65 protein-coding genes and 1 tRNA gene (1 of these 66 only partly in view) are annotated in these 54,666 nt (G+C 70.6%); 47 read left to right on the top strand and 19 right to left on the bottom strand.

The window, feature by feature from the left end; all coding sequences use genetic code 11:
- Nucleotides 1-340: the 3' portion of a globin gene (locus AB0K09_RS00695; RefSeq protein ID WP_366063001.1), read on the top strand. The gene continues 65 nt to the left of window position 1, outside the view; only the last 340 of its 405 coding nucleotides appear in the window; the start codon falls outside the window, past its left edge; the stop codon is at nt 338-340.
- A 34-nt stretch (nt 341-374) separates the two neighbouring features.
- Here the strand turns inward: AB0K09_RS00695 and AB0K09_RS00690 are convergent, their stop codons facing one another.
- The 7 genes from AB0K09_RS00690 to AB0K09_RS00660 form a co-directional block, all read right to left on the bottom strand.
- Nucleotides 375-1,166 (bottom strand): hypothetical protein, encoded by a 792-nt coding sequence (locus tag AB0K09_RS00690; protein WP_366063000.1) that lies wholly within the window; start codon nt 1,164-1,166, stop codon nt 375-377.
- On the bottom strand, nt 1,163-1,585 hold the full coding sequence (locus AB0K09_RS00685; RefSeq protein WP_366062999.1) for a thioesterase family protein: 423 nt from the start codon (nt 1,583-1,585) through the stop codon (nt 1,163-1,165). Before AB0K09_RS00685 ends, AB0K09_RS00690 begins: the two co-directional genes overlap by 4 nt.
- A gap of 2 nt (nt 1,586-1,587) precedes the next feature.
- Entirely contained in the window at nt 1,588-3,252 is a 1,665-nt protein-coding gene (gene ettA, locus AB0K09_RS00680) for an energy-dependent translational throttle protein EttA (RefSeq protein ID WP_366062998.1), read from the bottom strand.
- A gap of 209 nt (nt 3,253-3,461) precedes the next feature.
- Nucleotides 3,462-4,904, bottom strand: a complete 1,443-nt coding sequence (locus tag AB0K09_RS00675) for a Cys-Gln thioester bond-forming surface protein (RefSeq protein WP_366062996.1) — start codon at nt 4,902-4,904, stop codon at nt 3,462-3,464.
- A gap of 235 nt (nt 4,905-5,139) precedes the next feature.
- Nucleotides 5,140-5,679, bottom strand: a complete 540-nt coding sequence (locus AB0K09_RS00670; protein ID WP_366062995.1) for a single-stranded DNA-binding protein — start codon at nt 5,677-5,679, stop codon at nt 5,140-5,142.
- A 93-nt stretch (nt 5,680-5,772) separates the two neighbouring features.
- Entirely contained in the window at nt 5,773-8,088 is a 2,316-nt protein-coding gene (locus AB0K09_RS00665; RefSeq protein WP_366062994.1) for a GTPase, read from the bottom strand.
- Nucleotides 8,089-8,092: 4 nt separating this feature from the next.
- A complete protein-coding gene (locus AB0K09_RS00660; RefSeq protein WP_366063008.1) occupies nt 8,093-9,721 on the bottom strand; it encodes a dynamin family protein in 1,629 nt (542 codons plus the stop codon).
- 305 nt (nt 9,722-10,026) lie between these two features.
- Here AB0K09_RS00660 and AB0K09_RS00655 point away from each other — a divergent pair.
- Nucleotides 10,027-10,099 (top strand) — tRNA-Arg (locus AB0K09_RS00655).
- A 114-nt stretch (nt 10,100-10,213) separates the two neighbouring features.
- On the top strand, nt 10,214-11,185 hold the full coding sequence (locus AB0K09_RS00650) for a tyrosine-type recombinase/integrase (protein ID WP_366062993.1): 972 nt from the start codon (nt 10,214-10,216) through the stop codon (nt 11,183-11,185).
- A 24-nt stretch (nt 11,186-11,209) separates the two neighbouring features.
- On the opposite strand, the gene AB0K09_RS00645 is transcribed toward AB0K09_RS00650, so the two are convergent.
- On the bottom strand, nt 11,210-11,398 hold the full coding sequence (locus AB0K09_RS00645) for a hypothetical protein (protein WP_366062992.1): 189 nt from the start codon (nt 11,396-11,398) through the stop codon (nt 11,210-11,212).
- A 178-nt stretch (nt 11,399-11,576) separates the two neighbouring features.
- Entirely contained in the window at nt 11,577-11,987 is a 411-nt protein-coding gene (locus AB0K09_RS00640; protein ID WP_366062991.1) for a hypothetical protein, read from the bottom strand.
- A gap of 495 nt (nt 11,988-12,482) precedes the next feature.
- Between AB0K09_RS00640 and AB0K09_RS00635 the strand changes: the two genes are divergently transcribed.
- The 8 genes from AB0K09_RS00635 to AB0K09_RS00600 all read left to right on the top strand — a co-directional run bounded on the left by AB0K09_RS00635 (nt 12,483) and on the right by AB0K09_RS00600 (nt 18,067).
- Nucleotides 12,483-12,794: a hypothetical protein gene (locus tag AB0K09_RS00635; RefSeq protein ID WP_366062990.1), complete on the top strand. Its 312-nt coding sequence runs from the start codon at nt 12,483-12,485 to the stop codon at nt 12,792-12,794.
- Between the two features lie 159 nt (nt 12,795-12,953).
- The gene (locus tag AB0K09_RS00630; protein ID WP_366062989.1) at nt 12,954-13,694 is read left to right on the top strand and encodes a hypothetical protein; all 741 of its coding nucleotides are present in this window, start codon (nt 12,954-12,956) and stop codon (nt 13,692-13,694) included.
- A 1-nt stretch (nt 13,695) separates the two neighbouring features.
- A complete protein-coding gene (locus tag AB0K09_RS00625) occupies nt 13,696-14,760 on the top strand; it encodes a hypothetical protein (protein ID WP_366062988.1) in 1,065 nt (354 codons plus the stop codon).
- The gene (locus AB0K09_RS00620) at nt 14,757-15,557 is read left to right on the top strand and encodes an exonuclease domain-containing protein (protein WP_366062987.1); all 801 of its coding nucleotides are present in this window, start codon (nt 14,757-14,759) and stop codon (nt 15,555-15,557) included. Before AB0K09_RS00625 ends, AB0K09_RS00620 begins: the two co-directional genes overlap by 4 nt.
- Nucleotides 15,554-16,009 carry a phiSA1p31-related protein gene (locus tag AB0K09_RS00615; protein WP_366062986.1) on the top strand — a complete coding sequence of 152 codons (456 nt, stop codon included), beginning with the start codon at nt 15,554-15,556 and terminating at the stop codon, nt 16,007-16,009. The genes AB0K09_RS00620 and AB0K09_RS00615 overlap by 4 nt, the downstream gene beginning before the upstream one ends.
- The gene (locus AB0K09_RS00610; protein WP_366062985.1) at nt 16,009-16,233 is read left to right on the top strand and encodes a hypothetical protein; all 225 of its coding nucleotides are present in this window, start codon (nt 16,009-16,011) and stop codon (nt 16,231-16,233) included. The genes AB0K09_RS00615 and AB0K09_RS00610 overlap by 1 nt, the downstream gene beginning before the upstream one ends.
- Nucleotides 16,230-16,841, top strand: a complete 612-nt coding sequence (locus AB0K09_RS00605; RefSeq protein ID WP_366062984.1) for a crossover junction endodeoxyribonuclease RuvC — start codon at nt 16,230-16,232, stop codon at nt 16,839-16,841. The genes AB0K09_RS00610 and AB0K09_RS00605 overlap by 4 nt, the downstream gene beginning before the upstream one ends.
- Complete coding sequence (locus AB0K09_RS00600; RefSeq protein ID WP_366062983.1) at nt 16,838-18,067, top strand: DNA cytosine methyltransferase; 1,230 nt, start codon at nt 16,838-16,840, stop codon at nt 18,065-18,067. The genes AB0K09_RS00605 and AB0K09_RS00600 overlap by 4 nt, the downstream gene beginning before the upstream one ends.
- An 11-nt stretch (nt 18,068-18,078) precedes the next feature.
- Here AB0K09_RS00600 and AB0K09_RS00595 read toward each other — a convergent pair whose 3' ends face one another.
- The gene (locus AB0K09_RS00595; protein WP_366062982.1) at nt 18,079-18,294 is read right to left on the bottom strand and encodes a hypothetical protein; all 216 of its coding nucleotides are present in this window, start codon (nt 18,292-18,294) and stop codon (nt 18,079-18,081) included.
- Nucleotides 18,295-18,362: 68 nt separating this feature from the next.
- Between AB0K09_RS00595 and AB0K09_RS00590 the strand changes: the two genes are divergently transcribed.
- The 8 genes from AB0K09_RS00590 to AB0K09_RS00555 are packed head-to-tail and all read left to right on the top strand — an operon-like array spanning nt 18,363 to nt 22,485.
- Nucleotides 18,363-18,641, top strand: a complete 279-nt coding sequence (locus tag AB0K09_RS00590; RefSeq protein WP_366062981.1) for a hypothetical protein — start codon at nt 18,363-18,365, stop codon at nt 18,639-18,641.
- A 1-nt stretch (nt 18,642) separates the two neighbouring features.
- On the top strand, nt 18,643-18,777 hold the full coding sequence (locus AB0K09_RS00585; RefSeq protein ID WP_366062980.1) for a hypothetical protein: 135 nt from the start codon (nt 18,643-18,645) through the stop codon (nt 18,775-18,777).
- Nucleotides 18,774-19,121, top strand: coding sequence for a hypothetical protein (locus AB0K09_RS00580; protein ID WP_366062979.1), 348 nt, complete (start codon nt 18,774-18,776; stop codon nt 19,119-19,121). The genes AB0K09_RS00585 and AB0K09_RS00580 overlap by 4 nt, the downstream gene beginning before the upstream one ends.
- Nucleotides 19,122-19,139: 18 nt before the next feature.
- Nucleotides 19,140-20,084, top strand: coding sequence for a hypothetical protein (locus AB0K09_RS00575; RefSeq protein ID WP_366062978.1), 945 nt, complete (start codon nt 19,140-19,142; stop codon nt 20,082-20,084).
- Nucleotides 20,085-20,086: 2 nt separating this feature from the next.
- Nucleotides 20,087-20,710, top strand: coding sequence for a hypothetical protein (locus AB0K09_RS00570; protein WP_366062977.1), 624 nt, complete (start codon nt 20,087-20,089; stop codon nt 20,708-20,710).
- Entirely contained in the window at nt 20,707-21,069 is a 363-nt protein-coding gene (locus AB0K09_RS00565; RefSeq protein ID WP_366062976.1) for a hypothetical protein, read from the top strand. The genes AB0K09_RS00570 and AB0K09_RS00565 overlap by 4 nt, the downstream gene beginning before the upstream one ends.
- A complete protein-coding gene (locus AB0K09_RS00560; protein ID WP_366062975.1) occupies nt 21,066-21,548 on the top strand; it encodes a hypothetical protein in 483 nt (160 codons plus the stop codon). The genes AB0K09_RS00565 and AB0K09_RS00560 overlap by 4 nt, the downstream gene beginning before the upstream one ends.
- A 58-nt stretch (nt 21,549-21,606) precedes the next feature.
- Entirely contained in the window at nt 21,607-22,485 is an 879-nt protein-coding gene (locus AB0K09_RS00555) for a hypothetical protein (RefSeq protein WP_366062974.1), read from the top strand.
- Between the two features lie 74 nt (nt 22,486-22,559).
- Here AB0K09_RS00555 and AB0K09_RS00550 read toward each other — a convergent pair whose 3' ends face one another.
- Complete coding sequence (locus tag AB0K09_RS00550; RefSeq protein WP_366062973.1) at nt 22,560-22,847, bottom strand: hypothetical protein; 288 nt, start codon at nt 22,845-22,847, stop codon at nt 22,560-22,562.
- Nucleotides 22,848-22,955: 108 nt separating this feature from the next.
- Between AB0K09_RS00550 and AB0K09_RS00545 the strand changes: the two genes are divergently transcribed.
- Both AB0K09_RS00545 and AB0K09_RS00540 read left to right on the top strand, forming a co-directional pair.
- Entirely contained in the window at nt 22,956-23,648 is a 693-nt protein-coding gene (locus AB0K09_RS00545) for a hypothetical protein (RefSeq protein WP_366062972.1), read from the top strand.
- 169 nt (nt 23,649-23,817) lie between these two features.
- On the top strand, nt 23,818-24,882 hold the full coding sequence (locus tag AB0K09_RS00540) for a DUF2637 domain-containing protein (protein ID WP_366062971.1): 1,065 nt from the start codon (nt 23,818-23,820) through the stop codon (nt 24,880-24,882).
- A 219-nt stretch (nt 24,883-25,101) separates the two neighbouring features.
- On the opposite strand, the gene AB0K09_RS00535 is transcribed toward AB0K09_RS00540, so the two are convergent.
- Nucleotides 25,102-25,320, bottom strand: a complete 219-nt coding sequence (locus AB0K09_RS00535) for a hypothetical protein (RefSeq protein ID WP_366062970.1) — start codon at nt 25,318-25,320, stop codon at nt 25,102-25,104.
- Nucleotides 25,321-25,428: 108 nt separating this feature from the next.
- Between AB0K09_RS00535 and AB0K09_RS00530 the strand changes: the two genes are divergently transcribed.
- Complete coding sequence (locus AB0K09_RS00530; RefSeq protein ID WP_366062969.1) at nt 25,429-25,788, top strand: holin; 360 nt, start codon at nt 25,429-25,431, stop codon at nt 25,786-25,788.
- A 29-nt stretch (nt 25,789-25,817) separates the two neighbouring features.
- On the opposite strand, the gene AB0K09_RS00525 is transcribed toward AB0K09_RS00530, so the two are convergent.
- From AB0K09_RS00525 to AB0K09_RS00515, 3 genes are read right to left on the bottom strand one after another with little or no spacing between them, the layout of a single operon-like run.
- Nucleotides 25,818-26,213: a retroviral-like aspartic protease family protein gene (locus tag AB0K09_RS00525; RefSeq protein ID WP_366062968.1), complete on the bottom strand. Its 396-nt coding sequence runs from the start codon at nt 26,211-26,213 to the stop codon at nt 25,818-25,820.
- Nucleotides 26,210-26,446 carry a hypothetical protein gene (locus tag AB0K09_RS00520; RefSeq protein WP_366062967.1) on the bottom strand — a complete coding sequence of 79 codons (237 nt, stop codon included), beginning with the start codon at nt 26,444-26,446 and terminating at the stop codon, nt 26,210-26,212. The genes AB0K09_RS00525 and AB0K09_RS00520 overlap by 4 nt, the downstream gene beginning before the upstream one ends.
- 1 nt (nt 26,447) lies before the next feature.
- Nucleotides 26,448-26,765 (bottom strand): trypco2 family protein, encoded by a 318-nt coding sequence (locus AB0K09_RS00515; RefSeq protein ID WP_366062966.1) that lies wholly within the window; start codon nt 26,763-26,765, stop codon nt 26,448-26,450.
- A 309-nt stretch (nt 26,766-27,074) separates the two neighbouring features.
- Between AB0K09_RS00515 and AB0K09_RS00510 the strand changes: the two genes are divergently transcribed.
- From AB0K09_RS00510 to AB0K09_RS00405, 22 genes are all read left to right on the top strand, one after another.
- A complete protein-coding gene (locus tag AB0K09_RS00510; RefSeq protein WP_366062965.1) occupies nt 27,075-27,530 on the top strand; it encodes a hypothetical protein in 456 nt (151 codons plus the stop codon).
- Entirely contained in the window at nt 27,517-29,139 is a 1,623-nt protein-coding gene (locus AB0K09_RS00505; protein WP_366062964.1) for a hypothetical protein, read from the top strand. The genes AB0K09_RS00510 and AB0K09_RS00505 overlap by 14 nt, the downstream gene beginning before the upstream one ends.
- Nucleotides 29,136-30,569, top strand: coding sequence for a phage portal protein (locus AB0K09_RS00500; protein ID WP_366062963.1), 1,434 nt, complete (start codon nt 29,136-29,138; stop codon nt 30,567-30,569). Before AB0K09_RS00505 ends, AB0K09_RS00500 begins: the two co-directional genes overlap by 4 nt.
- Complete coding sequence (locus tag AB0K09_RS00495) at nt 30,562-31,602, top strand: hypothetical protein (protein ID WP_366062962.1); 1,041 nt, start codon at nt 30,562-30,564, stop codon at nt 31,600-31,602. The genes AB0K09_RS00500 and AB0K09_RS00495 overlap by 8 nt, the downstream gene beginning before the upstream one ends.
- Nucleotides 31,603-31,648: 46 nt before the next feature.
- Nucleotides 31,649-32,395, top strand: coding sequence for a hypothetical protein (locus AB0K09_RS00490; protein ID WP_366062961.1), 747 nt, complete (start codon nt 31,649-31,651; stop codon nt 32,393-32,395).
- 51 nt (nt 32,396-32,446) lie between these two features.
- Complete coding sequence (locus AB0K09_RS00485) at nt 32,447-33,424, top strand: DUF5309 family protein (protein WP_366062960.1); 978 nt, start codon at nt 32,447-32,449, stop codon at nt 33,422-33,424.
- Between the two features lie 14 nt (nt 33,425-33,438).
- The gene (locus tag AB0K09_RS00480) at nt 33,439-33,699 is read left to right on the top strand and encodes a hypothetical protein (protein WP_366062959.1); all 261 of its coding nucleotides are present in this window, start codon (nt 33,439-33,441) and stop codon (nt 33,697-33,699) included.
- Nucleotides 33,668-34,213: a hypothetical protein gene (locus AB0K09_RS00475; protein ID WP_366062958.1), complete on the top strand. Its 546-nt coding sequence runs from the start codon at nt 33,668-33,670 to the stop codon at nt 34,211-34,213. Before AB0K09_RS00480 ends, AB0K09_RS00475 begins: the two co-directional genes overlap by 32 nt.
- On the top strand, nt 34,210-34,599 hold the full coding sequence (locus AB0K09_RS00470; RefSeq protein ID WP_366062957.1) for a DUF6093 family protein: 390 nt from the start codon (nt 34,210-34,212) through the stop codon (nt 34,597-34,599). Before AB0K09_RS00475 ends, AB0K09_RS00470 begins: the two co-directional genes overlap by 4 nt.
- The gene (locus AB0K09_RS00465) at nt 34,596-34,973 is read left to right on the top strand and encodes a hypothetical protein (protein ID WP_366062956.1); all 378 of its coding nucleotides are present in this window, start codon (nt 34,596-34,598) and stop codon (nt 34,971-34,973) included. The genes AB0K09_RS00470 and AB0K09_RS00465 overlap by 4 nt, the downstream gene beginning before the upstream one ends.
- A complete protein-coding gene (locus AB0K09_RS00460; protein WP_366062955.1) occupies nt 34,970-35,380 on the top strand; it encodes a hypothetical protein in 411 nt (136 codons plus the stop codon). Before AB0K09_RS00465 ends, AB0K09_RS00460 begins: the two co-directional genes overlap by 4 nt.
- Before the next feature lie 11 nt (nt 35,381-35,391).
- Entirely contained in the window at nt 35,392-35,595 is a 204-nt protein-coding gene (locus tag AB0K09_RS00455; RefSeq protein WP_366062954.1) for a hypothetical protein, read from the top strand.
- A gap of 1 nt (nt 35,596) precedes the next feature.
- Nucleotides 35,597-36,121 (top strand): hypothetical protein, encoded by a 525-nt coding sequence (locus tag AB0K09_RS00450; protein WP_366062953.1) that lies wholly within the window; start codon nt 35,597-35,599, stop codon nt 36,119-36,121.
- A complete protein-coding gene (locus tag AB0K09_RS00445) occupies nt 36,118-36,729 on the top strand; it encodes a hypothetical protein (RefSeq protein ID WP_366062952.1) in 612 nt (203 codons plus the stop codon). Before AB0K09_RS00450 ends, AB0K09_RS00445 begins: the two co-directional genes overlap by 4 nt.
- A gap of 38 nt (nt 36,730-36,767) precedes the next feature.
- The gene (locus AB0K09_RS00440; protein WP_366062951.1) at nt 36,768-37,052 is read left to right on the top strand and encodes a hypothetical protein; all 285 of its coding nucleotides are present in this window, start codon (nt 36,768-36,770) and stop codon (nt 37,050-37,052) included.
- A gap of 616 nt (nt 37,053-37,668) precedes the next feature.
- Nucleotides 37,669-42,711, top strand: a complete 5,043-nt coding sequence (locus AB0K09_RS00435; RefSeq protein ID WP_366062950.1) for a phage tail tape measure protein — start codon at nt 37,669-37,671, stop codon at nt 42,709-42,711.
- A 14-nt stretch (nt 42,712-42,725) separates the two neighbouring features.
- Nucleotides 42,726-43,598 carry a hypothetical protein gene (locus AB0K09_RS00430; RefSeq protein WP_366062949.1) on the top strand — a complete coding sequence of 291 codons (873 nt, stop codon included), beginning with the start codon at nt 42,726-42,728 and terminating at the stop codon, nt 43,596-43,598.
- Nucleotides 43,599-43,611: 13 nt separating this feature from the next.
- Nucleotides 43,612-44,682, top strand: coding sequence for a hypothetical protein (locus tag AB0K09_RS00425; protein ID WP_366062948.1), 1,071 nt, complete (start codon nt 43,612-43,614; stop codon nt 44,680-44,682).
- Nucleotides 44,682-45,773, top strand: coding sequence for a hypothetical protein (locus tag AB0K09_RS00420; protein ID WP_366062947.1), 1,092 nt, complete (start codon nt 44,682-44,684; stop codon nt 45,771-45,773). The genes AB0K09_RS00425 and AB0K09_RS00420 overlap by 1 nt, the downstream gene beginning before the upstream one ends.
- Nucleotides 45,774-46,601, top strand: a complete 828-nt coding sequence (locus tag AB0K09_RS00415) for a hypothetical protein (RefSeq protein ID WP_366062946.1) — start codon at nt 45,774-45,776, stop codon at nt 46,599-46,601.
- Nucleotides 46,602-46,677: 76 nt separating this feature from the next.
- Complete coding sequence (locus AB0K09_RS00410) at nt 46,678-47,616, top strand: glycoside hydrolase family 25 protein (protein ID WP_366062945.1); 939 nt, start codon at nt 46,678-46,680, stop codon at nt 47,614-47,616.
- A gap of 66 nt (nt 47,617-47,682) precedes the next feature.
- Nucleotides 47,683-47,916 (top strand): hypothetical protein, encoded by a 234-nt coding sequence (locus AB0K09_RS00405; RefSeq protein WP_366062944.1) that lies wholly within the window; start codon nt 47,683-47,685, stop codon nt 47,914-47,916.
- A gap of 2 nt (nt 47,917-47,918) precedes the next feature.
- Here the strand turns inward: AB0K09_RS00405 and AB0K09_RS00400 are convergent, their stop codons facing one another.
- From AB0K09_RS00400 to AB0K09_RS00390, 3 genes are all read right to left on the bottom strand, one after another.
- Complete coding sequence (locus AB0K09_RS00400; protein WP_366062943.1) at nt 47,919-48,164, bottom strand: hypothetical protein; 246 nt, start codon at nt 48,162-48,164, stop codon at nt 47,919-47,921.
- 84 nt (nt 48,165-48,248) lie between these two features.
- Nucleotides 48,249-48,788, bottom strand: a complete 540-nt coding sequence (locus tag AB0K09_RS00395; RefSeq protein ID WP_366062942.1) for a GNAT family N-acetyltransferase — start codon at nt 48,786-48,788, stop codon at nt 48,249-48,251.
- 14 nt (nt 48,789-48,802) lie between these two features.
- A complete protein-coding gene (locus AB0K09_RS00390) occupies nt 48,803-50,092 on the bottom strand; it encodes a hypothetical protein (RefSeq protein ID WP_366062941.1) in 1,290 nt (429 codons plus the stop codon).
- 536 nt (nt 50,093-50,628) lie between these two features.
- Here AB0K09_RS00390 and AB0K09_RS00385 point away from each other — a divergent pair.
- From AB0K09_RS00385 to AB0K09_RS00375, 3 genes are all read left to right on the top strand, one after another.
- Nucleotides 50,629-51,261 carry a hypothetical protein gene (locus AB0K09_RS00385; RefSeq protein WP_366062940.1) on the top strand — a complete coding sequence of 211 codons (633 nt, stop codon included), beginning with the start codon at nt 50,629-50,631 and terminating at the stop codon, nt 51,259-51,261.
- A 432-nt stretch (nt 51,262-51,693) separates the two neighbouring features.
- Complete coding sequence (locus AB0K09_RS00380; RefSeq protein WP_366062939.1) at nt 51,694-52,596, top strand: radical SAM protein; 903 nt, start codon at nt 51,694-51,696, stop codon at nt 52,594-52,596.
- 10 nt (nt 52,597-52,606) lie between these two features.
- Nucleotides 52,607-53,740: a methyltransferase domain-containing protein gene (locus AB0K09_RS00375; RefSeq protein ID WP_366062938.1), complete on the top strand. Its 1,134-nt coding sequence runs from the start codon at nt 52,607-52,609 to the stop codon at nt 53,738-53,740.
- Nucleotides 53,741-54,369: 629 nt separating this feature from the next.
- On the opposite strand, the gene AB0K09_RS00370 is transcribed toward AB0K09_RS00375, so the two are convergent.
- On the bottom strand, nt 54,370-54,666 hold a 297-nt coding region (locus AB0K09_RS00370; protein ID WP_366062937.1), incomplete at its 5' end, for a DUF5994 family protein.

Below are 54,666 nucleotides of genomic sequence, written 5' to 3'. Positions count from 1 at the left end.
GACCTTCCGGCGCCTGGTCCACCGTTTCTACCGGGGAGTCGCCGAGGACCCCCTGCTGCGGCCCATGTACCCCGAGGAGGACCTCGGGCCGGCCGAGGAGCGCCTGGTCCTCTTCCTGATCCAGTACTGGGGCGGCCCCCGCACCTACAGCGACAACCGCGGCCACCCGCGGCTGCGGATGCGGCACGCCCCGTTCACCGTGGACCGCGCCGCGCACGACGCCTGGCTGCGGCACATGCGGGACGCGGTCGACGAGCTGGGGCTCGCGCCCGAGCACGAGCGGCAGCTGTGGAACTACCTGACGTACGCCGCCGCGTCGATGATCAACGCGGCGGACTGAGCGCGGAGCCGCTCCGGCCCACGGCCGGGGCGGCTCAGGCGTTCGGGCGGTGCGCCGGCGTGACCGTCAGTCCGCCGAGGCCGCCCGTGCGGACGGCGATCGAGCCGTAGGGCGTGCGCAGCCGCAGCCAGCCGCCGGCCGCGAAGAGGGCCAGCGGTTCCGGGGCGAGGGCCGTGGCCCCGGCCGGGGCACCGCCGGCATCGGCGGTACGGGCGGCGGCGGGACGGGCGGCGGGGCCGGGGACGGGCCGCAGGAAGCCCAGCGCCTGGGCGGCGTGGACCGCGCGCAGCGGCAGCCCGGTGTCCCCCAGGGTGCGGGACCAGATCTCCCGGCCGATGCGGTCGCGCTCGGCCCGTACCCGGTGCTGCTCGGGCAGCGCCGCGTCCCGGTGCCGGAACTCCGCCACGGCGCCGGCGACCGCGCCGCGCACGGCCTCCACGTCCGGCAGGCCCGGCACGCGCTCCCAGCCGCCGCGCGGTGGCAGCACCCCGGCCCACGGCGGGCCGGTGACGGCCTCGGGGACGGGGACGGACAGCTCGCCGCTCGCCGTGGCGGCACCTGCCGCGTCCAGCGCGTCGGCAAGCTGCCCCGCCGAGACGGTGACGTCCAGAGCACCGGCGTCGGCCAGCCGGGCCGTGCGCACGGCGAGCACCTCGAAGGACGGCGGGCGTCCGAAGACGCCGAGCACGCCGCCGCCCGCCTGGAGGCGGACGACGGCGGCCCGGTCGTAGTGGATCAGCCGGGCCAGGAAGGCGGCCAGGTCGGCCGCCTCCCCGGCATCGGCGAAACGCAGCCACTGCGCCTGCGGAGCGTGGGGCGCCGTCATGCGGCGACGGCCTCCTCCCGGTACCGCTCGAGGATCGTGCGCTCCTCGCGGCTCACCCGCCGGGGGTGGCCGGCGGCCAGGTCGAAGGGGACGACGACCGTGGCGGCCCGGACGTAGACGTGCTCCTCGTCCTTGACCTCGTAGTGGACGGTCATGGACGCGGCGCCGATCTTGGCCACCCACATCTCGATGGTCACCGGCTCGGGCCGGTGGATCAGCGGGCGCAGGTAGTCGATCTCGTGGCGGGCCACGACGGAACCGCCCGCGAAGGAGCCCTCGGCCTCGGCCTGGGGGGCCAGGCCGTTGATGAAGTCGATCCGGGCCTCCTCCAGGTAGCGGAGGAAGACCGCGTTGTTGACGTGGCCGTAGGCGTCCATGTCCGACCAGCGGAGCGGGCAGGAGTAGAGGTGACGCGCCACGGTCAGCCCCGGGTCAGCTTCTTGTAGGTGGCACGGTGCGGACGGGCCGCGTCCGGGCCGAGGCGCTCGACCTTGTTCTTCTCGTACGACTCGAAGTTGCCCTCGAACCAGAACCACTTGGAGTTGCCCTCGTACGCCAGGATGTGGGTGGCGACCCGGTCCAGGAACCAGCGGTCGTGGGAGACGACCACGGCGCAGCCCGGGAAGTCCAGCAGGGCGTTCTCCAGGGAGGAGAGCGTCTCGACGTCGAGGTCGTTGGTCGGCTCGTCGAGGAGCAGCAGGTTGCCGCCCTGCTTGAGGGTGAGCGCCAGGTTCAGGCGGTTGCGCTCACCGCCGGAGAGCACGCCGGCCGGCTTCTGCTGGTCCGGGCCCTTGAAGCCGAACGCGGAGACGTAGGCGCGGGAGGGCATCTCGACCTGGCCGACGTTGATGTAGTCCAGCTCGTCGGAGACGACGGCCCACAGCGTCTTCTTGGGGTCGATGTTGGCGCGGGCCTGGTCGACGTAGGAGATCTTGACGGTCTCGCCGACCTTGATCGAGCCGGAGTCGGCCTTCTCCAGACCCTGGATCATCTTGAACAGGGTCGTCTTGCCGGCGCCGTTCGGGCCGATGACGCCGACGATGCCGTTGCGCGGCAGGGTGAAGGACAGGTCGTCGATGAGGACCTTGTCGCCGAACGCCTTGGAGAGGTTGTTGACCTCGACGACGACATTGCCCAGACGCGGGCCCGGCGGGATCTGGATCTCCTCGAAGTCCAGCTTCCGCATCTTCTCCGCCTCGGCGGCCATCTCCTCGTAACGGGCGAGGCGCGCCTTGGACTTGGCCTGGCGGCCCTTGGCGTTGGAGCGGACCCACTCCAGCTCTTCCTTGAGGCGCTTCTGCCGCTTGGCGTCCTTCTGGCCCTCGACCTTCAGACGCGAGGCCTTGTTCTCCAGGTAGGTGGAGTAGTTGCCCTCGTAGGGGTGGGCGCGGCCGCGGTCGAGCTCCAGGATCCACTCGGCGACGTTGTCGAGGAAGTAGCGGTCGTGGGTGATCGCCACGACGGTGCCGGCGTACTTGGCGAGGTGCTGCTCCAGCCAGTTCACCGACTCGGCGTCGAGGTGGTTGGTGGGCTCGTCGAGGAGCAGCAGGTCGGGAGCCTCCAGCAGCAGCTTGCAGAGGGCCACGCGGCGCTTCTCACCACCGGAGAGGTTGGTGACCGGCCAGTCGGCGGGCGGGCAGCCCAGCGCGTCCATGGCCTGCTCCAGCTGGGCGTCGAGGTCCCAGGCGTTGGCGTGGTCCAGCTCCTCCTGGAGCTTGCCCATCTCCTCCAGCAGCGCGTCGGAGTAGTCGGTGGCCATCAGCTCGGCGATCTCGTTGAACCGGTCGAGCTTGCGCTTGGTGTCGGCGACGCCGTCCTGGACGTTCTCCAGGACCGTCTTCGCCTCGTCGAGCTTCGGCTCCTGCATGAGGATGCCGACGGTGTAGCCCGGGGAGAGGAAGGCGTCACCGTTGGAGGGCTGCTCCAGACCGGCCATGATCTTCAGGACGGTGGACTTACCGGCACCGTTCGGGCCGACCACACCGATCTTCGCACCGGGCAGGAAGCTCAGCGTCACGTCATCGAGGATGACCTTGTCGCCGTGCGCCTTGCGCGTCTTGCGCATGGTGTAGATGTACTCAGCCAAGAGAAACCGTCCGGCAATCGAGAAGGGCCAATACTGCGGCTCCGCCGCGTGAGGGCAGATACACCCCATCTTGCCGTACCGGAAGCCCTCGGCGGAAACGGGTTGCCGCCCGGCGTGCTCCCCGTGACGCCGCCGGGCACGCTCCTTGCGACGCCGCCGGGGCCGGGTCTCCGGTCACCGGCGGCGCACGCAGGGTCACGCCGCGCGGGTCACAGGCCGGGGCCGGTCCCCGGGCCGGTCTCCTCCTTCCTGCGGAGCAGGAAGACCGCGCCGCCGCCGACGACGATCAGCGCAATCGCCAGGCCGGCGATCATCGGGGTCGCGGTGCTGCCGCCGGTCGCGGCGAGCGGGCCGCCGGTGACGGAGCCGCCGCCGGTGCCGCCGGCCGCCGGGCTCGGGCGGGCGGACAGGTGGTGCACGCCGCCGGTGCCGCCCGTACTGCCGGTCTCGGCGGTCTTGCAGTCCAGGATTCCGGAGAAGGTCCTGGCGAAGCCGTTCGGGCCGGTGATCGTGAACCGGTAGCCGGCGTCCTCGGCGACCTTCACGAAGACGGTCTCGGTGCCGCCGGGCCGCACGGTGTGCTTCTTCCCGTCCAGCTCGAAGGTGTAGGGCTGGTCGCCCTGGTTGTCGGCGGTGATCTCCACGCCGCCGCGGGCGCAGTCCTTCTTGGCCGTGACGGCCGGTATGGCGCCCTTCTGGGCCCAGGTGACGCCGGCGGTCGCGGTGACCGTGCTCTCGCTGGAACCGGCCAGGATCAGCGTCTGCGTCTTGATGTGGTCGCCGATGAAGGCCCGGCCGACCGGCACCTTGGTGGCGGCCGTGGCCTTGACGGACGCCGAGCCCGCGGGGGCGCCGGACGGCACGTCGAACCAGATCTCGCCGCCGTTCGTCGTGGCGGTGGCCGGCTTGCCGTCCTTGTCCACGATCTTCACGCCCTTGGCGGCGGCGTCGGCGGAGGGCGTGAGGCCGATGGTGCCGGCGTCGGTGCGGACGGTGACCGGGCCGAGGCGCCGGCCGGACTTCCCGGAGACGGCCGAGGGGGTGAGGGACAGGGAGGCGCCGGGCTCCGCGGTGTCCTTGGCGCTGTCGTAGAGCCAGTCGGCGAGCTTCTGGGCCCGGGGGTCCTGGGCGTCGACCTTGACGTGGTCCGAGTAACGCCAGATGGCGACCTGGGTGCCGGCGGCCGCGGCGTTGGCGTCGAGGGAGTCGGCGCCGGAGTCCTTGGCCAGCGCGGCCAGATCGTTGATCTGCGGGTAGGAGTGCTGGAGGATCCAGCGGATCCGGCCGGCGTCCTTGTTGTCGTGCAGGGACGACTCGCTCCAGCCGGTCTCCCGGTACCGGGCGCCGTCCACGGTGTTGGTGAGGATGTCCACGCAGTAGGTCTGCAGCATGCCGCCGCCGTCGACCTTCATCTCGAACAGGCCCGCCAGCGCCGGGCCGGTCTTCTTCGGGTCGTGCACGATCGCGCCGCCACCGGCCGTCACTCTGCCGAGGGTGGCGCTCACCCCGCCCCGGTTCTGCCGGTCCTGGTTCATCCCGGCCCCGTCGGCCGCGGCGGGTCCCGCGGCGGCCATCACACCCGCGACGGCCGGCCCGCACGCCAGCAGCACCGCGGCAAGGCGGGCCGCGCCCCGCCTCATGACAGAGTTCATCGATTTCCTTTCGCGCGGGCGCCGTCCGGCCGTCCGTCGGGCAGGGACCATGCCGAAGCGCCTCGCCGGGCAACTCAAAACTCAGGAGCCCCCGTTGTCACGGACGGATCCTAGGGACCGAGCGCGCGGCCCTGCCCAGGTGGAGGCCCTGATAAGCGATCCGAATCGGAATCGTTATCAGATGATCATGCCGGGCTTTGGTTTATCGACAAATCCCCGGGACAAAGCCCTCATTTCACAGAGGGGCCGGTGCGGGAAGGGACGCCTCGGCCGCCCCCGCGACGACCCCCGTCTCGCCCCCCGTCACGACCCCCGCGACCGGCCCTCCTGCCGGCTCCGAAGGGCTTTCCGGAACGGGAGGCGCGGGCTCCGGTGGGGCCGCCACCATTCGCACCGGTTCGATCGGGAGCGGGCGGGCCGGCGAGACCCTGCGGAACGCCGAGGTGCCGCGCGCGAGGTCGTGCCCGATCGACACCGCGTCGATGTCGGCGGACAGCCATCGTTTTCCGTCCCGCTCCCGCTCCTGGATCCGCAACCTGCCCTGCACCACGAGCGGTTCGCCGATCGACACCGACGCCACCACGTTCGCCGCGAGGGCCCGCCACGCCCACACCGTGTAGAAACTCGTGTACGCGTCCGTCCACTCCTCGCGGCCCCGGTCCCAGCGGCGCACCGTCGCCGCGAGCCGGAAGCGGGAGACCGCCCCGTTCACCGCCTCCCGGTAGTCCGGCTGCGTCGCGACGTTCCCCACGACCGTCACCAAGGTCTCGTTCACACCGATCGCCTCCCCCGTTCGCCGGCGCGGCCCCCGCGGCCCGCCGCGGTCCCATGCTGCCCGCGTCCGCCGGATCCCGCTGAGGCCTGTGGACTACCGGCCGGTTGTGGACAACCCGGTCACCTCTCCGGCGGCGATGACGTACTGCGCCCGCACCTCCCGGTACCGCAGCAGTTCCGCCGCCACCGGCTCCAGCACCCGGGCCCGGCCGCAGCCGGCCGCCGCGCCGCGCAGCCGCCGCTCGGTCTCCGCGCCGAACCGCCGTGCCGGGCCGCGCGCCGCCAGTCCGCAGCACCAGGCGAGCGCCGGGCCCACCGCCCCGCAGCCCACCAGCAGCACCACGGCCAGCCACCAGGGCCCCTCGTAGTCGCCGTCCGGCATGCCCACCAGCCACACAAGGCCCAGCAGTTGCAGCGCGGCCAGCAGCATCTGACCCGTCGCCACCACGGCCCACCAGCGGGGACGGCCCGCCCACCAGCGGGGCCACACCGCCCGCAGCGCCCGCGCGGCGAGCCTTGGCCTCCGGCTGCCCCCCGCCTCGCCCGCGTCCGTGGCCAGGGTGGCGCCCTCGGCGACGACGCCGGCCCCGCCCGGCCCGGCCGGCTCGCCGGCGCCCCGGCCGGCCGTACGCCACTCGGGCGCGGAACCGCCGTCCGTACGCCAGGCCCCGGTGAGCCAGACCCCGGTGCGCCGGCCGCCGGTGCGGCCCGCGCCCGAAGGCCGTTCCCCCACGCGGCCCGCGTCGGCCCGGGCGGCCGCCTCGTCCAGCGCCTCCGCCAGACCCTCCGCGCCACGTCCCGCGGCCTCGCGCACGGCCTGCGCCCAGGGGCCGGGCAGCCCCGCCGACGCCTCGTGCGCCAGGGCCCGGACGGCCTGCTCCACCAGCGGCCGGGAGGCCGTGCGGCGCGGCACGGGGAACAGGGGCTCATCGGCCTCGCCGTGCTCCCCGCGCTCCCCGTGCTCCCCGGCGTCCCGCTGCCGGGCGTCCTCCAGGGGCTTCGCGCCGCGCGCGCCGCCGGGGCCGTCCGCATCGACCAGCGTGCTGCCGTCCGTGCTGCCCTTGGCCTCCACGCCGACCGAGGGGCGGCCCCGGCGCAGCCGGACGTGCCAGCGCCACACGCGCAGCCACACCGGCCCGCACACCCGCTCGGCCTCGCGCAGCCACGCCCGTTCGGCGCCGAGGCCGGCCGCGGCCGCGCCCACCGCCTCCGCCAGCCGGTCCTCGAAGTCCTGCCGGGCCCGCTCCGTCAGCCCCGGGTGCCCGTCCGCCACGTACACCGGACGCAGCCGGGCCGAGACGCCGTCCACGTCCGCCGTCAGCCGCAGTTCGGCCGCGCTCCGGCGCGCCGCGAACTGGCCGAGGACGTCGCGCAGTTCCCCGACGCCCTCGCCGGTCAGCGCGGACAGCGCGAGCACGGTCGCCCCGGGCTCGCCGTGCTCGCCGAGCGCCAGCCCGTCGTCGTCCAGCAGGCGCCGCAGATCGTCCAGCACCTGGTCGGCGGCGTCCCGCGAGAGCCGGTCCACCTGGTTGAGCACGACGAACGTCACCTCGGCGTAGCCGGCCAGGGGGCGCAGATAGCGCTCGTGGAGCACGGCGTCGGCGTACTTCTCCGGGTCCACCACCCAGATCACCGCGTCCACCAGCCGCAGCAGCCGGTCCACCTGCTCGCGGTGGCCGGCCGCCGCCGAGTCGTGGTCGGGCAGGTCCAGCAGGACCAGCCCGCTCAGCCCCGGGTCGTAGGGGCGCGCGGGCTCCCTGCGGGCACCGGGCCGGATGCCGAGCCGGTCCAGCAGTCCGCCGGCCCGGTCGGTCTCCGTCCACGCGCAGGCCACCGGCTCGGCCGTGGTCGGCCGGCGCACCCCGGACTCCGAGAGCCGGGCCCGTGCGAGGGCGTTGAACAGGGTCGACTTGCCGCTGCCGGTGGCTCCCGCGATGGCCACCACCGTCAGGTCCAGCGAGAGCCGCTGCCGCGCGGCGGCCTCCTCCAGCACCCGTCCGGCCTCGGCGAGCGCGCGCCGGTCCAGGCGCGCCCCCGACAGTCCGACCAGCTCGCGCAGCGCCTCCAGGCGCTCCCGCAGCGCGCCGCCCACCTGGGCCGCCGGGCGGGGCGCCACGGGGGGCGCGGGGTCGGTCACCGGGAACTCCGGGAGCGGGCCGGAGCGCCCGCCGCGCTCCTGGGGCGCACGGCGGGCGATCACGCCGTCGCCCCAGATGTCCCAGAGGTCGTCGCGATCCACGTCGCGATCCACGCCGCGGTCCGCGCCGGGAGATGTGCCGGGGGGTGTGCCGGTCCGCGTGCCGCCGCTCCCGCCCTGCACCGCGGCCCCGGCCTTCGCCGTGGGCTGCGTACCGGGGACGGGCCGTCCGCCGAGTTCGTCAAGGCTGTCCGCCGAGCTCACGGCAGTCACTCGGTCACCTCTCCTTCTGCAGTACGGACAGCGCTGCGATCAGTTCCACCTGGTGGTCCGGGGTGATCTCCAGGTTCTCCAGGGGTGCGATCCGGCGGTCCCGCTCCCCCTCCAGCACCTTCTCCAGACACACCGTCAGCAGGTCCCCGCCACGGTCCCGCAGCCGCAACGCGCCCACGGCGCCGAGCGTCTCGGCGAGGGTCTCCCCCGCCGCGCGCGCCCGCCGGCCGCCGAGCAGCGCCGCCGCCAGCAGCGCGGCCAGCCGCTCACCCTCCGGCCCGCCGCCGCGGCCGACGGCCCTCGCCTCCTCCTCCGCGATCTCCTCCACACAGCGCCGCCAGCGGCGCACGGCCACGCCGATCCGGCCGGCGACGACCTCCTGGTCGCGCGGCGCGAGCACCGTCCCGGCCGCCGGGTCGTCCGCGCAGGCCGCCGCGATCTCCTCCTCGGCGGTGTCGGCGGCGCAGCCCAGCAGCGCGATCAACGAGCCGCACAGCGCGGTGAGCAGCTCGTCCGGGGTGCTGTCGCGGGGGTAGCCGCGCCAGTGCGTGAGCGCCTCCCCGGCCAGCGCCTCACCGTCCGCCGTCTCCCGGCGCACGCGCTCGACGGCGCGCCGGTACGCCTCCTCCACGCGCTGCAACAGCCGGACGGCCGCCGCGTGCTGCACCGCCGCCGCGCCCGCGAGCCCCGGCAGGCGCGACCCCAGCGACGACAGCACGCCGTGCGCGGTCCGCGCGGTCGCGACGGCGCGGGCGGCGGGGTCCTCGGCCCGCTGGACGAGCCAGGCCCGCAGCCCCGCGATGGCGGTGGCCGGCAGCAGTCCGATGCCCCCGCCGGCCGACTCGGGCAGCTCGGGGATCGTGAACCGGGGCACGTCCCCGAGGCCCGCGCTCTCCAGCAGCGCCCCGAAGTGCCGGGACACCTCGTCGGCGACCTGGTGCGGCACCCGGTCCAGCACCGTCACCAGCGTGACGTCGTACTCCCGGGCCGTGCGCAGCAGGTGCCAGGGCACCGCGTCGGCGTACCGCGTCGCGGTGGTGACGAGCACCCAGATGTCCGCCGCGCAGATCAGCGAGGCGGCGAGCTCGCGGTTGCGGGCGACCAGCGAGTCGATGTCGGGCGCGTCCAGCAGCGCCAGCCCGCGCGGCAGCGACCGGTCCGTCTCGATCCGCAGCACCGGGGGCCGGCCGTCGTCCTCCTCGTCCCCCTCCGGTTCCAGCCCGTCGTCCAGCGCCCCCGCGTACGCGGCGGCGGCCTCCTGGAGCGGCACCCACACCCGGTGCAGCCCCGGCAGCACCCGGGGCCCGGCGAACCAGTGGTGGTCGTCCGGATGGCAGACGAGAACGGGCGTACGGGTCGTCGGCCGCAGCACCCCCGCCTCGGTGACCCGCCGCCCCACCAACGAGTTCACCAGCGTGGACTTTCCCGCCCCGGTCGACCCCCCGACCACCGCCAGCAACGGCGCTTCGGGCGCGCACAGGCGGGGCACCAAGTAGTCGTCGAGCTGCGCCAGCAGCTCGGCCCGGTTCCTACGGGCGCGCGCGGCGCCGGGGAGGGGGAGCGGGAAGCGTGCGGCGTCGACCCGATCGCGCAGTGCGGACAGCGCGTCGAGCAGCCGGGGCCGAACGTCCAAGGTCGCCACATGCGAAGAATGCCCAATTCTGTGGCGTTTTTGAAGCGTATGCGCCATGGCGCGCGGGACGTGGCGCAAGGGGCTCAGGCATAACGAGTAGACAACACCCGGCGCCCGGGGCGTCAAAAACGATGCGGAATTCGCACCTGCCTGCGATTATCGGGATCGCTTCACCGAACCTCCACATCGTGTCACGGAGGTGAAGCAACCGGGACGAGGTACGCGGAGTCCTATCCTTGTCCCCGGCAAGGTCACGGCACCACCGAGCCCGGGGCTTCAGCCGTCCGCGACCGCCGCACATACGGGCCCCCGTAGCTCAGTGGATAGAGCAGGCGCCTTCTAAGCGCTTGGCCGCAGGTTCGAGTCCTGCCGGGGGCGCATCGCGCAGCTGACCAGCGAAAACGCTGGTCAGCTTCTTTTTTGGCCGGTAGCACATCGCTCACGCGCCAAGCGCCTTGACCGTCCACGAACGTGGACAGCATGCTTCGAGCCATGGCAGACGACCGGTACAACCTCGCTCCCATGTCCGCTTCCTGGATCCGCTCCCTGCGGTCCCAGAAGCTCTCGGACAACACGATCCGTATCTACTCGCACGCCACGAAGTCCTTCGGCGCCTTCCTGCTCGACGAGGAAGACGGCTATCAGCCACCCGTCGACGAGGACGGCGTCGAAGGCCGCCCAGCCCCAACCGACCTCGGCGAGATCCACCGCGAGCACGTCGAGGCGTACATCACCGCGACAATGGAGCGGACGAGCGCGAGCAACGCCCATCAGCACTACCGCTCATTGAAGACCTTCTTCACCTGGCTCGTGAACGAGGAAGAGCTCGACCGCTCCCCCATGCGCACGATGAAGCCGCCGACCGTCATCGAGACAGAGGTGCCCGTCATCCGCGAGGCTGACCTGAAGAAGTTGTTCAAGGCGTGCGCGGGCAAGACGTTCGCCGACCGTCGAGACACGGCGCTCTTGCTCGTCTTCCTCGACACCGGCGTGCGCCTGTCCGAGGCGACCGACCGTCGAGTTGCCGACTTGGACCTCGACATGAACGTGCTTCAGGTCGTCGGCAAGGGCAACCGCGTCCGGTCGGTCCCCTTCGGTCGGACGTGCGCGACGGCTCTCGACCGCTACCTGCGGGCGGCGGCGAAGCACAAGGGGAAGCCGCTCAGTGACGACATGTGGCTCTGGTGGGGTGACCGAAACCGCGGACAGCGACTCACCATCTGGGGGGTTGGCACGATGCTCAAGCGCCGGTGCGCCGAGGCCGGAATCGACCCGATCCACCCCCACCAGTTCCGGCACACGTTCGTTCACTGGTGGAAGATGGGCGGCGGCAGCGAGGACGACCTCATGCGTATCACGGGCTGGCGATCCCGACAGATGCTGCTGCGGTACGCGGCATCGGCCGGCGCCGAGCGGGCCCGCACGGCGCACCAGCGACTGAGCCCCGGCGACCGGCTCACGTAGCCGGTCGCCCTGGACTTCCGGGGGCTACCGACCGGATCGGCAGAGCCCCAACTCGGCGACGAGCCGCGGCACCCGCGCATAGAGGAGCGCGAGGGCCGCGGCTTCGTCAATCTGCTCGGGGTCGTAGGCCATCCGCACAAGGCGACCTGAGTCGCGGTACATCATCGGCACATCAGCGTCGAGTCTGAGGCGTTCGACGCGCAGCTCAACCACATGACCCCCTGTCCCGCCGCGACCCCAGACATGCAGGAATCGCACATGCGTTTGATCAGCGCGAGGCCAGTTCACTCTACGCCGCCCACCGGCCTTTACGCAGGGCCCTTGCGGAAGGCAATGATCTACCCAGCGAGATCACGGCGGTTTAGCAGTCAATCATCATACGTGACGAAGGTCACACGCCGTCGCGCTCTTCCGCGTCCCATCGCTCGCTCACCGCACGCGCCTTCGGGGTCTCACCGGGACGCGCTCCGATCTTGCCGAGCAAGACGGCTGGCGACCCGCCTTCAAGCTCGGTTGCCACGTAGCCGATGACCTGGAAATGGGCGGCGGCCGCAACGACTTCGCGGGGAAGGCCGAGGCCGGCCGCCAAGGCCGACACGAGCTCGGGAGTGACCTTGTAGCCCTGCCCGCTGATGATCTTCCCAAGGAGCGACTTGCTCGGAGCCCACCCCGAAGCGGGGTCGACGGCAACCTCGGCGAAATTTCTCACCGACCAGCGCTTGCCTTCACCGACGCACTGTTGGACCAGCTCGGTAAGCGCGTCGCGCTGTTCGAGCGCTACGTCCGCTTCTTTCCTGCCCACCGTCCACACCCCTCAGCGACGCCTCAAGCGGTCCCCCACGCGGGAGGCACAAACCCTTTCAGGGCCGCGTGCCATTGTCCACGATCGCGGTTGACGCGGGTTGACATCGTTTCCCGGAGTGGAATGTCCCGCAAGAACAGCTGTCCACGCATGTGGACAGAGCCGTTGCGGTGTGCTTACCTGAGACTGTCCACGTTCATGGACAGCGAACGGAGGTCTTCGTGCCGCCCACACGTCTACGCCTGTCGGATCGCACACTGATGCGAGCGCTCATGGACCGCGCCCCTGGCGGCACTTTGACGATCAGGGCGCTTGCGTGTCGCGTCGGGGTTTCGAAGAGCAAGGTCGCCGCCCTGCTTGACGGCACCCGCCCAACGGTTGACCTCGGCACCGCCTGGCGCATCACACAAGCCCTCGGGCTCCGCGAGGGCGCTCTTCTTTTTGACACGATGTCCACGTCCATGGACGTGGACACCCTCTTGGGAGGGATCGCCGATGGACACGAGTGAACGGTCGATGATGATGCGGCTCGCTGCCCACAAGAGCTGGGCGAACACCGAGAACCGATCCGCCCGCACCGAAGCCGCCCGGCGAGCCAGCCACTACACCCGCTTCATCAGGCAGGCGCGCGAGCAGCACCCGGACGCGTCCGAAGCTCAGATATCGGACATCGCCAGTTCGTTGCAGAAGGCCTACTACACCGAGCTCGCGCTGCGCAGCGCTCAGGCTCGGCGGGTCAAGAGACAGCAGGCTCAAGCGCCGCAGCGCAGACGCAACGCGGGGGACGCCTCCAACCAGGCCGCATAGGCGCTCGGTTCGCGACTGCTCCTGTCCTTGCACCTCGCCGCGAGCCCTTTCGAAGGGGTGAATCCCAAAGTGACGGATCCACGCCATGCCATCGCAACGAACCGGGGCCGCTATTACGTCGATCCAGCCGGCGGCCCCGATCTCGTCAGCGTGACCACAGTGATCAGCACCGGCGTCGCGAAGCCTGCGCTGATCAATTGGGGGGCCGGGCTGGTCGCCGACTACGTCCTCGCTGACCCGATCGCGACCGCGCGCCGCGCCCGCACCGAGCCGACCGAGCTGCGCCGGGACCTCGTCGCCCAGCCCAACCGCCGCCGGGACCGTGCGGCGAACCTCGGTACGCGAGTCCACCATCGTGCCGCCGCGATCGTGCTCGGCACGCCGTACCCGGCCGACCCCGAGGTCGAGCCCTACGCACAGCAGCTCGCGAAGTTCTTCCGCCGTTGGCGGGTGGACTTCGAGCGCGACGTCGAGGCAGTCGAGACGACCGTGCTCAACAGGACCCATGGGTACGCCGGGACGGGCGACCTGTGGCTGTGGCTGCCGACCGGGCCGTTCGGCCGGTGGCAGCTGTGGCTGATCGACTACAAGACCTCGGCCACCCGCCCGGCGGCGCAGGCCTTCCCCGAGCAGGCCTTCCAGCTCGCGGCCTACCGGCATGCCGAGGTCGCGCTGCTGCCGGACGACACCGAGGTGCCCGCGCCGCGCCCGCACCGGACAGCCGTCCTGAACCTGCGAGCGCGCTCGCACGCGCTCGTCGAGCTGCCGAGTGGTCGCGATGTCTTTCGTGCCTTCCTCGGCGCCCTTCGGACGGCGACGTACCTGCATGGCGCGCCGTCCGAGTACCCGCTCGTCATGCCGCCCTCGCTGGTGGGTCCGCCGATCCGAAGGGCGGCCTGAGATGGGCAGTCGCATCGTGACCATGAAGCGGCAGGCCGCCGAGCTCGGCCGGATCCGCACCGGCTACAGCAGGCCCAACCCCGACCCCGACAAGCGGCCGATCCCCGTGCGCAGCGAGACGTTCGTGTTCTCCTCGCACAGCCGCGACTACGTCGCGGCGGCGGCCGAGCTGTGGGGCGGCGAGGTCGAGCAGTGGACGCCGCAGAACCAGAAGATCGCGCAGTACCGGGTGATCAGCCGGGCGAAGGAGATCCGAGCCATCCTGCCCGCCGGCGATCCGCTCTCGCAGGCCTACGAGATGTGGAGCGGCGGCGGGTGCTCGCGCCGGTGCGACGGAGAGACCGAGCGGCTCAGCGGGCAGCCCTGCTTGTGCCTCGCCCGGTACGGGCCCGAGTGGCACGAGCGCTCGCCGCGCGAGGTCTGTCGGCCGACGAGCCGTATCGCCGTCATGCTGCCCGACCTTCCCGATCTCGGCGTGTGGCGGCTGGAGTCCAAGAGCTTCTACGCCGCCGACGCCATGGCGGGCGGCGTCGACATCGTCCTGCAGGCGACCGAGGGGCGGTCGCTGATGCCGGTCCGGATGTGGATCGAGCAACGCTCGGTCGTCCGGCACGGGGAGACGAAGACGTTCCCGGTCGTGATGGTGGTGCCGAGCCTGCCGCAGCTGCGGCACGCGCTCGCGGGCCCGATACCGACGGCGGCCGCGCTCGACCCGGCCGTGCTCGCCGGGCGCCCCGCGATCGAGTCAGGGCGTCCGGACTACCTCGCCGAAGCGGCGCGCTGCCGAACACCCGACGAGGTGCGCGAGGTCTGGCATCGGGCGAACCGCGCGGGCGACGTCGCCCGGGACGGTTCGGACGAGCTGTCCCGGCAGTTGATGCAGGTCGCCGCCGACATCGAGGCGGGCATCGACCCGCGGACGGGCGAGACGCACCAGGACGAGGACTCACCCGACGACGGGCCGGTCGACGCCGAGATCGTCGAGGACCAGGACGACGAGCCTGTGACCGCCCACCCGGCTGCCGCGTGGCCGCCCGTCGCCCGGCCCGGTGGGGGTGCGCGATGACGTGGCACACGGGCCGGTTGTGCGCCTTCGACCTTGAGACGACCGGCGTGGATGTCGAGACCGACCGCATCGTGACGGCTGCCGCCATCCGCCTCGGCGGCGGTGCCCCGACGGAGCCCCGGACGTGGACGGCCGACCCTGGGATCGAGATCCCGGCCGAGGCCGCCGCCGTGCACGGCATCACGACCGAGATCGCGCGCCAGCAGGGCGCGCCGGCACACGACGTTGTCGACGAGGTCGCCGAGCAGGTGGCGGCAGCCCTGCTCGCGGGGATCCCGATCGTCGGGCACAACGTCGTCTACGACCTCACGCTGCTCGACCGCGAGTGCCGTCGTCACGGGCTGCTGACGGTCATCGACCGGTTCACCGACGACGTGCTGTGGCCGGTCATCGACACCCGCGTGCTGGACACGCACGCGCTCCCGTACCGCCGCCGGCCGTCGAAGACCCAGGGCGCCCGACAACTGATCACCCTCGCCGCCGTCTACGGCTTCCCGTGGGACGAGCAGAACGCCCACGGCTGCGAGTACGACGCCCTGCAGGCGGCCCGCATCGCCTACCGGATCGGCAGCGTCGCGCACACCCCGCGCGCCGACTGGCCCGAGCACCTGCGCGCCGAGCGGCGGGCCCGCTTCCACGACCCCGAAGGCCTCGGCCTCGAAGAGCTTCACCACCTGCAAATACGCCTCGCCCGCGAGCAAGCGGCCGGGCTGCAAGAGCACTTCCGCAAGTCGGACCCGAACGCCGTTGTCGACGGCTCGTGGCCGCTCCGTCCCTGGGTGGGTGACAACGCATGAACCCCAAGAATGAAACGCCCGACCTCAGCGAGCTCGTCCTCGTCCTGAAGGTCAAGCCGACCGGCGAGTACGAGGTCGTCAACCCGCTCAACATGTGCACCGCCTCAGTCGCGGTACTGCTGCGGTGTCTGGCCGACGAGATCGCGGCCGCTCACCCGCCGTATCCCTGCCAGCCGGGCGCCGCCGATGCGCAGGACGACCGGGCAGACGAGCCCCTCGACGGTCGCGGGGGTCGGCTGGACGACGACCGGCACGTCTGGACTGACGGCCGGGGGCACAGCTGGGACCTGTCCTTGGCCTGGGGGGACGTCACCGACCGCGAATGGCGCTGGACGGGCGCCGTCGACAACGTCGGCCACCCGATGATGCGCGCCGTCGGCAGCGAGGAGCACATGCCGCTCGATGTCCTGCGCGTCCTGTACGGGCCCATCGCCCCCGTCGGCGGTGCCTGATGACCGAGATCGCCCCGTACGCCGGGGCACTGCTGAGCATCGGTGCCATAGCCGTCACGTGGGCCGTCCGCCTCGGGCCGAAGCGCGCCTCGGCGCCCGCATGGATGGCGACGACGACCGTCTTCGTCCACTGCACGCGCGAGGGCGGCATGCGGCCGCACATCCGGCACACCGACGGCTCCCTGCTGTGCTGGGACTGCATCGCCTCCGGCGGCCCCCGATGAGGGGCATCCCCGGGCTCATCCGTCCCGGCACCTCTTCGCCACTGGCCGTGCCCCTCGTCGTGCCGGGTTTGCGGGTGATCGGCCTCGACCTGTCACTGACCAGCACGGGTGTCGCCCTGCCCGACGGCACCACCTACCGGATCAAGACGCAGCCGCGAGACGGCGACCGCCGACTGCTGCACATCCGGTCGGACATCCGCGACGACCTCGCCGAGCACCGGCCGCACCTCGCCGTCGTCGAGGATCTGCCAATGCACGCCATGTCGGCGGGCATCACGGGCATGGTGCACGGCATCGTGCGCGCCGAACTCGCTGAGGCGGGTGTGCCGTACGCCCTGGTCGCGCCCGCGACCCTCAAGGCCTACGCCTGCGACAACGGCAAGGCCGAGAAGGCAGAACTCGCGGCCGCCGCCTACCTCGCCGCGGGCGCGACCTTCGTCGACGACGGGGGCGGCGATCAGGCTGACGCGTGGTGGCTGCGAGCGGCCGGTCACGACTGGTGCGGGATGCCACTGTTCGCGCTGCCGCAGGCGCAGCGCGACCGGCTGAGCAAGGCGAAGTGGCCGGACACCTATCGGCAGCGGTACGTCATGGGGATCGCGTCGTGACGCCGCGGATCGGCTCGCTGTTCAGCGGGTACGGCGGCCTCGACCTCGGGGTGCAGGCAGTGTTCGGCGGCGAGGTGGTGTGGCACTGCGAACACGACCCGGAGGACCCGTACCAGTTCGCCGCGCGCATCCTCGCGCACCACTGGCCGGCCGTCCCCAACCTCGGCGACATCAGCGCCGTCGACTGGTACCACGTCCTCGACGAGTGCGGGCCGGTCGACGTCCTCACCGGCGGGTTCCCCTGCACTGATCTTTCGCTCGCCGGGCAACGGCTCGGGCTCGCGGACGGTACACGGTCCGGCCTGTGGCGCCACATGGCCCGTGCGATAGCCGTACTCCGCCCCCGATTGGTGGTGATCGAGAATGTCCGCGGCATCCTCTCGACGAAGGCGCATAGCGGTGTGGAGCCCTGCCGCTGCTGCGTGGACTACTCCGGCGGTAAGCCTCTTCTGCGAGCACTCGGTGCCGTACTCGGAGACTTGGCCGCCCTCGGGCTCGATGCGGAGTGGGCAGGCGTACGCGCTGCGGAGATCGGCGCTCCCCACGATCGATTCCGCGAGTTCGTCCTCGCCTGGCCTGCCGACGCCGAGGGCCCGGGACTGGAAGGGCTCGGGCTTCGAGGACCAGCTGCCGAACGTGCTGCGGCTGCTGCCGACGCCGACCTCGTCGGAGGCAACCGGCCCCGGACCGCACGGGACGGGCGGGCCGAATCTACGGACCGCCGTCTCACTGCTGCCGACGCCGACCGTCGCGGACTCGCGAGGGACGCGGAACCAGCGAGCGGACGGGAGCCCGTACGGCAACGGCTACGGACAGACGCTGACCGACGCGGCGACCCATCTGCTGCCCACGCCGAAGGCGAGCGACGGAACCAAGGGCGGCCCGAACCAGAGGTACGGGAGCGGCAGCCCGACCCTGGCGAGCACAGCGGCCCGGATTGGGGACTCTACGCCCCGGCCGTCGCCCGGTGGGAAAGCATCATCGGCCGGGCGGCACCCCGGCCAACTGACGATGGAGGCCGCCTAGCCCCGGTCTTCGTCGAGTGGATGATGGGTCTCGATCTCGGCCACGTCACGGCCGTCCCGGCGCCCGAGGGAATGTCGGCCGCAGGCCTGCGTCAGGCCCAGCTCAAGAGGTTGGGGAACGGTGTTGTTCCCCTGCAGGCTGCCGCCGCCCTTCGGCTGCTCGTCGACCGCGTGGCGGCCGAGCGAAGGGCGGCGCCATGATGGCCCGCCCCCTACACCTCGGCGGGATCGGGGTTGAGGTCGACGACGGTCACCGATCGGGCGCCCATGACGTCGCCGATCGTGTCGGGGTCGGGCGCCCAGCCGCACGGCACGAGGCGGGCCCGCAGCCCGGCGAGAGCCTGCTCGACGGCAGCCTGCAGATCGGCGGGCGTGACGCCCTCGGGCAGCTCAACGGTGGCCACGATCGTGGCGAGTTCGCTGTTCATGCGCGGCAGCCTGGCAGCCGGCTCACCGATGTCAAGCCCGGCCGCCGGCACCCCCTCGGCGGCCCGCCATGACCGGCCGACTCGCCCCGACGATCTGCGGATCGACCCCGGCCTTCGGTTTGCGAATCCGCCTCGACGGCCCCCGCCAACTGCCCATCGCCGATTTCGACTGCCCGTGCGGCTACGCCGAGGGCGTCACCGGCGAAGCCGAAGTGCGCGCCTTGGTCGCCCGCTTCGAAGACCACACCCGCAACGCCTGCCCGATCGCCGAGGTCCGTGAGGCGGCGGCACTGCGCCAGCGGCGTCGTATCGCCACCGCCGCCCGGCGCGCCACGAAGAGGAAGTGACATGCCCAAGATCGAGGAGATCCCGGACGCCGAGGCGACTGTCGCCGAGTCGCCGGACGACTTCGCCACCAGGTGCGTACCGCTGACGCGCCTCGACCGGCGGCGCCTCGCCGGTCGAGGCGGGAGTCGAATATGAACCGGGCCGACGGCGGAGCACGGCGGGCGCGATGCCCGCGCTGTGACCGGCCGGTGCTGCGGCAGCTCGTCGGCCGCCGCGCCGCGCTCGATGTCACCGCCGACGCCGCGCCGATGCCCGCGGCCGCCGCGCAGACGCTGCGCGAGCCGAATCGCCTCACCTGGTGCCTGCGCGAGCGCTCCTGCTCGCCCGACCTGCGATGGCTCGGCCCCGGGCACCCGGCCGACTGCCCCCACCCCCACGTGATCGACCACCAGTGCACCACCCCGGCGGCCGCCCGCCCGGCCGCCCCACGCAGGACACGCAAGCCTCCGCCCGTGCCTGCCGGGCAACTCACGCTCTGACCAGCTCTGGAGAACCCCATGCCGTGGTTCAACGTCGACGACTCGGCGCACTCCCACCCGAAGATGATCAAGGCCGGGAACGCCGCGATCGGGTTGTGGATGAGGTGCGGCTCGTATGTGGCGCAGCACCTGACCGACGGCATAGTGCCCGGCCCCATCGCCGAGATGTACGGCACGACGCCCCAGATCCGGAAGTTGCTCGCGGCCGGTCTGTGGCACGCGGCCGGGCACGGCTGCAAGAGCTGCCCGCAGCCGGCGGGCGGCGACTACTACATGCACGACTACGAGCGCAGCGGGAACCCGAAGCGCGCCGACGTCGAGCAGCGGCGGGCGAAGGCGGCGGATAAGAAGCGCCGCCAGCGTGCCGGCGGCACCACACCCGGCGGTGATTCGCGAGCGAATCGCTCGCTTTTCGACGACGACCCGGAGACGAATCGCGACGGAATCGACGACGATTCGACCTCTTTTCCACCCCCTCATTTTGAAGAAGACGCAGGTCACGGCGTTGCGTCCCGGGGGGACTCCCTCGGGACCTCGCGCGCGCGTGCTCCACTCCACTCCAATCCACTCCCTAACAGGGGGGTTGAGGAGAGAGAGCTTCCTGCAGGTAGTAGCGGGCGCGCGCACGAGCCGACTCCCTCTCTGATCCCCACCGACTGGCAGCCCAGCGACGACGACGTGCGGGCCGCTCAGCTCGCCCGCGCCGACGCCGGACGCGAGCAGCTCACCCCGAGGCAGCTCGACGAGGTCACCCGCAAGTTCGTCCGGCGGCAGCTCGACGACCAGCGCCGGGCCGTCGCGTGGGGCGGCCGCTGGCAGCAGTGGGCCGAGAACGAACGGATCGAACCGGACGGCGGGGGCGTCGTCGTGCCGTTCAAGCCCGGCGGCGCCCAGCAGCAGACCCGAGGACAGCAGCAGCGCGACGGGCTCGCGCGGCTCATGCAGCAGACCGGGGAGGTCTGACGATGGACACCCGAGACGTGATCAGGCTGCTCGGCGAGATCAGCCTCGTCGACGACCGCGTCGTGAAGACCGACGAGCTCGAACAGGTCGCGCAGGTCCGGCTGTGGGCCGCCGCCCTGCGCGACGTCCCGCTCGCCTTCGCCGGCGAGGCGGTCGGGCAGCACTACGCCGAGAGCGCTTACCCGGTGATGCCGAAGGACATCGCCGCCCGGTGGCGCGCCACCGCCCGGGACCGCATGCAGCGGCACGCCGAACGCCGCGCGCCCGCCGTCGACCCGGACGACGTCGACGGGTACGTGCTCGCGCTGCGCGCCGACCGGGCCGCGGTCGTCACCGGCGCCGAGCCGCCCGCACCGGTCCGCGCACTCGTCGCCGGAGTCGGCCGAGCCGTCGAGGCGGCCCCGGCGAACCCGGGCTACCTCGCCACGAAGGCCGCGATGTTCCCCAAGCGGGAGCGTCCGGCGGGGCCGCCCGAGCTCGCGGTGCGGTGCCCGACGTGCGGGGCGGACGCTGGCCGGCCGTGCCGGACCCTGGCGCGGGGCCGGACCATGGGCAACACCCACCCCGACCGCCAGCGCGACTACGCCGTCGCAGCCGCGGACGCCCCGGCGCAGGCCTCGGCATGACCCCGGCAGCCCGAAGGGTGACCCCGGATGCGGTCGCCGGGGTGATCGCCTCCGTCGTCCGCGACAACCGCGGGGCGCCCCCGGAGGTCATCGGCCGGCTCGCCGTCCAGGAACTGCGCTCCCTCGGCTGGCACATCAGCCCCGTCCCGGTGTTCACCGACGACGAGCTCGACGGGCTCAGCGACGAGGAACTCGCCGAGCTCTTCCCCGACCCGCCCGAGCCCGTATCGCTCGCTGGCTACGCCCGGCCGGCGACCCGCGCCCCGGCCGAGATCGGCCCGTACCGCCATCTCGTCGAGCTGCCGCCCATCGACACCTACGAGCCCGCCACCCACGACGCTCCCGGAGGATCGCTGTGAACGCACGCCTTCGCGTCGACGATCTCACCGACGATCGGCTCGACGCCCTGGTCGCCGAGCGCGACCAGCTGCGCGCCGTCCTCGACATCGTCGTCGAAGAACTGGCCCACTGGGACGGCGGCACGAGCCTTGCCCGGCTGCGCTGGAAGATCGCCGCGCTCGACGCCCCGGCCGACGCCGCGCGCGAGCTGCTCGTGCGGCGCCTGGTCGACGAGTACGGGCTCGACGAGCCGACCGCACGGGACGCCGTCGACAGGTACCGGTGCGGGGAGGACGGCCCGCACCACCACCTCGTCGACGCTGCCGCACACGCCATCCTGACCGAGCTCGGCGGCGCATCCGCCACGCCGCAAAACGATGCGCGTGATGCGCACTCGCTCGACCTGCAACGGAGCACCGGCCGCCGGCCAGATGCGCTGGCGCCTCCCGAGGGCATCACCCGCATCACCACCGGGCCCGATCTCAACCGACGGGCGTAGCCCCGACGGACTGCACAGACCCCGTAGCGCCCGCCCACGTCACCAGGAGCGCCCCACCATGCCGCATCGCACCCGCACCGCCGACGAGAACCTGCGCTTCGTCCTCGACCACTGGCAGCACCTGCGAGACCTGCTCGACACCACGACGCCCGACATCTGGCCGCCAGCTATGGGCGTCCGGGACTACCTGCATGCCCTGGACGAGCACGACGCCGCCGACGTCGCCCGGGATCGCGCCGTCGGCTCCCTCGCCTTCGTCCAGGACGAAGGGGGGCCCGGTGAGCGGGGCCTCGCGCTCGCCGAAGCTCCGGCACCGTTGCGGCTCCATGTCGTCGACGCCTGCCGTGCCGTCGAGATCGCCCTGTGCACGTTGGCCGACGAAATCGCCGCCGACGTGCAGCGCCCCGTCATCAGCGGCCCCCAACCTGACTGGACGCCCGCCGACCGACGGCGGCGCCTCGTCCTCGTCGCGCAAGACGCGACCGACCCGCGCCGCTGGCACTACAACCTCGGCCACCGGACAGCGCCCGTGGCCGCCCGGTGGCTGCGCGACCGCCTCGCCGGCGCCGACGGCCCGAGCGCGCCCATCAGTGATGCGCACCGGCGGCGCATCACCGGCATCGCGCGCGAGGCGGCAGGGCGCATCGAGCGCACCATTGGCGCCGAGCGCCGCTCGACCCCCGTCCAGGACCGGCCATGCCCGTGGTGCGGCGGGCAACTGACGATGCACCGCGGCGGGGACGAGGCGGCGACGGTCACGTGCGCGAACGGCTTCGACTGCGGTGCCCCGGTCCAAGTGATCGAGGGTCGCCGCACGTGGGCGGCGCCGCACGAACTCGCGCAGCTGCAGGGGGCGCTCGACGCCGAGCAGCGCCGCCGCCGGAGACGGGACGCCAAGCGCGACGAGCGGGCACGTGCTCGCACATCCGTCGCCTGACGCACGAACGCCGCTGTCGCTCACCTTGGCGGAGCGACAGCGGCGCGGTGCCACGACCTGAGCGTCGCGGCGGACTACTTGCCCTTCGCGATCTGATCGACCCGACCGGTTGAAAGGCTGATCGCCGTACCCACCGCCGCGAGCGTCATGGTCTTGCGCATCTCCTGCACGTCGGCGCGGCGCGTGTCCGTGAGCTCCTTCTGCCGGTCGTCGATCGCCTTGAGCAAGGCGGTGATCTCCCGCGCACGGTCGACGGCGTCCTCGTGGTCGAGGGCCCGGTCGGCGGCGATCCGGAAGAGCTCGGCCGGGGTCAGCTCGGCGCCGGGCTGCGAGGCGTCTCGCGCGTCGTGAGTGCTGTCCATGCAGCAGATTCTAGGCCCCCACTCAAGATCGATTTCTAGCCCCCTTGACGAGTGTTTCTAGGGCCCTATAAATTCGTGCTCGCAGCCACCGCTCTACGGAAGGTGAACATGCACTACAACGACGTCACGCCCGACATGACCGTGCTCTGCCCGTCTCGGGGAGACAAGTTGGACGCGAAGGGCATCGTCCTCCACAAGCGCGCCGCCCCCGAGGGGGAAAGCCCGACCGCCGTGTTCGTCGAGTGGTACCTCGGAGCCCCCTCGTGGGTCCCCGCCGAGGAACTCGTCGACACGGGCGAGATGCCCCACGTGCCCCACCTGATCGAAGTCCCGGACGCTGGCAGCCGCGAAACGTGGATGTTCTGGCGCAGGGGCAACGAGTACCGCGTCTTCAACACCATGAGCGGTGACGGGCACTGGGCCGTCGCCCGCCGGGCGGAAGACGGAACCCTCTCGACCTTCGTCACCGACTCCCACACCCGCCAGACGGCACACCGCGCCGCGATGACCGCGCTCTACGGCTTCGAGGACATGGCGAGCCCCGTCGAGTCGTACCTCGTCGAAGCGCAGCCGAAGGGCTACATGACCGCCCTGCGCTGCAAGGCCGAAGGAGCCGACGAGTTCGGACGCGTCGCCGCCGCCACGCCCGAGGAAGGCCTGCGCGCCTTCGACGGGTGCAAGTCCGGCATGCGCTACGACGTGATCAAGAAGAAGTCCGTCCGCAACCGGATCCACTCGTTCCTGATCTACCCCGTCCGGCGCGACGGCTCCGTCGGGATCCCCCGCTACCAGCTGCGCTGATCCGGCAACCCGCACCAGACGCACGGTGCCCTCGCCAACCGAACTGGCGAGGGCACCACCCCAACGCACAAGCTCCCGCGCGGGAGCACGTACAGGGGGAGCCCGGCAGGTGCTGCGAACACCGGCCGGAGTGAACCCGCCCTAGCCGCTAAGCCAAGAGGGCCGATCCATGACGAACCCTAACCGGGCGCTGCCCGGAGCTGCCCCCACCACCACGGAACACAGCAGCCTGCAAGGACACGCGAAGGCCGGATACTGGATCATCGCCTTGGCCGCCGCCGGGGTGGGCGGATGGTCGCTGCACACCGTCGCCCTGCACTACGGCGTCCCGTGGCTCTTCGCCCTGGTCGTCTCCGCCGTCTTCGACGGTGCCGGCATGGTCTGCCTCTACCTCGCCAGCGCCGCCGTCACCGAGAACCGCAGCGCCTTCGCCCCGATGCTCGCGACCATCGGGCTCGGCGCGCTCTCCATCTACCTCAACCGCGTGCACGCCCTTCTCGCTGGCGGCGGCATGGGCGCGACAATCATGTTCGCCACACCTGCGCTCGCCCTGCAACTGGTCACCTACCTCTCGTGGGCAGCGACCCGCGAACGACACCGCCTCGCACGGGGCGAGCGCCGGATGCGGCTGCCCGTCTTCGGCCCGCTGGCATGGCTGCTCGCCCGCAAGCAGGCATGGACCGCCACCCAGAAGCGCGCGGTCGAACACGTGCGGCAGGAGTCGGCCGAGGCCAGCGCCGCCCCGACGCCAGACCAGTCGGAGACCGAGGCGACCCTCGCGCTCAGCGGCATGACGCCCACCGAGGCGATCCGCATCCTGCACAAGGCCTATCCCGACCTCACCAACGCCCAGCTCGCAGCGATCCTCAACCAGTACGGGCAGCGCGTCAGCGAGTTCGACGTCGCCATCGTGCTGGCACGAGCGGCTCACCAGGACGAGGAGCAGGACGAACGCTGGCAGACCAGCACCGAACAGGAGGTGCTGATCGACCGGATCATCAGGGAACTGGTCGCCGGACCGGGACTCACGACAGCGGCCGCCGTCCGCGCCGTCCGCGCTGCCATCCCCGAACTCGCCCCAGGCCAGATCGCCGAGGAACTCACCCGGCGCGGCATCGAGACGACCGACCACTACGTGCGCACCGTGAACTCGCGCGCCAGGAAGACCAAGAGCACGCAGCCGAAGAATTCACCGTCCGCGCCGAAGCCCGTCGCAACCCCCGGCTACCTCTGACCGACGCCTCGCGAGCACCTGCCTCGCCCGCCCAAATCCGCCGATGGCGGTCAGGCCTTGACGCAAGCGGATCACCTGTCGCACCCTTGACGGCAAGTCCGGCATGCCCGGACACGAAGCCACAGCAACGCCCCCGGGTATCGGGGGCGTTCGCGCTTCCAGGAGAAGTCCTCAATCGGGTGGCATGCGGCCCCGAGGGCGTGAGGGAGCCGGTGCCCATCACGGCGGCGACTCTGCCCATGAGTCCGGTCCGCCCCCTCGCCAGTCGAAGAGCGACTCGTCGTTGAGATCCACGTTCTCGGCGTCCTCGTAGCCTGCCTTCGCCAGGAAGACGGGGATGTCGCTCACCTTGTACGCCGTGCCGAGAATCCGGCCGTCGTACCTCACCTTGCGCCACCCGCGCTCGTCCGGCGGGTAGACGACCACGCGCTTCTGCATGGCCCAAGCCTCGGACACAGGTCAATGACACGCATCTCGGGGATGCACCGCATGGGGCCGGTGACCTGCAGCTGTCCAGCACTCGGGCCGTTGAGCTGGAGGTGAGCGATGCCCCGCGGTTACACCATCTGCACCGTGCCCGGCTGCCCCGAGTACACCCAGCGCGGACGCTGCGACGAGCACCGGCGCGAGGCCGAGCAGCGGCGAGGCACCGCACGGCAGCGCGGGTACGGCAGCCGGCACGAGATCCGGTTCCGCCGACGCGTCCTCGCTCGCGATCCCGTCTGCGTCCTGTGCGGCACGGCGCCCAGCGTGCACGCCGATCACCACCCCTTCGACCGGCGAGAGCTCGTGGCCCGAGGCCTCGTCCCCGACGACCCCCAGTACGGCCGGGGCCTGTGCGGCCCCTGCCACAGCCGCGAGACCGCACGTGACCAACCTGGGGGCTGGAACCAGCCGAGTCAGTAGAGCCGTGCCCTGGCTGATCTTGAGCAGGCTCAATACCGCTGATGGAGCCAGTCTGTCGTAGTGAACCCAACCGCCTGCATGAGCATCAGCATCCCCTGACGGCCAAGCAATGGATTCGCTCTCCTACCGAATAGGACTCGCACGGGCGCCCTGACCCCCGTTACCTCGATGGTCAAATCTATGGGATAGAGCCTGGTCGGTCCGCCGGCGGTTGCGACCAGAGTCGACTGTCGGCGCTCTGGAGCCAAGCCAATGGCGTGTGCCACGCCAAGGTCCAGTTGTGTGAAATCTGCCCCAGTGTCAACCAAAGCATTCAACACTTGGAGGTGCCGCCCCCCAGGAGCAAAGACGATAAGGTCCACCAGAGGCCGGTTTTGGACGTAGGCGCGTGACCCGTCAAAGTCGACTGAACGCGGGAAGCTCATTCGACCTCATAGCTGGACTCGGCAGTCAGTTGCGGCAGCACGTACGCGAACACAACTCTTTCGTCCGGGGTTCCCCCTTCTGACGCTTCTGCCTGCCGATAAACCGACTCGAAGTCTTCACTCGCGGCAATCACTCCCTCGCGTCCCGCCGCAACCCAGCAGAATGGAACTTCTAGGCTGAGGCCTTCCCAGTGGCTTCGAAGTTGTGCAGCTGCTTCAGCGTTGATGGGCATGTCAGGAACCCTTCCCGCCGCGACCCAGTTGCGGCCCGGGTCCCTCTTGTGTGCTAACCATTTGAACGGCATCGATTGGGGTGAACTTCAGGATCACCTTATTAGTCCTCGCCGTCGAGACCGCACCGCCAAGCTCTAGAACGTAAACCTTAATTCCGCCTTTCGCTTCCTTCTTCACCTCCATAGCCATCTCGATTGAGCACTCTGTCAGCTGAATCACTTCATTTCCGGGCGGTGGCGGATTATCTCGCACCCTTCTGATCTCATCTGCAAGCTGAGCGGCGAATTCCAGCAGCTCGAATCTTTCGACGTCTGACATTGGCGACCTCCATTGAGCATCCTGGGAGTCGAGATTGCCCTACGGTGACGACATCGACTCGGCAACACGTCGCAGCGCTTACAAGACCACCCGGCTGCGGGGCCCCGACGCACCCCTCGGATCGTCACGGACAGCTACGAAAACCCCAGGGGGTGACCCCAAACGGTCTCGCTCTCCGGACCGCCGGGGAGGGCCATCGAAACTCGGGAGGGTTCAGACCTCCCCGAAGCCCCTTGATCAACTTCCTGCCGTCACGCAATGTGATGGCGCCTCCCATGCCGCGCAACGCGGACGAGAGTGGTGATCACCATGTCGAAAGGCGGCGCCCGGACGCGTTCCGGCCCCCCACCCGACCCGAATGCCCTCGCCCGCGAGCGCGACGCCGGCGAATGGACGGTCCTCCCCGCCGACGGCCGCGCCGGGGTGCTGCCGCCGTGGCCGCTCCTCGGTGAGTCCCCGCGCGAGACACAGCTGTGGACACAACTGTGGACAAAGCCACAGGCGTTGATGTGGGAGCGCAACGGCTCCCACTTCGAGGTCGCCCTGTACGTGCGCCGGCTCGTCGAGGCCGAGGTGCCCGACTCGCCCGTGAGTCTGGGGACGTTGGTTCGGCAGATGGCCGACTCGCTCGGCCTGACGACGCCCGGGATGCGGGCGAACCGCTGGCGCATCGCCCGCGAAGAGCCGCCGGCCGCCGCCGTGCCGCTGACGGCAGCGCGATCGAGCCGGGCCCGGTTGAAGGTCGTCCGCGATGGCGGCGTCTGATGAGTTCGTGGTCGACTTCCCGACGCTGTGGGTCGCGGCCGACTGGATCGAGCAGCACTGCCGCATCCCGGACGGCTTCCTCAAAGGCCAAGCCTTCCGGATGTACGACTGGCAGCTCTGGGCGACCGTCAACCACTACCGGATCAAGCCGACTGCCAAGCGTGGGCAGTTGGCGACCGCGTTCTTCTACCGCCGGTCGCAGGTCGTGGCACCGCAGAAGACGGGCAAGGGGCCGTGGTCGGCGGCGATCTGTGCTGCGGAAGGTGTCGGCCCGGTCGTCTTCGCCGGTTGGGCGCGCGGTGGCGAGGTCTACGACTGCCGCGAGTACGGGTGCGGCTGCGGCTGGGTCTACGAGTACGAGTCGGGCGAGGCCATGGGCCGGCCGTGGCCGACGCCGCTCGTGCAGATCACGGCTTTTTCCGAGGAGCAGACGGACAACATCTACCGCCCGCTGCAGTCCATGATCCGCAACGGGCCGTTGGCCGAGCTGATGAGGGTGGGCGAGGCATTCACCCGCCTGCCGAACGACGGCCGGATCGACGTGGTGACGTCCTCGGCGCAGTCCCGGCTCGGCAACCCGGTGACCTTCGTCGCCCAGGACGAGACCGGCATCTGGACGGTCGAGAACAAGATGGACCGCGTCGCAACGACGCAACGCCGGGGCGCGGCGGGCATGGGCGGCCGGACGATGGAGACGACGAACGCTTGGGATCCGAGCGAGAACAGCGTCGCGCAGAAGACGGCCGAGGCGAAGGTGAAGGACATCTTTCGCTTCCACCGGAAGCCGCCGGGCGGTCTTTCCTACACGGCCAAGGCTGACCGGCGGCGGATCCACCGGTACGTCTACGCCGGAAGCACACACGTCGACCTCGACGCCATCGAGGGCGAGGCCGCCGAGCTGCTTGAGACCGACCCCGCGCAGGCCGAGCGCTTCTTCGGCAACCGCATCGTTGCCGGCTCGGGCGCGTGGATGCAGCAGGACCGATGGGACGCCCGCGCCGAACCCCGCGAGACACCGGGGCCCCGGACGCGCGTCGTACTCGGTTTCGACGGCTCGGACATCGACGACTGGACAGCCATACGGGCCGAGGCCCTGGACGGCTATCAGTTCATGCCGACATACGGGCCGGACGCCCGGCCAACGGTGTGGGATCCGGCCGACTGGGGCGGGCAGGTGCCCCGCCTCGAAGTCGCCGCCGCGGTCGACGAGCTCATGAGCCGGTACGACGTGGTCCGCATGTACTGCGACCCGCCGTACTGGGAAACCGAGGTCGACCAGTGGGAAGCGGCCTACGGCGACAAGCGCGTCACCCGCTGGTACACGAACCGCATCGTGCAGATGCACGCGGCGTGCGAGCGGCTGCTGACCGACGTGAGCAAGGCCGAGTCCGGGTTCCGGCACGACGGGTGCGACCTGACGTCCATCCACATGCGCAACACGCGGAAAGCGGCGCGGCCGGCCGAACGGTACGTGCTCCGGAAGGCCGGGCCGCACCAGAAGATCGACATCGCGATCTGCTCGGTCCTCGCCCATGAGGCGGCCGGGGATGCCATCGCGGCTGGGCTCGCCCGGCCGAGGAAACGGGGAATGGTGGTGAGGCGGCGATGAAAGACGACCTCACCCCCGAGGAGTGGGTGCAGTGGCTCAGTCGGCGGGCCGAGGCCGAGCGGGGGCAGCTGGACGAGCTGAACCGCTACTACAACGGCGAGCAGCAACTCTCGTACCTCCACCCCGAGCTGCTGGCCCTGATGGAAGACCGCCTTCGGGCCCTGGTCATCAACTGGCCGCAGCTGGTCGTCGACACCCTCGACGAGCGCCTCGACGTCGAGGGGTTCCGGTACGCGGACTCCGAGGAGATGGCGGACGACCTCTGGGCGATCTGGCAGGCCAACGCGATGGACGAGCAGTCCCAGCAGGGCCACATCGAGGCGCTCGTCATGCGTCGTTCCTTCGCGGTCGTCGGGGCGAACGAGGCGGACCCCGGGATGCCGCTGATCTCCTTCGAGTCCCCGCTGCAGGTGACGGCGGACTACGACCCGCGCACCCGGCAGGAACGGGCCGTGCTCAAGCGCTGGAACGACATCGACCCGGTCACGGGCATGGTGCGCGACCAGTACGCAACGCTCTACCTGCCCAACGTCACCTACTGGTACAGCCGGCCGACCGCGGGCCCGACGAGCTGGAAGCTCGACGACCAGGACGAGCACGGTCTCGGCACACCGCCGGTGGTCACCTTCGCCAACCGCGGCCGGCTGCTCGTGCCGGGCGGGAAGAGCGAGCTCGACGCGGTCATCCCGCTGTCGGATGCGGCCTGCAAGGTGGCGACCGACATGATGGTGAGCAGCGAGTTCCACGCGATGCCCCGCCGGTGGGCCCTCGGGTTCTCCGAGGAGGATTTCACCGACGAGCAGGGGCGGCCGCTGTCGACGTGGCAGCAGATCGCGGGGGCGGTGTGGTCGAGCGAGCGCACCAAGCAGGACGGCGCCGAGGTGGGACAGTTCCCCGAGGCGCAGCTGACGAACTTCCACCAGTCGATCGAGTTGCTGGCCCGCCTGGTCGCCTCGCTGGGCGCGCTCCCGCCGGATCACATGGGAATGGGCACGGACGACGCTGCCTCGGCGGACGCGATCCGCTCGCGTGAAGCCCGCTTGGTCAAGCGGGCCGAGCGGCGCCAGCGGGCATGGTCGGGCAGCTACGAGCGGATGAACCGCATCGCGCTGCGCGTCCGGGACGGCGACTGGGATCCGCGGGCGCGGCAGCTGGAGACCGTATGGCGGGATCCGTCGACGCCGACGTTCGCGCAGAAGGCCGACGCCGTGGTGAAGCTGCACGCGGCCGGGCTGCTGCCGACCGCGCAGGCGTGGGAAGACCTCGGCTACACCAAGGAGCAGCGCCGCCGCATGCAGCGCATGCTCGACGACGACCTGACGCGGATGACGACGGCGGACCTGCACGCCCTGTCGACCATGCCGACGGTCGGGCAGACGGGCGAGGTGCCGCAGGAGACGACGCCGGTCGGCGGGCCGAGTCGTGGCTGACGGCATCCCTGAGCAGGCGCACGCCGAGCTCGTCGCCGCCTACGGCAGTCTGCAGCAGCGAGCGGTCGTGCAGACGGCCGCGGCTGTGGCGCGCTTGTGGCGCCTGCTGGACGGCTCGGATCTGTCCCGGTCGTGGCTCGCGGGCGTCGGGGCGGCGCTGCTGCGGGCCGTCACGGCCGGGCAGATCCTGGCCGTCACCCCCGCCGACGCCTACGTGCGGGCTCTGATGGCTGCCGACGGCCTCGCCGAGCCCGACCTCGTCGCGGGGCGAATCAACCCCCGGGCGTGGGGAGGGTGGGCGGCGGACGGGCGGCCGCTCGACTCCCTGCTCTACCAGCCGGTGATCCGTACCAAGACGCTGATCCGGGGCGGGATGACATTGCAGGAGTCGATGACGGCCGGGCTGCTGGACCTGCAGCGCATCGCGGTCTCCGAGGTCGCCGACGCCGGACGGTCCGGCCTCGGCGCGGCGATGGCGGCCGACCGCAGGGTCGTCGGCTACGTCCGGGTGGTACGGCCCGGGGCCTGCGCGCGCTGCGCGATCCTGGCCGGCCGCTGGTACCGCTGGAACGCCGACTTCAAGCGCCACAAGCGATGCCAGTGCTACGGCGTCCCCGCCTCGGAGGAGCGGCGCGGCCGCATGGTCAACCCACAGAGGTTCTTCGAAGGGCTCTCGCGGGCCGAGCAGAACCGCCGCTTCACCGCCGCCGGCGCGCAGGCGATCCGCGACGGCGCCGACATCTTCGCCGTGGTCAACGCCCGCCGCGGCATCTACCGCGTCGAGGCCTACGGACGGCAGGTCAGCGCCACCCACGAGGGCGCCACCCGCCGCAGCACCTTCTATCGGCAGATGCTCCGGGAGACCGAAGCCCGCACCGGCCAGCGCTTCGGCACCAGCCGAGCCGACATCGAGCAAGGCCTGCCGATCTTCCGGCTCCGCACTCCCCGCCTGCTGCCGGAAGAGATCTACCGGATCGCCGACGGCCGGGCTGACGTGATCCGCCTGCTGCGGCGCTTCGCCTACCTCACCTGACCCGGGCGCAACGCCCCGGTTTCCCCTCCTGCAACGGGAGCACCTCATGAGCACACCTGCCCTGCCCCGGCATCCCCGCACGGGGCAGTCCGCCGTCGGCTGGCGCAAGCCCCGCGTCGGCGAGCACGGCCCGCAGCCGATCTGGCCGATCCGCGGCGCGGCCGCCGACGACGGCGCACCCGCCGGTGACCCGTCGCCGGGCGGTGCCCCCTCGCCTGCCGGTCCGCCCGGTGACGTGGCGCCGTCGAGCGGAGCGCCGAACGGTGACGCCCCGCTCGGGCCGGCCGGGGAAAAGGCACTGGAGGAGTGGAAGCGGCGGGCCCGCGAGGCGGAGAAGCTCGCCAAGGAGCACGAGAAGCGCATCGCCGCCTTCGAGGACGCCCAAAAGACCGAGGCCGACAAGCTCGTCGACCGGGCGGCGAAGGCCGAGGAGCGCGCGGCGAAGGCGACCCGCCTCGCCGTCGCCGCGAAGGTCGAGGCACTGGCCGCCGCCTCGTACCAGGACCCCGAGGACGCCGTCGGCGCCCTCGACCCGACCGCGTACATCGACGACGACGGCACCGTCGACACCGACGCCATCAAGAAGGCCCTTGCCGAGCTGCTGGAGCGCAAGCCGCACTGGGCGCGTGAGAGCGGCCCCCGGCAGCCGAAGCCCGACCGCGGGCAGGGCCCGCGCACCGGCGGAACGCCCGGCGTCGAAGACGAGATCCGCGAGGCGCAGGCCCGGGGCGACTGGCGAGCCGTGATGCGCCTGCAGAACAGCAAGCTCGCCGACGCAGCAAAGACCCCCTAGCAGCCGAGGGCAGGCACCAGGCCGCGCCCGAGCACCGTAAGGAGACCCCGCATGGCTGGGATCACCGCACTGGGCACGACCTACAACCTGCCCAACTACACCGGCATCCTCCACCAGCTCACCCCCGCCGACACCCCGTTCTTCTCCGCGATCGGCGGACTGACCGGCGGCGGGCAGACCGACGCCATCGAGTTCGAGTGGCAGACCTTCGACCTGCGCGCCGCCGGGCAGAACACCCGCCTCGAAGGAGCGGACGCCCCGTCCGCCGAGGAGCGCGTGCGGGCGAACGTCTCCAACCTCGTCCAGATCCATCAGGAGTCCGTGGCCGTCAGCTACACCAAGCTGGCAGCAACGCAGGCGAAGGCCGGCGTCAACAACGCAGAGCGCAACACGATCCTGTCCGAACTCGACTGGCAGACCGAGCAGATGCTCAAGCAGATGGTCCGCGACATCGAGTACTCCTTCATCCAGGGCACCTATCAGAAGCCGGCCGACAACACCACGGCCCGCAAGACCCGGGGCCTGCTCGCCGCCATCACCACGAACGTGATCGCGGCCCCCGACGGCGACACCGGCACCGCCGGTACCCAGCCGTCCGCGCTGACCGAGGATCTCGTTCTCGACCTGCTGCAGATGGTCTGGGACAACGGCGGCATCCAGGAATCGGAGACCGCGACCTTGCTCGTCAACAGCTTCCAGAAGCGCATGCTGACGAAGATCTTCATCACGGACAAGAACTACCAGGAGATGAGCCGCAACGTCGGCGGCGTCCGCGTCCAGACGATCGAGACGGACTTCGGGCAGCTGAACATCATGCTCGACCGCCACATGCCCGCCGGGACGCTCGCGGTCGTCTCGCTGGAGCAGTGCATGCCCGTCTACCAGGAAGTGCCGGGCAAGGGGCACTTCTTCGCCGAGCCGCTGGCCAAGACCGGCGCGAGCGAAAAGGTCCAGCTCTACGGCGAGGTCGGTCTCGCCTACGGCAACGAGAAGGCCCACGGCAAGATCACCAACCTGACCACAAGCTGACGGGAGCCCGGCCGATGGCCACCTTCACCAGCGACCGATACCCGCAGCTGAGAATCGGCGGCATCGTCCGGTTCGAGGACGGGGTCTGCACGACGACCGCGCGCGAGGCGCTTGCCCAGCTGCGGAAGTTCGCGGCGTCCGACGAGTACGGCATCACCGAGGTCAAGGCCCCTGGCGGACGGTCTGGGGGCAAGCACCCGGGCGCCGGGAGCGGCCGCCAGGACGAGGGAAGGGGCCGCGACCATGGCGCTGCCTCCACTGGCGACGACATTTGATCTCGCCGCCTTCGCGCAGCGCAGCGACATCCCCGCCGCGACGGCCGAGCTCGCGCTCGCCATCGCCTCGGCCACCGTGCGCGCCTATCTGCGCCTGGACGTCACCGCGGTGACCGGTGACGTCGTCACCGTGCCCCCGTCCTACCGGCGCGAACTGCAGCTGCGACAGCGTCCGGTCACAGCGGTGACCAGTGTCGTCGGCGCCGACGACGGGCAGCCGGTCACCGGCTGGACGCTGCGCGGCGCTGCCCTGGTGCGCGAGCAGCCGTGGACGAGCGAGGTGACGGTCACCTATGACCACGGCTGGGCACAGGTCCCCGACGACATCCGGGGCGTCGTACTGGCCCTGGCGCAGGCCGCCGTGACCAACCCCGAGATGCTGCGGCAGGTCTCCATCGATGACTACAGCCGGACCTACGCCACCGAGACGCTCGGGGCGGGCGGCCTCTCGCGCGCCGACGAGAAGGTGCTCGACCGCTACCGGCGCAGCAGTTTCACGGTGGTTCCCCGGTGACCGCCGGGCAGGTCGCTGCGGCCGGCCGCCGGGAAGCCGCCGCGCTCTTCCAGGACGCCTGCCGGATCGAGCGGGCCGGGGAGTCGACGGCGTCCGACGGCGGCGTCGACAGCGAGACGACGACGGTCCTCTACGAGGGTCCGTGCCGTCTGCGGGAGACCGCGCGGGCGGTGTCGGCCGACTCCTCGGGGCAGGCCCCGGTCGAGACATGGCAGTACACGGTGTCGGTCCCGGTGACGGTCACCGCCGTGCGTTCCTACGACGCGGTCGTCATCACGGCGTCGGCCGACCCGTCGGCGGTCGAACTGCGGCTGCGGGTGCGCAGCGTCGGCCGGGGCACTCACATCACCGCCCGTCGGCTTGGGTGCGAGGAGGTATCGCGGTGATCGTCGTCATGGGTCTCGTCGAGACCGAGGCCTACCTCGCGGGCGTGCCCGCCCGGCTGGCCGTAACCGGCAGGCAGGCGGTCGAGGTCACCGCCCGGAAGGTCAAGGACTCGGCGCGTCAGCGCATCTCGGGACACAAGTACCTTCCGCAGTACCCGAGGTCGATCACCTACGAAGTGAAGACGACCGCGGCCGGCGTCGAGGCGGAGATCGGGCCGGACAAGGGCGCCGCTCAGGGCGCGCTCGGCAACATCATCGAGTACGGCAGCGCGAACAACGCCCCGTTGCCGCACCTCGGGCCCGCGCTGGAGGAGAACGCCGACGACCTCGCGCGGGGCGTCGAGATCGCGGTCGCCCACGCGCTGGGCCTGTGAACACCGCCGACCGGCTCGTCGCCGCACTGCGGGCGGCCGGTATCGCCACCGGCGACGCACAGGCGCGCGTCGGCGACGTACAGCTGACAGGCCGGTACTGCGTGGTCTGGCCGGTGCTGGAGCGAGCCGGAGAGAACACCATCGGCGACCCGAACACCGACCGCATCATCGACATGCAGATCACCTCGGTCGGGCCGTCCCGCAAGGCTGCCGATCAGGTCGCCGAGGCGGCCGGGGCAGTCGCCCTCGGCGTCCTGGAGCCGCCGGACGGACAGACATGGATGTGCGCCCCCGAGTACGTCGTCGGCAACCCCACCATGCGGGAACCCCCGAGCGATCCCGCACGTCCCGACACCGCAATGTGGGCGCGGGCCGACGTCTACCGCTACTACCTGACCCCCGCCTGAGTGAGGACGCCATGTCACAGACCGTCGTGCTGACCCACCCCGAACTACCCGGCGTCGAGTACGCCTGCACCCGCGCCCAGTACGAGGGCGTATGGCAGGCCGCCGGCTGGGTCGAGAACCTCCCCGAGGGCGGCGACACCCCGGTGCCCGAGCTCCCGAAGCGCCGGGCGCCCATCCCTCCGGCTGAGCCGGTCCCCACCAGCAAGGAGAACTGACATGGCACGCTACGGCTCCACCGGAAAGATCGCGATCGTCTTCGCGCCCGCCGTCGCGGACACCGCCGCGCCGACGGTCGCCGAGATCACCGCCGGCACGAACCTCTCGGACTACATCACCCGCGACGGGCTCAAGACCCCGTCCTCGGGCAACACGATCGACGCCTCGGACATCGGATCCCGCTTCAACAAGACGGCCGCCGGTACGTACGGCGGCGACGCCGCCGAGATCACCGCACATCGCGGCTCGAAGGGCGGGGGCTCCGGCGACGACAAGGCGTGGACGACCCTCACGCAGGACACCGTCGGCTTCCTGGTCATCGGCCGCCCCGGCCTCGGTCAGAACGCGACTACCGGCATCGGCACCAAGGCGGGACCGGCGACCGCCGGTGACCGCGTCGAGGTGTACCCCGTGACGGTCATCTCCCGGGCGATGGCCGACACCGGCGACAACGAAACCGCCAAATTCACCGCCTCCATGGCGATCACTGGCGAGCCGGCACAGGACGCGGTGGTTGCGGCATGACACCGACGCCCGGCATCCCGGAGACGTTCGCCGGCCCCGGAGCCCCAACCGAGGGGGCCCTGTCGCTTGCCGACGTCCGCAAGAGGATCCAGCGCCCCCGCCAGCACGTCGACATGGTCATGGACGCCGAGGCTGCCGACGAGATCGACGTGCTGGCGAAGCTGTTGGAAAAGGCCAAGCAGCTGGACGAGCAGACCAACGAGCCTGATCGGGCCCCCGCCCTCGCCCGGCGGCTGCGCGCGCTGGAAGAGCAGGCCGAGGCCTCGACGGTGACGTTCGTCCTGCAGGCGATCAGCCACCGGCACTACGCTCGGCTGCAGACCGAGCACCCGCCGACCGAGGCCCAGATCGCCGAGGCCCACGAGCGCGGCGGCGATGGTGTCCCCGCTTTCGACCCGGACTCGTTCGCGCCTGCCCTGGTCCGCGCCCAGATGCTGTCCCCGACTGTCGGCAGCGAGCAGGAATTCGCCGCCTTCTGGGACGACCTGTCCGACGGGCAGATGCGCGAGCTGTGGATGACGGCCCTCTCGGTGCAGGTGGGAGTCACTGAGCTCGGCCCAAAATCCGAGAGCGCATCCGAAATTCTGCGGAGCTTCGGACTCAGCTGAACTATTGCGCGCCCCGCGGGATCCCCTACAGCGTCTTTATGGGGCGCACGGTTGCACCCGGCGAGCCGGTGTGGCTGGAGGACGACACGATGCTCGCCGTCGAGTGGCAGCGCCTGCAGGACGAGACATGTCCTGGGTGCGGGCACCTGCTGTCGGAATCCATGGACGAGGCGACCGAGTACGACGTGCAGTCCCTTACCTGCTTCGCTTGCCAGGCCAAGGATCAGACCGAACGCGCGCTCGCCGCCAAGGAGAACGCCGATCTATCCGGCCGGAAACTGATTGCCACAAAGGCGGGACGCCGGGAGCCACTCATGTCATGACTCTTGCTTGGCGTCGGGCTCGCCGGATGCGGGCCCGACGTTGCGTAAGGCTGGTCAGTACCGTGCGCGGAACCACATGAAGAGCAAGCTCACTGCTCCGCTGCCAATTCCGTAGGCGGCGCCGCGCATTACTTCGTGCCTCAAACGTCGCCCGGGGTGCTTGATCCAGCGGCGAACTCGCTTCGCTGCGATCTTGGACATGCCGCCCTTGACCGGGCTACTCTCCATCTTGGTGCCCCTTCCCGTTGACTGCGTGCAGGGTCGCCGCACAGGGAGTCCAACCGACCAGTGGCTAGGAACCGGTGTCGGTGCGGACTCCCTTGCGTTGGGCAGAAGTTTAGGCACACGGCAGCATTCTGACGGAGCATCAGCCATGCTCCGCTGCTGCACTTATGTGCATCCAGCTGCACGGAAAGACACCGAACACCGTCGAACTTCTACTTAACCCCGCTGAAAGTAGGAGCTTGGCGCGTGATTTGTGATGCGCGCCACATTTTCCCTAGGTGAGTAGCAGTTTCTCTCCCGTTTCCAGATCCGATAGCTCTGACCTGGACTTTTGACGAGGAAACGATTCGTCTTTGTGAACACCGCGCCGATGCTGCGAGGGGGTGCCGAGATGGCTGTTCGCACCGTCCGCGTGGTTCTCACCCTCGACAACGCGCAGTTCGCGCTCGGCATGCGCAGCTCGACCGGGCAGCTGGTTGCCTTCGGCACCTCGGCCAGCCGCGCCGGGCTGGCAGCCGCGCAAGGACTGCGCGTCGTGGGCACGACGGCCGGACGCACCGGCGGGCAGGTCGCCGCGGCGGGCGCGGCTGGAGCCACCGGGTTCCGGCGCATCCAGGACGGCGCCGCCGGGGCGGCGAAGAAGGTCGCTGGGCTGGGCACGCTGCTCGCTGGGGGTGCCCTGATCTACGGGCTGCACGACGTCGTCGAGCAGGGCAACGAGTACAGCCGCGCCCTGCTGAAGTACACCGAGGTCACCCGGGCCAGCGGATCCGAAATGGCGGCCGCCTCGCGCGAGGCGCAGGCGCTCGGCGCTGACCTGCGCCTGCCGGCGACCTCGTCCGCCGAGGCTGCCGACGCCATGGTCGAGCTCGCGAAGGCCGGTCTGTCGGCGGGCGACGCTGTAAAGGCCGCACGCGGCACCCTGCAGCTCGCGGCCGCCGCGCGGACGGACATCGCGCAGGCTGCGAAGATCCAGGGCGACATTATGGATCAGTTCTCTATGAAGGCGTCGGAATCGACACGAGTCGCCGATGTTCTGGCGAACACGACGAACAACGCGTCGGGCGAGCTGATCGACATGTACTACGCCATGAAGTACGTCGGTCCGACGGCGCACGGCATGGGTGTGGAGATCGAGGACGCCGCGACGGCGATCGGTCTGCTGGGGAAGTCCGGGATCATCGGCGAGACGGCCGGCACGACGCTGCGCGGCATGCTCGTGAACCTCGCGAAGCCGACGCGGCTGATGAAGAAGGGGCTCGACGAGCTCGGGATTCAGGCCTTCACCTCCGAAGGGAAGTTCAAGGGGCTTGAGTACGTCGTCGACCGGCTGCACGACGCGCAGCACCGGCTGACGCAGGAGCAGTTCACCTCGGCGGCTGCCATGGCGTTCGGGAAGCCCGCGCTCTCGGGGGCGACCGCGCTCGCCCACCAGGGGGCCGAGGCCTTCGAGCTGCTGGGCGTTCAAGTACGGCGTGCGGGCGGCGCGGCCGATATCGCCGCGGCGGAGTCCAAGGGGCTCGGTGGTGCCATGCACGGGCTGAACAAGCAGGTGAAGGCCGCCTTCCTGCAGCTCTACCTCGGCATGGCGCCAGGGCTGGAGAAGGTCACGCGCAGTATGGCCTCGTCCGTGGCCGCCGCCGTGCCCTTTATTCAGCGTGGGGTGAAGACGGCGACGGACCTGTGGGACATCTACGGGCCCGGCGTCGAGCGCAAGCTCGACGCTGCTGCGGCCCGTGTCGGTGCCGGGGCTGGGCGTCTGGCCGAGCCGGCGAAGCAGGCCATCGTCAGCGGCCTCGCTGCTGCGGTGCCGGTGGCCGTCACCAGTGTCAGCACGCTTGAGCAGGTGTTCAGCGAGGCGGGCGACGCCGCAGGGCCCCTGGTCGGCGGGCTCGAAGAAGTTTTCGCCTCGGTATCCGGTGGCTCAGGCGCGCTGGATGTACTGGCCGGTCGCCTGCAGGCCGGGGTCGGACTCGTCGGCGACCTCGCCGCCGTCTTGGGGCCGATCGGCTCGGTCGCCGGCGAGGTGGCTCATGCCTTCGCCATGCTGCCCGGCCCGGTACAGCTGTCGCTTCTGAGCATGCTCGCCCTGCGCCCGGTCCGACCGATGCTCGACGGCATGCGCGCCTCCGTCATCGGCTACGGCCGTAGCGCCGTCGGCGCGTTCCAGGGCGCGGCCGGTGCCATGCAGACGCAGCGGATTCTCGCCGCGCAGCAGGGCGTGACCCTGACGAACATGGGCGCCGCTCTGGCCGCGCTTGAGGCGCGGTCCCCGGTGCTGCAGAACATGGCTGCCGGTTACCGCGACGCTGCTGCGGCGACGGCTGCCGCAGGCGGCCGCTTGTCCGGCTTCCGCTCGGTCGTTGCCGGCACCACCGTTGCACTGAGCCGCGGCATGATGTCCGGGCTCAAAGGCGTCTTCGCATTCTTGGGTGGCCCGTGGGGCATCGCCGTCGCTGGCGCCATGATCGGACTCGACTTCCTCGCCGACCGGCAGAGAGCCGCAGCGCAAGCGGCAGCCGAGCATCAATCGCGGATCGACTCGCTGGCGAGCGCGCTGCAGGAGTCGGGCGGCGCCTACACCGAGACCGTGCGGCAGCAGGCCGCATCGACGATCCAGTCGCAGAAGCTCAGCGACACCAACGCCACGCTTGCCCAGGTGCTGCGGCTGTCAGGAATCAGCCTGCGAGAGGCGACCGACGCCTACCTCGGTCAAGGTGAGTCCGTCGACCAGCTGGTGGAGAAACTGTCGAATCTCGCGGCCGTCGCCCTCATGAAGGGCGATCCGATGGGAGAGGTGTACGCCGACGCGGCGAAGACGCTGAGGGGTATGGCCGGGGACGCGGACGAAGCCGCGCGGTCCGCGAAGGATCTCGCCGACGCGACCCGATCCGGCGCGGATGCCGCCAGCGCGGCGTCCAGCCCGACGACCCGGCTGCAGGAAGCGATCAAGATTCTGGGCGACTCCTCGTCGGACGCCAACAGCAAGACGCGCGCCCTGCACGACGCCCTCACCCTGCTCTCCGGCGGCGAGCTCGACGTGCAGGCGGCCGCCGCCCGCATGAACGAGGATCTCGCGCAGCTGAAGGAAACGTGGAAGGACGTCGACAAGTCCAAGGGGTTCGGCAAGAACCTCGGCGACCTCGACAAGTCCCTCGTCCTGGTCGACGGCACCCTGAACACCACTACGGCCAACGGCCGAACTCTGTTCAACCAGCTGCAGAAGATCAACGAGTCGACGGCCGGGCTCGCCCAGACGACCTACGACTACGCCCGCGCCAACGGTGAGAGTGCCGTGCCCGCGCTGCAGCAGGCCGAGCAGGCGATGCAAGGCTCGTGGGAAGCCGCGGTGAAGGCGGGGCAGCAGTTCGGTCTGACCGCCGAGCAGGCGCAGGTTCTCGCCGCGAAGATGGGTTTCATCCCGAGCTCGCTCGCGATCACGCTGAGTACCCCAGGGCTGAGTCAGGCGCAGAAGGAACTGCTGTTCGTGCAGGGGCTCGCCTCGCACCTGCCGAGCGGTGCGACGATCACCGTCTCGGCGCTGACGCAGGAAGCACAGGCCGAGCTGGAAAGCGTCGGCGTGAAGATCCGCACGCTGCCCGGCGGCCGGCAGATGGTGATCACCGCACCGACCGGGGAAGCGCAGGCGGCTCTCGACGCGCTGATCGCGAAGCAGATCCCCGGCAAGAGCGTCCACGTCTCCGCCTCGACTCAGGCCGCGATCGACGATCTGGAGGCGCTGAAGGGGAAGGTCGCCTCGACCAAGGGCTCGACCATCACGATGCGGGCCCCGACCGACGAGGCCCGTGAGCAGATCGAAGCATTGGGCTTCAAGATCAAGAAGACGGACGGCAAGACCGTCGTCATCGCGGTTCCCACCGGTAGTCAGCAGTCTGCCCTCGACGCCCTGCAGGGCCGGATCGACGCCCTGCACGGCAAAACCATCCTGAACTACGTCGAGACCGTCAACAAGCCACTCTGGGAGGCTGACGGGGGGATCGTCGAGCACTACGCGGCCGGCGGCATGCGTGAGCGGCACGAGGCGCAGATCGCACCGGCGGGGGTATGGCGGGTGTGGGCGGAGCCCGAGACCGGAGGGGAGAGCTACATCCCGCTGGCGCCGAGCAAGCGTGCCCGCAGCCGTGCCATCGCCGAGGAGACCGTGCGCCGCCTCGGTGGCAAGCGGATCGAGTGGTTCGCCGGCGGCGGCATGTCCGGCTTCACCTACACCCCGGCCGGTGCCCCCGTGCTCGGTGGCACGGGTGACCCGAAGAAGCGCGTTGACAACCTCGTCGGGCAGCTGCGGGATGCGTGGAAGGAGTACAACGACGCGCAGGCCGAGCTCGCCAAGGTCCGCAAGGGCAAGCACACCCGCGCCCAGCTGCGCGCGGCCGAGAAGAAGGTGCGCGACGAGCGGCAGGACGTCGTCAGCCTGAACCGCGAGCTCGGGCAGTCCGACATGGCGCAGGCTCCCACCCACTTCAACATGCGCAACTATCAGAAGCAGCTGACCGACTCGCTCGCCGAGACGGAGAAGTGGCGCAAGAGCCTCGCCGTGGTCGGGCGGCGCGGCGGCGAGGAGATCCGGCAGATCCTCGAAGGCATGGGCGAGGACGGGTACAACCTCGTCAACCAGCTCGCGACCGCGTCCGACAAGCAGTTCAGGGACATCACGGAGAAGCTGAAGAAGACGGCCGGCGTCGCGAAGGCCTCGCTCGCGGACTTCGACCAGCAGGTCGAGGCCAGCAACAAGGCCAACGCCCAGTTCCAAGCCGACCTGCAGGCACTCGCCGCCGGCGGGTACGGCGACCTCGCCCGGCAGCTCGCCTCGCAGGGCGACCAAGCCGCGATGGACCTCGCGCACCAGGCCGCCACCGGTAAGGCCAGCGATGCCGCGAAGGCGAACACCGCCGTGCGCAAGTCCGCATCGCTGCTGACCGGCGAGGACCTGACGAACTCGCTCACCGTGCTCTCCGCGCTCCGCGCGCGACCGGGCAGCGGCATCGCCGACGTCATCGCCGCCGGCGTGGACTGGTCGACCCTGCGCGCCCTGGTGCCGCGCATGCTCGACCAGATCAACAAGCTGCCCCAGCAGTACAAGGCCATCTTCCTGCAGCAGTGGGCAGGGCAGTCCGGCGCCAAGGCGATGGCCGCGGGCGGCATCCTCTCCGGCCGGTCCCCGCTCGTCCTCGCGGGCGAGCGCGGGCCCGAGTCGTACATCCCCCTCGACGGCTCGGTGCGCTCCCGCGCGCTGCTGACCCAGACCGCCCGGCTCATGGGCTACCAGCTCACCCCCGTGCGCACCGCCTCGGCGGCCGCAGGCGGCGGCCGGACGGAGATCCACAAGCACATCCACGTGACACTCAACGGCGCCCGCCAGTCGGGCGCCGAGCAGGCCGCCGACATCGCCCGGCACCTCGCCTTCGTCGGCTGAAAGGGGGCACCCGCGTGGACGGACTGCAGCCGGGCTACTGGTTCGGCGGCCTGCGCATCCAGCTCGGCCCGATCACCTTCGGCGTAGTCGACAGCGCCTACGTGCACTGGCACTGCGACACCTTCGAGGGGTGGGACGCGGCCGAGGTACGGGCCGAGGTCACCCAGCGCGAGGCCGATCACGGCGCATGGGCGGCACCGGTCTACCTCGGCGAGCGGCCGATCACTCTCGGCGGGAAGGCGACCGCACCCACGCGCTCGGCCGCCGACGACGCCATCGAGCGGCTGCTCGCCGCCGTCTCGCTGACCGACACGACCTTGACGGTCTACGAGTCCATACCGAAACAGGCGACCGTGCGCCGATCCGGCAAGCCGCTGATCCGGCGCCTGACCGACAAGACGATCGAGTGGTCGGCCCTCGTCACCGCCGCCGACCCGCGCCGGTACGCAACCGCCCTGCAGACCGGGACGACCGGCCTTCCCTCCACCAGCGGCGGCCTGACAGAGCCCTACACCCTGCCGTACACGATCACGGCGGCCACTGTCACCGGCTCGATCACCGCCACGAACACGGGCACCTTCGAGACCCGCCCGGTCTACTTGATCGACGGGCCGGTCTCACAGCCACAGGTGCTCACCCAGATGCCCGACGGCACGGTGCGGGCCCTCACCTACGGCCTCGACCTCGCGACGGGCGATCGACTGATCATCGACACCGACGCGCACACCGCCACCCTCGCCGACGGCGTCTCGCGACGGCGCTTCCTCTCGGCGCCGTCCGGCTGGCCCGTCATCCCCGCCGGCGCCTCGGTCGCCATCCAGTTCCAGGCCGCCACCTACGACCCGACCGCGCTGCTGACCGCCCGTTGGCGGTCAGCTTGGATCTGAGGGAGAAGACGCCGTGGCGGCATTCGACCCGCTCGACATCAACGGACTCACCTACGACGGCATCGAACTGCGCCGCGCCGCCCTGCTCGGCGTCATGGGCGACGGCACGGCACTCGGCGCGCGGCCCGGCATCCGGCCGGGCGAGGGCGGGCTCATCACCAGCCTCGCCGGCTCGACGATCAACGTCACCGCCGGTGCGGCATGGCTGTACCGGTCCGGACAAGGCGTCTACCGGGCCGCCCTGCCCGCCACGTGGTCGGGCACCCTCACCGCCGCGCACGCCACCCTCGACCGCATCGACCTCGTCTACCTGCGGGTGTGGGACAACTCCGTGGACGCGAGCGGCCTCAACCAAGCCGACGTCGTCTACCTCGCTGGCACCCCGTCATCGACCCCCGTCGCGCCCACCCCCGCCGGAACGCAGATCTACCTGCCCTTGGCCACCATCAGCGTTCCCCACACCGGTGCCGGCTCGCCCTCGGTGTCCCTCGCCGTCCGACCCGTGACCGTCGCCCCCGGCGGCATTGTCCCCGACGCCGCGGCGAGCGGCATCTACGCCGGGCAGTACCGGGACAACGGCACCGGACTGCAGCGTTACGACGGCACCGCCTGGTCCGACGTCCAGCCGCAGGGCATCGGCAAGCTGCTCTTCGCCCGGAAGACTGCGGACACGGCCCGCTCGAACACGATCACAGCCACTGATGACCCCCATCTGTCCGTGCCGGTGGTCGCGAACGCCATCTACACCGTCGAGGGATTCATCGTCTACAACACCCCCAACGCGGCTGACTGGAAATACCAATTCGCCCTGCCGTCCGGTTCGACACAGCTGTGGGCGCCCTGGGGCCTGTCGGCCGAGGCGGACACCAGCGCCGTCGGCCCGATCCGCACCAGCACCTCGACCGGCGGCGCCACCCAGCTCGGCGTCAACTCCACCTCGAACGTCTCCGTCCGCCCCGTCGGGCTCTTCCGCATCGGCGCATCGTCGGGGAACTGCGTCGTGCAGTGGGCACAGGGCATCGCCAACGCCGGAGCGACCACCGTCGTCACGGACTCGTGGATCAAGCTGCAGCGAGTCGCCTGATGACCCCCGGCACCCCCTATGAGCTCGCCTGGTACGGCTGCGACCTGCGCACCGGGCAGATCGTCGAGGAACTGCGCGCGCTGAAGCCCACCGGCGCGCTCTCGCGGAAGCTCGGAGACTTCACGACCGCGAGCTTCGAGCTCGCCGTCGCCGGCGCCCCGCCCGGCTGGGAAGCCGCCACCGACGGAGGCCGGTCCCTGCTCGTCGCCGTCGACACCGCGGCGAACATGCCGGTCTGGGCCGGCATCGTGCTCACCCGCGACGGCGGATCCGCGAACACAGTCACGCTCCAAGCCGCCACGCCCGAGCGGTATCTCGACTCCCGGTACCCCGGAGATCAGACGCTGATCGGCGCCGACCAAGCAACCGTCATCACCTCACTGATCACCCCAGCCCTTACGCAGGGCCCGCCCTTCGTCATGGACGCGCCCGCCACCGGTTCGACGATGGACTTCCTCGTGCAGGACGGCGACGACAAGACGATCTTCTCGTGCCTGCAAGAGGTCATGGGCATGGACGGCGGCCCCGAGTGGACCGTCGACGTCGCATGGTCCGACGCCTCCCGCACCGGCTTCACCCTGCCCGTGCGCGTGCGCGCCACGATCGGCGCGCAGACCAACACGCCCGAGGGCACCTTCGACTTCCCCGGCTGCGTCAACACCTACCAGCTGTCCGAGTCCTACGAAGCCAGCAAGGGCGCCACCGTCGTCCAGGCCCGCGGGGAAGGTGAAGGCACATCCCGGCTGATGTCCGGTGTACACACCGCCGACGCCCTCATCGCCGGCGGCTGGCCGCGCTGGGTCTACCGCTTCACCCCGGCGACCGGCGTCACCGACCCCGTACAGCTCAACGCCCACGCCGCGAAGGCGCTCGCACTCATGCAGACCGGCGCCCGGATCTGGCAGGTCGAGGCCGTCGCCTCCCGCGCCCCGCGGCTGGGCTCCGACTGGTCCCTCGGCGACAGCGTCCGCATCGCCGTCACCACCTCCCCCCGCCACCCCACCGGCACTGACGTCGTGGCCCGCGCATGGGCATGGGAACTCGACGCCGACGCCGACCGCGTCCGCCCCATCCTCGTCGAGGAGAGCTGAATGCCCAGCGCCGGTGACCAGCTGCCCGGCGGCGCCAACGCCATGATGCGCCGCCTCGCCACCCTCGAACGCGAAGTGAAGGAACTCCGCGCCGCCCGCCGCCTCACCGCCTCGGCCATCAGCGGCGGCGACGGACTGACCGTCCGCAACGCCACCGGCGGGCCCAGCGTCCGCGTCACCGCCGACGCCGGCGGCATCGCCTTCCTCACCGCCCAGCAAGCCGCGATCCTCATCTCGTCCGGCCTCGCCGAAGAGGCCCAGCCCGGCATCGTCACCGCCTACGCCGACAGCGGCGGCGTGCCCTTCCCCGTCATGGTCCTGATGTGCCCGGACGTCGACGAAGGCGTCGCCTCCGTCGTCATGCAGGGCGGCACCCCGGGCGGCTCCGGCCCCATCTGGCAGGCCGCGGCGGGAAGCGCCACGCTCACCATCAACGAGACGGCCCTCGGCATCGTCCTCGCCGCCGCCGGCTTCACCTTCGACGCTTCCGGCGCCTACTTCACCGGCGAGGCGTGGACGGCCCTCACGCTCGCCAGCGGATGGACCGCCTTCGGCAGCACCTACCAGTCGCCGATCTTCATGAAGAAGCTCGACGGCATGGTGCAGCTCGCCGGGCTCATGGCCCCCGGCACCACCGCCAACGGAACCACGGTCGCCACGCTGCCCACCGGGTACCGGCCCGCCGCCGACCACGTGTTCAAGGTCAGCGCGGGCGCCGCCGGGGCTCACGCCGACGTCTACGTGCGCTCGTCGGGTGCCCTGCAGATCCAAAACACGGTCGGCACCATCGCTTGGCTCTCGCTCTCGGGCATCCGATTCCCGCTCTGAGCAGTCGACCCCTTTCCGGTTCCGGACAGAGGCCTACACCGCACCAATCTCCCTTGCGCGATAGAGAAGGCTGGACATGGGAATTTACGGACAGGACTGGGCGAGCTACCAGTCGTCGACGCCGAGCACGGCAGGGCTCGACTTCGTATTCGTCAAAGTGACCGAAGGTCTCTCCTACATCAACCCCAAGTGGGCGGCCCAGAGGGATCACGCGAAGTCGATCGGCCTGGTATGGGGTGCCTACCACTACCCGCACATGCGGAATTCTCCCGAAGCAGAGGCCGACTTCTTCCTCGGGCAGGTCAACTGGAAGCCCGGTGACCTCGTCGTTCTGGACTGGGAGGGGTACGACGACGCCAACAGGTCCGTTCCGCGCACCGCTCAGGCCGCTTACAAAGAGGAATGGCTGCGGTACGTGAAGAAGCGCCTTCCTTACAACGCGGTTGGGCTGTACGCGAATCTCGACTACTGGCGGAACGTCGACACGACGAGCTTCTTCGGTGATTTCTTGTGGATCGCCACGGCTGGACGTCCGGCAGGAAGCCCCGGCATCAGCGCCCCGTGGCTCTTCCATCAGTACAGCGATGCCGGTGTCGACCGCGACTACTGCCACATGCGCAGCAGAGAAGAACTCCGCGCGTGGACCATGTCCTTCCAGCCGAAGCCCCCTACCGCGCACCTCCTGGAGGAAGAGATGCTTTCGTACTTCCCCGTCCCCGCGAACACCGACTTCGACCTTCCCGTCGAGCCCGCTGGCACGGTCGCCTCGCCGCAGGGCGGCGCTCGCAACGGACCGCTGTGGATAGCGCTCGCGCCCCAAGGGGCGGACGGGCAGATCACGACGACGTTCCACACGGAAGGGGGAACGTGGGGCAGCCCGGGAAAGGCAAACCCGGTGACCCTGGGCGGCAGTAAGTACCTGATCTCCTTGCCCGACGGCCTCGGCATCGACAAGGTCCGCATCCGGTCCACAGTCCCGCTCTTCGGCTACCTCGTCGGCCGACAGGTCGCCTGAGCTCCATCCCCCAGTAGTCGCCCGTCGCCGGTGTCAGCCCCGGCGACCTGACGAACGGAAGATCCCGTGACCGATCAATCACGACGCACCGTGCGTACCGTCGTGCAGGCTCTCGTCGGCCTCGCCGCCGCACTCCCCGTGCTGCTCCCGACCCTCGGCGTACCGAAGACGGCGGCCGGCTACGGCGTCGTGCTTGCCGTGGCCGCTGGCGTCACACGCGCCATGTCCTCGCCGGTCCTGCAACGGTTCCTGCCCGCGTGGCTCCGCACCGAGCAGAGACCGGCGGACGGTGCCCCGTGACGTCATCCACCATGTCCGGTGAACCGGCGGCTGTTGCAGTCGAGTTGGAAAGACTTCGAGGCGCCGTCGACGTCGGTTTCGCCACGCTCAACGGGAGGCTCGATGTAGCTCTGCAGCGGCAGTCGACGATCGAGGCCGATGTTGCGGAACTTGGTCGCCGCGTGGACGCGTTGGAGCGGGGCCGTTGGCCTCTTCCTTCCTTGGCCGCCCTCGTTGGTCTCGTCGCTCTGCTGGTCAGCCTTTACCAAGCGGTGCGACCGTAGATGTTTGCAACACCCCTCGCCCCTTGCGCTGCGTTGCCGGCGCAAGGGGCTTCTTTCCGTTGGATCAGTTCACAGCTTCTTCGCCAGCGATTCGAATACCGGTGAATTTTCGAAGGGCTGGATTTCACCGAGCTTCATCCAGCCCCACGAGTAGTACGCCGTTCTTGCCGGCGTGTTCGCTGGGTCCACAAGGATGGTGGCTAGGCTCTCCCGGCGCCCTTCCAACAGGCTGTTGTGAAGAAGGCGGGCAATCCCCTGGCGCCTCCAAGGCGGACGCACCATGAGCTCGGAGATCGCGAATACCTGGCCTTGCTTGGTTTGCTCCCGGACCCCTTGCGGAACTTCACCCCGGAAGCCGCCCCACCAGGTGCCCGACGATGCAATGCCGAAGCCGAAGATGTAGCCGACCAACTCGTGGTCCTGGGTGGCCGAGACCAACTCAAACCCTGGGCGCTGCACGTATGCAGCAAGGCGATCCAGGAACGCCGCACGTGAACGAAAGGCACCGTCCAGCTTTTCTGCATAGGCCTCCTCGTACACGTCCGCGAGTTCGTCCCGACGTTCATCGGCTGCCCTGCCGTCGAGCCTGTTGAGGGACAGGTCCGTCATGCTTCCTCCAATCGCTACCCTGCGAGAGCCCTGGACTCTTCCAAGAAGTCACGGACCAAAGGAGCGCTCTTATGTGGCTCTACACTTTTCCGGAAGGCTGCGAGGCGAGCCGATGTGCGGGTCGAAGACACCTCAGCAAGCAACGGAAGGGCACGTCGGGCGACGTCACACGCGTCCCCCACTTGCCCTTGCTTGAGCTGTACTTCTGCGAGGACAACGGAATACCACGCAAGATTTCGCCCGTAGCGCGGATCCATATCCTGCAGGGTCTTCTCTGTCATCCGCTGGGCGACCTCGAAGTCACCCAGGTCGGCGTGACAGGTGGCTGCAAGCCCGTCAAGCTCGGCTTGCGAGTAGAAGTCGATCCATTTCGGATCTTCGTCTGACGGCCCGTGGTCGAAGGCGCGGTAGGCGCGGGTCAGAGCAGCTGTGCATTCCCTCTTGTCCCCGAGCCGCGACCAACCGCAGGCCTCTCTCAGCGCGAGCAAGGACATCAGCCTCGGAGGGACATGCCGAGCGCTGACGCGCTGCCCCATGCGGGCGAGCTCGACAGCGTCACGAGGCATCCCATTGCGGGCCGCAGCCATCGACATTTGGGCGTAGGCATGCACTTCGACCTCTGGGTCGTCGGCCATTCGTGCTTGATAAAGCGATTGGCCGTAGAAGCCCCAAGCGTCCACCGGTCGGTCAGCGTCGTAGCTAAGCCAACCGGTGAGAACGGCGAGGTCGCCATACGCTGAGCGCAGATGTTTGCCGGTGGTATCCGTGTACCGCGCCGTGTTGATAAGGCGGTTCAGAGCCCCTAGAGCTCGCTGCGCATCCACGCTCAGATTGTCGCCGCCCATACGCTCGTCGAGCTGCTTGAGCTGGCGCACCGTCCTTCGAACCGTCCTCACCTCTGCGGTTCCGATCTTGCGGGGCGTGCCACGCTCCGTGCAGAACCCCAGAGCGGCGAGGCCGAACGCGAACTGTCGCCGGTCCACTGCCTGCTCCTGGCCGTCGAGTTGATCCAACGCGACGACCGTACGCCGGGGACTGCGGCCGGTGGAAGGGGCAACCACGAACCCCAGCGCGTCCATGCTCTCTCCGGTGATGTCCGTCAAGACCCTCCGGTAGACGGACCGTGGGCACTTAACGTCGCCGTCTTCCCACGTGGCGATCACCCTGGAAGTGCACCCCGTGTTCTCGCCGAGCTCGGCCGCTCGGTTGTTGATGAGGGTGGCGAACTCGGAGCGGCTCATCTGGAAGCGTTCCACGCGGATGGCACGGACCTTCGCGTTGGGGATCTTTTTCTCAACCACCACGGCCCCCGGCTCTCCTGTGTCGTTGGCCCGACGGTAGCGCCGTTGGGTGCCATGAGGGTTCGGGATGCATGACAAAGTCCGGCTCGGTCGTGAACTTGCATCGAAGATGCATCACCGTGCCGTCGCTCATGCTCGTGCGCCGCTTCTACGGTCAGTGCCCTACCTGACCCCCAACTGACGCCGAGGTCATCCATGCACTCGACGACGACCGGCGGAGCCACTATCGCTGGCGCCCCTAAGCAGGCCCACACGCCTCCCCCTGAGTGGCTGATCGGGAGAGTGGTGGTCGACACCACGCGTAAGCAGGTGGGCAGAGTGATGGGCCACGTTGGGCCGAATTTCCAGCTGCGCCCCCTCAGGGGAGGACGCGAGTGGGAAGTCGCCACGCGGAACATCAAGGTGCTCCCCACCCAGTCGGGCTGCCCTCAGTGCGTCGGCATCAAGACAGCGCGGTCCCGAGCCCGAGCCGAGGGACGCACCAACGCGGTGCACCTGCTGACAGCAGCCCTCGGCCGCCACAACCGATCGGCACACTCGTGAGCACCGACGTCCTGCTCACCGCGCCCGTGCCCCCCACCGCCGGGCTGCTCTGCACGGTAATGGCCGCGGCGTGGGTCGAGGAGACCGACACCACGCCCCTCGGCTTTCTGCTTCTCTCGCACCCGCCCGCCCGCCGCCGCAACGAGGATCCTGGGACTATCGAACGAGGCATGCGCGGCCTCGGCGTAGCGCTCGGCGGACTGCGCCCCACCTTCGAGAAGGTCAAGCACACCGGCAACCGCATTGCCCTGCTCGGCAGCCTGAGCACTCGGGCTCTTCTCATGCTCGACAACAGCCCCCTCGTGTACCGGATCCCGCCGGCCCCTGCTGAGTGGATACGCCACGTCAGGGCCGGCGGCCCGGTCTGCATCATCCTTGGGCTGACCCCCGTTCCACCGCTCACCGACCACGAGCGGATCACCCGCTACGCCGGCGCCGTTGTCGCTTGGGACCGGGCACTCGTCGGGCTTTCAGGCGTCACCGACGCCCGTGCCTGGCGCAGGTCAGCGAGGCAGAGTGCCGCGCCGCCTTGCCATCGGGCCGACGAGCGCGTCGACCGTCGCAAGTTCGTCACCAGCTGGGCCGGCATCACGGACGTGCGTCAGCCGGAAGCGGGTGAGAGCCGGTGAACCTGCTCTTACGCCTGCTGCGCTGGCTCTGGCCCGACATCGAAGAGCCGCCGTTCATCCCCGCCCCCCGCACCCCGCCGTCCCCCGTGCCGCGACCGATGCCGGCGGCGCTGCCCTCGCGCTCGTGGGCCGAAGCGTGCGGACCGTTCTTTTCCCCGCCCGCCATGCCGCAGCCCTACCTGCCGGCTGCGGTGCGCAGGCACTATGCGCGCCTCGGGTGTGCCTGCAGCACCGCATGCGACCGCTGGAGGACAGCGGCGCGCGTCTCCTAGCCCCTGCCCCTTGATGAGGGTAGGTCACGGTCCCGCCCGGCTTCCCCTATGGCCGATGCCAGCCGGGCGGGATCCCACCGGCCAGCCGGTCTGCACCACTGCACGACGGCGCGGGGAAGGCCCCCGCACCGGCACGTGGGCACCAGGAAGGCAACCGATCATGACGGTAGTCACTGAACAGCCGCTCCTTCCGGTACAGCCGCAGTCCGTACAGCTCGAACTCACGACGATGTGCCCGGTCCGCTGCGCGATGTGCTTCGTCTCCGCCAGCCCGCAGGGCACGCACGGGACCATGACCCCGGCCGAATGGCGCGCCGTGATCGACGAGGCCGCAGCGCTCGACATCCCGCTCGTCCAGCTGCTGGGCGGCGAGCCGACGCTTCACCCGCACTGGGTCGAGCTCACGGAACACGCCTTGGCCCTCGGCCGCCGTGTCGAGGTGTACACCAGCCTGTACAAGATCCACGAGCGCTGGTGGGGCGTCCTCGGCCGCAAGGGCGTCTCCCTCGCCACCAGCTACCACAGCGACGACCCCGCCGAGCACGACCGAATCACCGGAAAGCCGGGCAGCCATCGGCGGACCCGGGCCAACATCGAGGAAGCCGTCCGCCGGGGCATTCCTCTGCGTGCCGGCGTCGTCGAAACGCTGCCCGGACAGCGCGTCGCCCAGGCCCGCGACGACCTCGTCGCCCTCGGCGTCACCAGGGTCCGCATCGACCGCAGCCGCGCCATCGGACGGGCCGCTACCGCGGCGACGCCCGACGCCTCCGAGCTGTGCGGACGCTGCGGCCGGGGCCAACTGGCCGTGCTGCCCGACGGCACCGTCGCGCCGTGCGTGATGAGCCGCTTCATGCCGGCCGGCTCCGTGAAGGGCGGCACGCTGGCCGAGATCCTCCACAGTCCGGCATGGCGGAGCACCGTGGACCGGGTGCCGGTGCGCGCGCAGGACCCGTGCGATCCGGACTGCAATCCGGGTCTGGATGGTTCGGACTGCGCTCCCGCCGAGCAGGAAGCATGCGATCCCGCGTACGCGGACATCCCCGACCAGCCCGACAAGAAGTGAGGCGGCGCCCGTGGACTGGAAACCGTATGCCGAGCGGCTGGCCGGCGAGGTCGCCGATCCCGTCTCACGCTGGCGCCCGCTCGTGGCACAAACCCAACGTCACGCCCTGGTGCCCCGATGGTGGGAACGCGCCCAGGGCGGCGGCTGGACGCTGCGCGACGGCGCCTCCGACCCCGAGAAGTGGCTGAGCACCGCCTACTCGGACCGCACGCTGGTGACCCGCATCGGCCCCCTGCACGCCGACCACGCCGAGCCGGGCCACACCACCACCGGCCCGGCGACCTCGTCCTCGACCCACCCCGCCCTGGTCGTCCAGATGTACCGGCACGGCCGGCTCGTGAAGGGGCTCGACCTGCTCGACGTCGGCACCGGATCGGGCTACGGCACCGCGCTCGTGGCCCAGCTGCTCGGCGAGAAGCACGTCACCGCGATCGACGTCGACTCCTACCTCGAAGCGGCGGCGACCGAGCGGCTCGACCGCATGGGCCTGCACCCGACCATCGTCACCGGCGACGCGACGGGCCCCTTGCCCGGGACGTACGACCGGATCGTGTCGATGGTGTCGGTGTGGCCCGTACCGCCGTCGTGGCTGGCCGCGCTCCGGCCGGGCGGACGCCTCGTCACCACGATCGCCAACACCTCGGCCATCCTCACCGCCTGGAAGACGGAGGACGGCCGGGCGGTCGGCAGGATCGAGCGGGACTGGGCCGGCTTCATGAGCACCCGGCACGGCGACGACTACCCCACCGGCCTCGCCGGCCGCCTCGACACCCTCGTCGACGCCGACGGCGAGCGCGTCACCGAAGGCAGGTACCCCGTGCTGAACCTCAGCGAAGCGTGGGAGCTGCGCTCCATGCTCGAACTCGCCACCCCGGGCGTGGAGACCCACTACCGCCAGAACGGGCGGCGCCGGACCGCGTGGCTGCTCCACGAGGACGGCTCATGGGCACGGGCGACGGCCGACTTCATCGCCCCGCCCATCGTCCACCAGACCGGCCCACGACACCTCTGGGACATCCTGGAACGCATCCGGCACCGCCAGAACGCCGAGGGGGGACTACCCCTCTACGGCAGCCACGCGGAGATCACGCCTGACGGCGTCGTGCATCTCTCCCGCAGCAACTGGACGGCCGAGATCAGCTGACCCCCACGGCGCCGCCCGCACGCATCCGCGCGTGTGGGCGGCTCCTCGCGCCGTCATTAGCGCCTGTCCGTCGACGAGCTGGTCGTCGAGGCATACGAAGCCGTTCAACGGGGAACTACCGAGAAAGCGCCTATGGCATATGCACCCCCCACGCGCCGGCGGCTGTGGCAGGCATCAACTCGCGCGAGGCATGCCGGTCCGCCCGGATGACGGAGTCACGGCCAGTCACGGCCCCGAGCCCCTGCACCCCGGACTCGGGGCCACGGCCATGTTCCCACCGGATCGCGCCAGGCCGACGATTCCCAGCCAAAGACAAGCCGAAAATAGGCCAAGCGCCTTGCCTGGTTTTGCTCGGCGACGACCTGCAAAGACGCACGTCAGCACATCGCTCAGGCACGCACACCTTCTAAGCGCTTGGCCGCAGGTTCGAGTCCTGCCGGGGGCGCTTTCCGCACGTCCTACGCCTCTCCCTCCGGGAGGGGCGTTTTTGCTGTTCGGGGGCCGTTCGGCGGGTGCTCTCCGGAGCGCCGGGCGCGGTCGGCGGCGGCGGGCGGCCCAGCGCTGCCCGTACGTCACGAACAGTGCCGGAGAGCACGGCTCTTGAGGCGCGCGCCGCGTTGCTCGGGCGGTCAGGTCCGCCGGTTGCTGCCGGTGTCGATGAGGATCTGCCGGGCCTGGGTGACGTTGTCGGCCCGTACGGCCCTGGCCATCGCGGCACGTGCCGCGTCGGGTGCCGCGTCGGGCGGGACCAGCAGCAGGGCGAAGTGATCGTTTTCGCCCCGGGTGATGAGAACCGTGTCATCACCGACCGGGAAGGAGTCGAGGCGGACCACCCGGTCGTCGATGACGAGCCGCGTCGGGAGCTCGTCCCAGGCGCTCGCGTCGAGGCCGACGCGTGTGATGGGGCCGAGGTGCTCGGTCAGAGC

It is taken from the genome of Streptomyces sp. NPDC049577 (assembly GCF_040675635.1).
In the GTDB taxonomy this organism is placed as follows: domain Bacteria; phylum Actinomycetota; class Actinomycetes; order Streptomycetales; family Streptomycetaceae; genus Streptomyces.
The sequence above is the reverse complement of the archived record's forward strand: the minus strand, read 5'-3'. Positions and strand labels throughout refer to the sequence as shown.

Bases quoted from the DNA above. Each gene is read 5' to 3' on its own strand.
- AB0K09_RS00445 (WP_366062952.1), top strand. From the start codon at position 36,118: ATGACACCGACGCCCGGCATCCCGGAGACGTTCGCCGGCCCCGGAGCC.
- AB0K09_RS00410 (WP_366062945.1), top strand. From the start codon at position 46,678: ATGGGAATTTACGGACAGGACTGGGCGAGCTACCAGTCGTCGACGCCG.
- AB0K09_RS00605 (WP_366062984.1), top strand. From the start codon at position 16,230: ATGAGGGGCATCCCCGGGCTCATCCGTCCCGGCACCTCTTCGCCACTG.
- AB0K09_RS00615 (WP_366062986.1), top strand. From the start codon at position 15,554: ATGAACCCCAAGAATGAAACGCCCGACCTCAGCGAGCTCGTCCTCGTC.
- AB0K09_RS00520 (WP_366062967.1), bottom strand. From the start codon at position 26,446: ATGCCCATCAACGCTGAAGCAGCTGCACAACTTCGAAGCCACTGGGAA.
- AB0K09_RS00650 (WP_366062993.1), top strand. From the start codon at position 10,214: ATGGCAGACGACCGGTACAACCTCGCTCCCATGTCCGCTTCCTGGATC.
- AB0K09_RS00675 (WP_366062996.1), bottom strand. From the start codon at position 4,904: ATGAACTCTGTCATGAGGCGGGGCGCGGCCCGCCTTGCCGCGGTGCTG.
- AB0K09_RS00635 (WP_366062990.1), top strand. From the start codon at position 12,483: ATGGACACGAGTGAACGGTCGATGATGATGCGGCTCGCTGCCCACAAG.
- AB0K09_RS00565 (WP_366062976.1), top strand. From the start codon at position 20,707: ATGACCCCGGCAGCCCGAAGGGTGACCCCGGATGCGGTCGCCGGGGTG.
- AB0K09_RS00570 (WP_366062977.1), top strand. From the start codon at position 20,087: ATGGACACCCGAGACGTGATCAGGCTGCTCGGCGAGATCAGCCTCGTC.
- AB0K09_RS00585 (WP_366062980.1), top strand. From the start codon at position 18,643: ATGCCCAAGATCGAGGAGATCCCGGACGCCGAGGCGACTGTCGCCGAG.
- AB0K09_RS00620 (WP_366062987.1), top strand. From the start codon at position 14,757: ATGACGTGGCACACGGGCCGGTTGTGCGCCTTCGACCTTGAGACGACC.
- AB0K09_RS00625 (WP_366062988.1), top strand. From the start codon at position 13,696: ATGGGCAGTCGCATCGTGACCATGAAGCGGCAGGCCGCCGAGCTCGGC.
- AB0K09_RS00515 (WP_366062966.1), bottom strand. From the start codon at position 26,765: ATGTCAGACGTCGAAAGATTCGAGCTGCTGGAATTCGCCGCTCAGCTT.
- AB0K09_RS00415 (WP_366062946.1), top strand. From the start codon at position 45,774: ATGCCCAGCGCCGGTGACCAGCTGCCCGGCGGCGCCAACGCCATGATG.
- AB0K09_RS00530 (WP_366062969.1), top strand. From the start codon at position 25,429: ATGCCCCGCGGTTACACCATCTGCACCGTGCCCGGCTGCCCCGAGTAC.
- AB0K09_RS00580 (WP_366062979.1), top strand. From the start codon at position 18,774: ATGAACCGGGCCGACGGCGGAGCACGGCGGGCGCGATGCCCGCGCTGT.
- AB0K09_RS00555 (WP_366062974.1), top strand. From the start codon at position 21,607: ATGCCGCATCGCACCCGCACCGCCGACGAGAACCTGCGCTTCGTCCTC.
- AB0K09_RS00380 (WP_366062939.1), top strand. From the start codon at position 51,694: ATGACGGTAGTCACTGAACAGCCGCTCCTTCCGGTACAGCCGCAGTCC.
- AB0K09_RS00475 (WP_366062958.1), top strand. From the start codon at position 33,668: ATGGCGCTGCCTCCACTGGCGACGACATTTGATCTCGCCGCCTTCGCG.
- AB0K09_RS00485 (WP_366062960.1), top strand. From the start codon at position 32,447: ATGGCTGGGATCACCGCACTGGGCACGACCTACAACCTGCCCAACTAC.
- AB0K09_RS00590 (WP_366062981.1), top strand. From the start codon at position 18,363: ATGACCGGCCGACTCGCCCCGACGATCTGCGGATCGACCCCGGCCTTC.
- AB0K09_RS00545 (WP_366062972.1), top strand. From the start codon at position 22,956: ATGCACTACAACGACGTCACGCCCGACATGACCGTGCTCTGCCCGTCT.
- AB0K09_RS00610 (WP_366062985.1), top strand. From the start codon at position 16,009: ATGACCGAGATCGCCCCGTACGCCGGGGCACTGCTGAGCATCGGTGCC.
- AB0K09_RS00490 (WP_366062961.1), top strand. From the start codon at position 31,649: ATGAGCACACCTGCCCTGCCCCGGCATCCCCGCACGGGGCAGTCCGCC.
- AB0K09_RS00525 (WP_366062968.1), bottom strand. From the start codon at position 26,213: ATGAGCTTCCCGCGTTCAGTCGACTTTGACGGGTCACGCGCCTACGTC.
- AB0K09_RS00455 (WP_366062954.1), top strand. From the start codon at position 35,392: ATGTCACAGACCGTCGTGCTGACCCACCCCGAACTACCCGGCGTCGAG.
- AB0K09_RS00480 (WP_366062959.1), top strand. From the start codon at position 33,439: ATGGCCACCTTCACCAGCGACCGATACCCGCAGCTGAGAATCGGCGGC.
- AB0K09_RS00550 (WP_366062973.1), bottom strand. From the start codon at position 22,847: ATGGACAGCACTCACGACGCGCGAGACGCCTCGCAGCCCGGCGCCGAG.
- AB0K09_RS00575 (WP_366062978.1), top strand. From the start codon at position 19,140: ATGCCGTGGTTCAACGTCGACGACTCGGCGCACTCCCACCCGAAGATG.
- AB0K09_RS00450 (WP_366062953.1), top strand. From the start codon at position 35,597: ATGGCACGCTACGGCTCCACCGGAAAGATCGCGATCGTCTTCGCGCCC.
- AB0K09_RS00500 (WP_366062963.1), top strand. From the start codon at position 29,136: ATGAAAGACGACCTCACCCCCGAGGAGTGGGTGCAGTGGCTCAGTCGG.
- AB0K09_RS00510 (WP_366062965.1), top strand. From the start codon at position 27,075: ATGTCGAAAGGCGGCGCCCGGACGCGTTCCGGCCCCCCACCCGACCCG.
- AB0K09_RS00440 (WP_366062951.1), top strand. From the start codon at position 36,768: ATGGGGCGCACGGTTGCACCCGGCGAGCCGGTGTGGCTGGAGGACGAC.
- AB0K09_RS00420 (WP_366062947.1), top strand. From the start codon at position 44,682: ATGACCCCCGGCACCCCCTATGAGCTCGCCTGGTACGGCTGCGACCTG.
- AB0K09_RS00435 (WP_366062950.1), top strand. From the start codon at position 37,669: ATGGCTGTTCGCACCGTCCGCGTGGTTCTCACCCTCGACAACGCGCAG.
- AB0K09_RS00505 (WP_366062964.1), top strand. From the start codon at position 27,517: ATGGCGGCGTCTGATGAGTTCGTGGTCGACTTCCCGACGCTGTGGGTC.
- AB0K09_RS00595 (WP_366062982.1), bottom strand. From the start codon at position 18,294: ATGAACAGCGAACTCGCCACGATCGTGGCCACCGTTGAGCTGCCCGAG.
- AB0K09_RS00540 (WP_366062971.1), top strand. From the start codon at position 23,818: ATGACGAACCCTAACCGGGCGCTGCCCGGAGCTGCCCCCACCACCACG.
- AB0K09_RS00535 (WP_366062970.1), bottom strand. From the start codon at position 25,320: ATGCAGAAGCGCGTGGTCGTCTACCCGCCGGACGAGCGCGGGTGGCGC.
- AB0K09_RS00690 (WP_366063000.1), bottom strand. From the start codon at position 1,166: ATGACGGCGCCCCACGCTCCGCAGGCGCAGTGGCTGCGTTTCGCCGAT.
- AB0K09_RS00395 (WP_366062942.1), bottom strand. From the start codon at position 48,788: ATGACGGACCTGTCCCTCAACAGGCTCGACGGCAGGGCAGCCGATGAA.